The organism is Mesotoga infera (genome assembly GCA_011045915.1).
Taxonomy (GTDB): domain Bacteria; phylum Thermotogota; class Thermotogae; order Petrotogales; family Kosmotogaceae; genus Mesotoga; species Mesotoga infera_D.
The window spans coordinates 1-57671 of sequence record DSBT01000410.1 but is presented as its reverse complement, the minus strand read 5'-3'; the positions used below and the strand labels follow the sequence as shown (position 1 = coordinate 57671).

62 protein-coding genes and 1 pseudogene (1 of these 63 running past the window's edge) are annotated in these 57671 nt (G+C 46.7%); 26 read left to right on the top strand and 37 right to left on the bottom strand.

Annotated features, from left to right (window positions below; genetic code table 11):
* The 4 genes in view from hflK to ENN47_13470 are tightly spaced (at most 15 nt apart) and all read right to left on the bottom strand, a layout consistent with a single transcriptional unit that may run on beyond the window.
* Positions 1-489: the start of an FtsH protease activity modulator HflK gene (hflK, locus tag ENN47_13485; GenBank protein ID HDP79159.1), read on the bottom strand. The gene continues 489 nt to the left of window position 1, outside the view; only the first 489 of its 978 coding nucleotides appear in the window; the start codon lies at positions 487-489; the stop codon falls past the left edge of the window.
* Positions 489-1406 (bottom strand): UDP-N-acetylmuramate dehydrogenase, encoded by a 918-nt coding sequence (gene murB / locus ENN47_13480; protein HDP79158.1) that lies wholly within the window; start codon positions 1404-1406, stop codon positions 489-491. Before murB ends, hflK begins: the two co-directional genes overlap by 1 nt.
* Entirely contained in the window at positions 1388-2005 is a 618-nt protein-coding gene (locus tag ENN47_13475) for a hypothetical protein (GenBank protein HDP79157.1), read from the bottom strand. The genes murB and ENN47_13475 overlap by 19 nt, the downstream gene beginning before the upstream one ends.
* A 15-nt stretch (positions 2006-2020) precedes the next feature.
* Complete coding sequence (locus ENN47_13470) at positions 2021-3610, bottom strand: chromosome segregation protein SMC (protein ID HDP79156.1); 1590 nt, start codon at positions 3608-3610, stop codon at positions 2021-2023.
* Positions 3611-3808: 198 nt separating this feature from the next.
* Here ENN47_13470 and ENN47_13465 point away from each other — a divergent pair, with 198 nt between their 5' ends.
* Genes ENN47_13465 through ENN47_13435 form a run of 7 tightly spaced genes read left to right on the top strand, consistent with a single transcriptional unit; the run spans position 3809 to position 7246 of the window.
* A complete protein-coding gene (locus ENN47_13465; GenBank protein HDP79155.1) occupies positions 3809-3943 on the top strand; it encodes a 50S ribosomal protein L34 in 135 nt (44 codons plus the stop codon).
* Positions 3940-4368: a ribonuclease P protein component gene (rnpA, locus tag ENN47_13460; protein HDP79154.1), complete on the top strand. Its 429-nt coding sequence runs from the start codon at positions 3940-3942 to the stop codon at positions 4366-4368. Before ENN47_13465 ends, rnpA begins: the two co-directional genes overlap by 4 nt.
* Positions 4313-4555 carry a membrane protein insertion efficiency factor YidD gene (gene yidD, locus ENN47_13455; protein ID HDP79153.1) on the top strand — a complete coding sequence of 81 codons (243 nt, stop codon included), beginning with the start codon at positions 4313-4315 and terminating at the stop codon, positions 4553-4555. Before rnpA ends, yidD begins: the two co-directional genes overlap by 56 nt.
* A complete protein-coding gene (locus tag ENN47_13450; GenBank protein ID HDP79152.1) occupies positions 4552-5898 on the top strand; it encodes a YidC/Oxa1 family membrane protein insertase in 1347 nt (448 codons plus the stop codon). The genes yidD and ENN47_13450 overlap by 4 nt, the downstream gene beginning before the upstream one ends.
* A gap of 31 nt (positions 5899-5929) precedes the next feature.
* Positions 5930-6637, top strand: a complete 708-nt coding sequence (locus ENN47_13445) for a protein jag (protein ID HDP79151.1) — start codon at positions 5930-5932, stop codon at positions 6635-6637.
* Positions 6603-6965, top strand: a complete 363-nt coding sequence (locus ENN47_13440; protein ID HDP79150.1) for a cupin domain-containing protein — start codon at positions 6603-6605, stop codon at positions 6963-6965. Before ENN47_13445 ends, ENN47_13440 begins: the two co-directional genes overlap by 35 nt.
* 47 nt (positions 6966-7012) lie before the next feature.
* Positions 7013-7246 carry a zinc ribbon domain-containing protein gene (locus ENN47_13435; protein ID HDP79149.1) on the top strand — a complete coding sequence of 78 codons (234 nt, stop codon included), beginning with the start codon at positions 7013-7015 and terminating at the stop codon, positions 7244-7246.
* On the opposite strand, the gene tsaD is transcribed toward ENN47_13435, so the two are convergent.
* On the bottom strand, positions 7247-8239 hold the full coding sequence (gene tsaD / locus ENN47_13430) for a tRNA (adenosine(37)-N6)-threonylcarbamoyltransferase complex transferase subunit TsaD (GenBank protein HDP79148.1): 993 nt from the start codon (positions 8237-8239) through the stop codon (positions 7247-7249). It abuts the gene before it with no gap.
* A complete protein-coding gene (gene clpX, locus ENN47_13425; GenBank protein ID HDP79147.1) occupies positions 8239-9450 on the bottom strand; it encodes an ATP-dependent Clp protease ATP-binding subunit ClpX in 1212 nt (403 codons plus the stop codon). The genes tsaD and clpX overlap by 1 nt, the downstream gene beginning before the upstream one ends.
* A gap of 71 nt (positions 9451-9521) precedes the next feature.
* Here clpX and ENN47_13420 point away from each other — a divergent pair, with 71 nt between their 5' ends.
* From ENN47_13420 to ENN47_13410, 3 genes are read left to right on the top strand one after another with little or no spacing between them, the layout of a single operon-like run.
* Positions 9522-11162 (top strand): radical SAM protein, encoded by a 1641-nt coding sequence (locus ENN47_13420; GenBank protein ID HDP79146.1) that lies wholly within the window; start codon positions 9522-9524, stop codon positions 11160-11162.
* A complete protein-coding gene (locus ENN47_13415; protein HDP79145.1) occupies positions 11159-12154 on the top strand; it encodes an asparaginase in 996 nt (331 codons plus the stop codon). Before ENN47_13420 ends, ENN47_13415 begins: the two co-directional genes overlap by 4 nt.
* A gap of 1 nt (position 12155) precedes the next feature.
* A complete protein-coding gene (locus ENN47_13410) occupies positions 12156-13592 on the top strand; it encodes an AI-2E family transporter (GenBank protein HDP79144.1) in 1437 nt (478 codons plus the stop codon).
* A 74-nt stretch (positions 13593-13666) separates the two neighbouring features.
* Here the strand turns inward: ENN47_13410 and queA are convergent, their stop codons facing one another.
* Complete coding sequence (gene queA, locus ENN47_13405) at positions 13667-14677, bottom strand: tRNA preQ1(34) S-adenosylmethionine ribosyltransferase-isomerase QueA (GenBank protein ID HDP79143.1); 1011 nt, start codon at positions 14675-14677, stop codon at positions 13667-13669.
* On the bottom strand, positions 14658-15662 hold the full coding sequence (locus ENN47_13400; GenBank protein HDP79142.1) for a ribonuclease: 1005 nt from the start codon (positions 15660-15662) through the stop codon (positions 14658-14660). The genes queA and ENN47_13400 overlap by 20 nt, the downstream gene beginning before the upstream one ends.
* A gap of 109 nt (positions 15663-15771) precedes the next feature.
* Between ENN47_13400 and ENN47_13395 the strand changes: the two genes are divergently transcribed.
* The 3 genes from ENN47_13395 to ENN47_13385 all read left to right on the top strand — a co-directional run bounded on the left by ENN47_13395 (position 15772) and on the right by ENN47_13385 (position 19128).
* Complete coding sequence (locus ENN47_13395; protein ID HDP79141.1) at positions 15772-15981, top strand: 50S ribosomal protein L31; 210 nt, start codon at positions 15772-15774, stop codon at positions 15979-15981.
* A 50-nt stretch (positions 15982-16031) separates the two neighbouring features.
* Positions 16032-16400 carry a S1 RNA-binding domain-containing protein gene (locus tag ENN47_13390; GenBank protein HDP79140.1) on the top strand — a complete coding sequence of 123 codons (369 nt, stop codon included), beginning with the start codon at positions 16032-16034 and terminating at the stop codon, positions 16398-16400.
* Between the two features lie 160 nt (positions 16401-16560).
* Positions 16561-19128: a glycosyltransferase family 1 protein gene (locus ENN47_13385; GenBank protein HDP79139.1), complete on the top strand. Its 2568-nt coding sequence runs from the start codon at positions 16561-16563 to the stop codon at positions 19126-19128.
* Positions 19129-19157: 29 nt separating this feature from the next.
* On the opposite strand, the gene ENN47_13380 is transcribed toward ENN47_13385, so the two are convergent.
* From ENN47_13380 to ENN47_13345, 8 genes are read right to left on the bottom strand one after another with little or no spacing between them, the layout of a single operon-like run.
* Positions 19158-19487 (bottom strand): hypothetical protein, encoded by a 330-nt coding sequence (locus ENN47_13380; protein ID HDP79138.1) that lies wholly within the window; start codon positions 19485-19487, stop codon positions 19158-19160.
* A gap of 7 nt (positions 19488-19494) precedes the next feature.
* Positions 19495-20289 carry a DUF72 domain-containing protein gene (locus ENN47_13375; protein HDP79137.1) on the bottom strand — a complete coding sequence of 265 codons (795 nt, stop codon included), beginning with the start codon at positions 20287-20289 and terminating at the stop codon, positions 19495-19497.
* Positions 20289-20882, bottom strand: a complete 594-nt coding sequence (gene pduL / locus ENN47_13370) for a phosphate propanoyltransferase (protein ID HDP79136.1) — start codon at positions 20880-20882, stop codon at positions 20289-20291. The genes ENN47_13375 and pduL overlap by 1 nt, the downstream gene beginning before the upstream one ends.
* Positions 20883-20903: 21 nt before the next feature.
* Positions 20904-22004: a GTP-binding protein gene (locus tag ENN47_13365; GenBank protein ID HDP79135.1), complete on the bottom strand. Its 1101-nt coding sequence runs from the start codon at positions 22002-22004 to the stop codon at positions 20904-20906.
* Positions 22001-23053, bottom strand: a complete 1053-nt coding sequence (locus ENN47_13360; GenBank protein HDP79134.1) for a YqeG family HAD IIIA-type phosphatase — start codon at positions 23051-23053, stop codon at positions 22001-22003. Before ENN47_13360 ends, ENN47_13365 begins: the two co-directional genes overlap by 4 nt.
* A complete protein-coding gene (locus tag ENN47_13355; GenBank protein HDP79133.1) occupies positions 23031-23273 on the bottom strand; it encodes a DUF4911 domain-containing protein in 243 nt (80 codons plus the stop codon). Before ENN47_13355 ends, ENN47_13360 begins: the two co-directional genes overlap by 23 nt.
* A gap of 9 nt (positions 23274-23282) precedes the next feature.
* Positions 23283-24569: a PhoH family protein gene (locus tag ENN47_13350; GenBank protein HDP79132.1), complete on the bottom strand. Its 1287-nt coding sequence runs from the start codon at positions 24567-24569 to the stop codon at positions 23283-23285.
* 2 nt (positions 24570-24571) lie between these two features.
* A complete protein-coding gene (locus tag ENN47_13345; GenBank protein ID HDP79131.1) occupies positions 24572-25129 on the bottom strand; it encodes a 3'-5' exonuclease in 558 nt (185 codons plus the stop codon).
* A gap of 86 nt (positions 25130-25215) precedes the next feature.
* On the opposite strand from ENN47_13345, the gene ENN47_13340 reads away from it, so the two are divergent.
* Positions 25216-25524 carry a polyhydroxyalkanoic acid system protein gene (locus tag ENN47_13340; GenBank protein ID HDP79130.1) on the top strand — a complete coding sequence of 103 codons (309 nt, stop codon included), beginning with the start codon at positions 25216-25218 and terminating at the stop codon, positions 25522-25524.
* Between the two features lie 3 nt (positions 25525-25527).
* A complete protein-coding gene (locus tag ENN47_13335) occupies positions 25528-26280 on the top strand; it encodes a histidinol-phosphatase HisJ family protein (protein HDP79129.1) in 753 nt (250 codons plus the stop codon).
* Here ENN47_13335 and murJ read toward each other — a convergent pair.
* A complete protein-coding gene (gene murJ / locus ENN47_13330; protein HDP79128.1) occupies positions 26277-27791 on the bottom strand; it encodes a murein biosynthesis integral membrane protein MurJ in 1515 nt (504 codons plus the stop codon). The genes ENN47_13335 and murJ overlap by 4 nt on opposite strands.
* Before the next feature lie 146 nt (positions 27792-27937).
* Between murJ and ENN47_13325 the strand changes: the two genes are divergently transcribed.
* Positions 27938-29050 (top strand): UDP-N-acetylglucosamine 2-epimerase (non-hydrolyzing), encoded by a 1113-nt coding sequence (locus ENN47_13325; protein HDP79127.1) that lies wholly within the window; start codon positions 27938-27940, stop codon positions 29048-29050.
* A 10-nt stretch (positions 29051-29060) separates the two neighbouring features.
* Here the strand turns inward: ENN47_13325 and ENN47_13320 are convergent, their stop codons facing one another.
* From ENN47_13320 to ENN47_13300, 5 genes are all read right to left on the bottom strand, one after another.
* Complete coding sequence (locus tag ENN47_13320) at positions 29061-29765, bottom strand: DUF2461 domain-containing protein (protein ID HDP79126.1); 705 nt, start codon at positions 29763-29765, stop codon at positions 29061-29063.
* A complete protein-coding gene (locus ENN47_13315; GenBank protein HDP79125.1) occupies positions 29762-30514 on the bottom strand; it encodes a PHP domain-containing protein in 753 nt (250 codons plus the stop codon). Before ENN47_13315 ends, ENN47_13320 begins: the two co-directional genes overlap by 4 nt.
* A 29-nt stretch (positions 30515-30543) precedes the next feature.
* Positions 30544-31443 carry an integrase gene (locus tag ENN47_13310; protein ID HDP79124.1) on the bottom strand — a complete coding sequence of 300 codons (900 nt, stop codon included), beginning with the start codon at positions 31441-31443 and terminating at the stop codon, positions 30544-30546.
* A 214-nt stretch (positions 31444-31657) separates the two neighbouring features.
* Positions 31658-32599, bottom strand: a complete 942-nt coding sequence (locus tag ENN47_13305; GenBank protein ID HDP79123.1) for a hypothetical protein — start codon at positions 32597-32599, stop codon at positions 31658-31660.
* A gap of 183 nt (positions 32600-32782) precedes the next feature.
* Positions 32783-33625 carry a carbohydrate kinase gene (locus ENN47_13300; protein HDP79122.1) on the bottom strand — a complete coding sequence of 281 codons (843 nt, stop codon included), beginning with the start codon at positions 33623-33625 and terminating at the stop codon, positions 32783-32785.
* Between the two features lie 96 nt (positions 33626-33721).
* Here ENN47_13300 and ENN47_13295 point away from each other — a divergent pair, with 96 nt between their 5' ends.
* A complete protein-coding gene (locus ENN47_13295; GenBank protein ID HDP79121.1) occupies positions 33722-34963 on the top strand; it encodes a glycosyl hydrolase family protein in 1242 nt (413 codons plus the stop codon).
* Positions 34964-35340: 377 nt separating this feature from the next.
* Here ENN47_13295 and ENN47_13290 read toward each other — a convergent pair whose 3' ends face one another.
* The 6 genes from ENN47_13290 to ENN47_13265 are packed head-to-tail and all read right to left on the bottom strand — an operon-like array spanning position 35341 to position 41571.
* On the bottom strand, positions 35341-35913 hold the full coding sequence (locus ENN47_13290; protein ID HDP79120.1) for a YihA family ribosome biogenesis GTP-binding protein: 573 nt from the start codon (positions 35911-35913) through the stop codon (positions 35341-35343).
* The gene (lon, locus tag ENN47_13285; protein ID HDP79119.1) at positions 35894-38269 is read right to left on the bottom strand and encodes an endopeptidase La; all 2376 of its coding nucleotides are present in this window, start codon (positions 38267-38269) and stop codon (positions 35894-35896) included. Before lon ends, ENN47_13290 begins: the two co-directional genes overlap by 20 nt.
* A 4-nt stretch (positions 38270-38273) precedes the next feature.
* Positions 38274-38828, bottom strand: coding sequence for a tRNA (adenosine(37)-N6)-threonylcarbamoyltransferase complex ATPase subunit type 1 TsaE (tsaE, locus tag ENN47_13280; GenBank protein HDP79118.1), 555 nt, complete (start codon positions 38826-38828; stop codon positions 38274-38276).
* Positions 38786-40246, bottom strand: coding sequence for a glycerol kinase (gene glpK / locus ENN47_13275; GenBank protein HDP79117.1), 1461 nt, complete (start codon positions 40244-40246; stop codon positions 38786-38788). The genes tsaE and glpK overlap by 43 nt, the downstream gene beginning before the upstream one ends.
* 10 nt (positions 40247-40256) lie before the next feature.
* On the bottom strand, positions 40257-41330 hold the full coding sequence (locus tag ENN47_13270; protein HDP79116.1) for a DUF362 domain-containing protein: 1074 nt from the start codon (positions 41328-41330) through the stop codon (positions 40257-40259).
* Positions 41254-41571, bottom strand: coding sequence for a hypothetical protein (locus tag ENN47_13265; protein ID HDP79115.1), 318 nt, complete (start codon positions 41569-41571; stop codon positions 41254-41256). The genes ENN47_13270 and ENN47_13265 overlap by 77 nt, the downstream gene beginning before the upstream one ends.
* A 150-nt stretch (positions 41572-41721) precedes the next feature.
* Between ENN47_13265 and ENN47_13260 the strand changes: the two genes are divergently transcribed.
* The 3 genes from ENN47_13260 (at position 41722) to ENN47_13250 (ending at position 45217) form a co-directional block, all read left to right on the top strand.
* Positions 41722-42270 carry a 3'-5' exonuclease gene (locus tag ENN47_13260; protein HDP79114.1) on the top strand — a complete coding sequence of 183 codons (549 nt, stop codon included), beginning with the start codon at positions 41722-41724 and terminating at the stop codon, positions 42268-42270.
* A 213-nt stretch (positions 42271-42483) separates the two neighbouring features.
* Entirely contained in the window at positions 42484-44637 is a 2154-nt protein-coding gene (locus ENN47_13255) for a ribonucleoside triphosphate reductase (GenBank protein HDP79113.1), read from the top strand.
* Positions 44555-45217, top strand: coding sequence for an anaerobic ribonucleoside-triphosphate reductase activating protein (locus tag ENN47_13250; protein ID HDP79112.1), 663 nt, complete (start codon positions 44555-44557; stop codon positions 45215-45217). The genes ENN47_13255 and ENN47_13250 overlap by 83 nt, the downstream gene beginning before the upstream one ends.
* Before the next feature lie 108 nt (positions 45218-45325).
* On the opposite strand, the gene ENN47_13245 is transcribed toward ENN47_13250, so the two are convergent.
* The 5 genes from ENN47_13245 to ENN47_13225 form a co-directional block, all read right to left on the bottom strand.
* The gene (locus ENN47_13245; GenBank protein HDP79111.1) at positions 45326-46513 is read right to left on the bottom strand and encodes a hypothetical protein; all 1188 of its coding nucleotides are present in this window, start codon (positions 46511-46513) and stop codon (positions 45326-45328) included.
* Positions 46514-46522: 9 nt separating this feature from the next.
* Positions 46523-47767 carry an ABC transporter substrate-binding protein gene (locus ENN47_13240; GenBank protein ID HDP79110.1) on the bottom strand — a complete coding sequence of 415 codons (1245 nt, stop codon included), beginning with the start codon at positions 47765-47767 and terminating at the stop codon, positions 46523-46525.
* A gap of 16 nt (positions 47768-47783) precedes the next feature.
* Positions 47784-48605, bottom strand: a complete 822-nt coding sequence (locus ENN47_13235) for a carbohydrate ABC transporter permease (protein HDP79109.1) — start codon at positions 48603-48605, stop codon at positions 47784-47786.
* Positions 48598-49530: a sugar ABC transporter permease gene (locus ENN47_13230; protein ID HDP79108.1), complete on the bottom strand. Its 933-nt coding sequence runs from the start codon at positions 49528-49530 to the stop codon at positions 48598-48600. The genes ENN47_13235 and ENN47_13230 overlap by 8 nt, the downstream gene beginning before the upstream one ends.
* A 99-nt stretch (positions 49531-49629) precedes the next feature.
* Complete coding sequence (locus ENN47_13225; protein HDP79107.1) at positions 49630-50226, bottom strand: class I SAM-dependent methyltransferase; 597 nt, start codon at positions 50224-50226, stop codon at positions 49630-49632.
* Positions 50227-50350: 124 nt separating this feature from the next.
* On the opposite strand from ENN47_13225, the gene ENN47_13220 reads away from it, so the two are divergent.
* The 6 genes from ENN47_13220 to ENN47_13195 all read left to right on the top strand — a co-directional run bounded on the left by ENN47_13220 (position 50351) and on the right by ENN47_13195 (position 53566).
* Positions 50351-50662, top strand: coding sequence for a hypothetical protein (locus ENN47_13220; protein HDP79106.1), 312 nt, complete (start codon positions 50351-50353; stop codon positions 50660-50662).
* A 4-nt stretch (positions 50663-50666) separates the two neighbouring features.
* Positions 50667-50891, top strand: a complete 225-nt coding sequence (locus ENN47_13215) for a cytoplasmic protein (protein HDP79105.1) — start codon at positions 50667-50669, stop codon at positions 50889-50891.
* 3 nt (positions 50892-50894) lie between these two features.
* Positions 50895-51746 (top strand): (4Fe-4S)-binding protein, encoded by an 852-nt coding sequence (locus ENN47_13210; GenBank protein ID HDP79104.1) that lies wholly within the window; start codon positions 50895-50897, stop codon positions 51744-51746.
* The gene (locus tag ENN47_13205; GenBank protein ID HDP79103.1) at positions 51746-52624 is read left to right on the top strand and encodes a 4Fe-4S dicluster domain-containing protein; all 879 of its coding nucleotides are present in this window, start codon (positions 51746-51748) and stop codon (positions 52622-52624) included. The genes ENN47_13210 and ENN47_13205 overlap by 1 nt, the downstream gene beginning before the upstream one ends.
* A complete protein-coding gene (locus tag ENN47_13200) occupies positions 52624-52944 on the top strand; it encodes a dinitrogenase iron-molybdenum cofactor (GenBank protein HDP79102.1) in 321 nt (106 codons plus the stop codon). Before ENN47_13205 ends, ENN47_13200 begins: the two co-directional genes overlap by 1 nt.
* 175 nt (positions 52945-53119) lie before the next feature.
* Complete coding sequence (locus tag ENN47_13195; protein ID HDP79101.1) at positions 53120-53566, top strand: DNA polymerase IV (family X)-like protein; 447 nt, start codon at positions 53120-53122, stop codon at positions 53564-53566.
* A 12-nt stretch (positions 53567-53578) separates the two neighbouring features.
* Here ENN47_13195 and ENN47_13190 read toward each other — a convergent pair.
* From ENN47_13190 to ENN47_13175, 4 genes and pseudogenes are all read right to left on the bottom strand, one after another.
* Positions 53579-55080 (bottom strand): annotated as a pseudogene (locus ENN47_13190) (carboxypeptidase M32).
* A 44-nt stretch (positions 55081-55124) separates the two neighbouring features.
* Positions 55125-56012 carry an ABC transporter permease gene (locus tag ENN47_13185; GenBank protein ID HDP79100.1) on the bottom strand — a complete coding sequence of 296 codons (888 nt, stop codon included), beginning with the start codon at positions 56010-56012 and terminating at the stop codon, positions 55125-55127.
* Positions 56005-57021, bottom strand: a complete 1017-nt coding sequence (locus ENN47_13180) for an ABC transporter permease (protein ID HDP79099.1) — start codon at positions 57019-57021, stop codon at positions 56005-56007. The genes ENN47_13185 and ENN47_13180 overlap by 8 nt, the downstream gene beginning before the upstream one ends.
* Before the next feature lie 14 nt (positions 57022-57035).
* On the bottom strand, positions 57036-57671 hold a 636-nt coding region (locus ENN47_13175), incomplete at its 5' end, for an ATP-binding cassette domain-containing protein (protein ID HDP79098.1).

Sequence of the window (57671 nt, the reverse complement as noted above, 5' to 3'; positions counted from 1 at the left end):
TGAAGCCACTTCCTCTCTGAGCACCGACTCAGTCGTGAATTTCACTATGTCGGCATCATCCACGATGTTGAAAGCAAGTTTCACTGGATCTCCAACATAGTACTGGATAACCAACTCCACCGATACTATGTTTCCGTCTCCGGTTAGCATCAGAGCCTCATTGGCCAAAGTCTGGTAAGTACCTGTTCTGATCGTCATGAAACCGATTTCCTGCTTCCTGAGATTTGAAGTATCAACTATAACGGCATTCTCAATGGGAAAGGGCAGATGATACCCAAGTCCCGGACCAACGGTCTTTGTATACTTTCCAAATCGCTTGATTAGCCCAACCTGGTCGGGTCCAACCAGAAAGAAACCGCTCAAGAAATAGACCACCACTATTGCTGCGACTATTAGCAACACAAAAAGTCCGGACCATAGAAAACTCTTTCTTGGGCCTCCACTGCTGGGGATATTATCTTCAGGCTCTTCAATTCTTACATCAACCATTATTCAACCTCCTTCCAGATTTCTATCTCGGTTCTTAGTTCTACGCCAGTAGCATCCTTAACTCTTTTCCTCACTATTTCTACCAGAGTCACGACGTCGCTCTGACTGGCGCTTTGCTTATTCACAATGAAACCGGCATGTTTTGCCGATACTTCAGCCCCTCCGACCCTCAAAGATTTCAGGCCGAGCCCTTCAATGGTTGACCCGACATAGAAATCCGGCCTCGGTCTCATGAAGACGCTGCCGGCACTCGGTTCCTCGAGCGGCTGTTTCTCTAACCTCTTGCCCAGGATCTCCGTCATCTTTCTTCCGATTTCGGACTTTTCTCCCCTTTCAAGGGAGAACTCCGCGCCAACCACTATTCCATCTCCGAATCTGAAGATGCTGTTCCTGTAGGAGAACCCTGCGGATTTGCCATCGATCTCGATCAATCTGCTCTTATCATCAAGATAGAGGATCTTCGTCACCCGCTCTGCGATCTCCCCGCCGAAAGCGCCGGCGTTCATCAAGACCGCTCCTCCAATGGAACCGGGCAGACCAGTCAGGAACTCCATACCCGCGAGTCCTTTCGACAAACAATGCCACAGTAGAGAGTTGACACTGGCTCCGGCCTCAACGAAAACTCTCTCGCCGGACGACTTAATCAGATTCAGATTTCTTGTCGATACTACTACACCTTCGTAGCGATCGGGACAGACGACATTCGAGCCTCCGCCGATTATCCTGTACGGGATTCCCTCCGATCTGACAAAACCAATTATCTCTGAAAATGCTTCGCCGGAGTAAGGCGAGACGAAAACTCTTGCAGGACCACCGATCCTGATCGTTGTGTGCCATTTTAAAGGCTCATTAAGCCTCACGTCCGCCCCTCGCGTGTACAGTGAGCCGAAGTAGTCAATTAACTCTCTTTTTGCCATTGATAAAGCCTTTCAGCAATCTCCTTGCCATTGTGTAGACTCAATAAGTAATTCTTCAATTCAAGTCTCTTCGAAAGAATCGAGTGGATACCCTCCAGAACGAAGGCTTTCGTAGACTTGTCAGTCAACTTATCCCCATACACTCTTGCAAGCGCTTTCACCGCAACCGAAGAATTCGTGCTGCTGAGGGCCATTATTAACTGATCCCGCAGTTCGGAATCACTGTTCTCATCTAGAAGCAAGACCAGAACGTCAACGACATTCTCTCCCTCACCCAAGCGCGCAAGCGCTTCGTAGATGACTATTTGCGATCTCTCGTCGCTGTAATCTCTCAACATTTCGTAAAGATGCGGCACGGCCCTTCTGTCTCCAATCTCACCCGCGAGATCTGCAAGATACAGTCTCGAGACGGGATCGATTTCCTTCATTCTCATTTTGTCTAGCAAGAGAGGAACGACAGCCTCACCCATCTGTAGCAACGCTTCAAAACAGATCTGCGCTGTCTCGCTATCCTCGCTTACCATAAGTTCCAGAAGCACCGGGACTGCCTCTGTTCCCTTTTCGTCTATGATTCTGTTTATCAACTCTTCTCTATTCATGCTTCACCTCTACTTCTACTCTGGAATCTGACCGCTCATTTCCTCAATTTCCTTTTCCCTTGAGCAGCCGTGAAGCTCTTCAATCCTGGAGATTGTCTCCGGGCCTACCTGCTCCTTCCTTACAACAAAATGCCTGTCCGCAATCAGCGCAATTTGAGGAAGATGAGTTATTACGATAGTCTGAATCTCGCTCGAGATCTCCCTGAGTTTCTCCGCAACTACTGTTCCCAGCCTCTGGCCAACTCCGGAATCAACTTCATCGAATACTATTGTCTCAAGATCCAGCTGGTCCTTCAAAGCCGACTCCAGAGCCAGCAAGAATCTTGAAAGCTCACCGCCCGAGGCAACTTTTCCTATCTCCATGTATTCCATTCCCGGATTAGTCTTTACCATCATGGTGACCCGGGAGGTTCCATAACTCCTGGGCATCTCCTCTGGCTGGAGGTGGAATCTCAGCTCCGCACCCTTCATCCTGAGACCCTCAAGATGCAATTTGATTTGATCTTCTATCTCCCCCGCCCTTGCGGCTCTCTTTTGATCAAGGACCTGTCCGGTTTTCCTCATTCTGACCAAGAGGGCCTCTTCAAGTCTCTTAAGTTTCTCTTTCCTCTCCTCGAGCTCTTGAAGTGTGCCGAGCTCCCTCTTGAATGCTCCAAGCCTCGAGAGAATATTTTCGGCAGAATCTCCGTACTTTCTCTTGAGACCTTGAATCAGCGTCATCCTGTTTTCGATAGCGGTGAATTCCTCGTCATCGATTTCGAGTGAGTCTCTCTCCTCTTCGACCATTGAGTAAAGAGAGTCCAGTTCCTCAAGGGCAATCTGCAGATTCTCATGCCATCCCTTGTATCCGAAATCCTCTATCCTTTCAATGATAGTCACTGCATCATTGAGAGAGTTATATATGGAGAGCTCGCCGTCCTTCAGGATCTCTCGAAGTTCCTGAAAGGTTTCAATGAGAGTCTGGGCGTTTCTGTATCTGGTATACTTCATTTCAAGGGCCTGGTCTTCCCCTGGCTGAAGCTCTGCCTGCTCAATCTCACTTATCTGAAAACTCAGGAAATCCTTTTCTCTTTCGATCTGAGCCGGGTCGACGCTAAATGAATCAAACTCCCGTCTCACCTTCATAAACTCACCATATAGTTCTCTATACTGGTTTAGGCTTTCCTCTCCCCTGAGGGCATGATCGAGAATCTCGTGGTGTTTCGATTCATCAAGCAAGCTCACGCTGCTGTGCTGAGAATGTATCTCCACTCTGTCGCGAAAGGCAGTCTGAACTATCTGCCTAGGCACCATCCTTCCATTGATTCTATAAATAGTCCTCTGCCCGGTAAAACTAACGGTAACGAGTAGCTGATCTCCGTCGATTTCTATCCCCATCTCCTCAAGTCTTGACGACAAAGAATTATCGACTTCGAAGTTTCCCTCAATGCTTCCAGCGTTTTCGTTGTCCCACTGTGGAGGAAAGCCAAGAACTGCCCAAAGAGCCTTCAGAAAAATTGTTTTGCCTGCTCCAGATTCACCGGTTATAGCATTCATACCGCTGGAGAACTCAACATAGAACTCCTTGAAAGTGAGAAAATCATTTCCTGCCAGCGACAGCAGCATATTTTCCTCCATTTTCGCAACAGATCGGCGTCTTTATACTAATCTATCTATCAGTCTATTATACTATTGATCAATTGCACCTTCAGTAACTCTGATTTACGTGCGGCACACCGGGTAAGAGATTCGCGAGCGCCTTGACAGTCACGGTTGCACTCCGTATAATGTTCACTGTGACGCATTAATTGGAGGTTATTAATCATGAAAAGAACATACCAACCATCGAAAGTCAAGAGAAACAGAACACACGGCTTCCTTGTCAGATCCAGAACAGTCGGAGGCAGAAAAGTGCTTGCGAGTAGACGAAGAAAGGGAAGAAAGAGACTTTCTGTGTGAATCTGAAAGACCAGTCCCTGAGTAAAAATGAAAGGCTAAGAAGGAAGGCAGACTTCGACAGAGTCTTCAAAAAGGGAAAATCTATTGTTGACCCTTTTTTTGTTGTATTGTATGTTAAGAATGGTCTGCCTTTTTCTCGTATAGGCGTATCGATAAGACGGAAATTCGGAAAGGCGAATTTGAGAAATCGACTCAGAAGACTGGTTAAAGAGGTCTTTAGAACTAATAAATCAGCGTTTCCCAATGGGTGTGATATACTTTTTATTGCAAGAAAGGATCTATCCGACCTGTTTAAGAAGAGAAAAGTTGGATTCATTGATATGGTGCCTGTTGTCATGCGAATTGCTGAGAAAATTGGAGAAACGTCCGATGAAAAAGATACTGCTGTTTCTGATAGATTTCTACAGAAGAAAGATCTCACCTAGAACCCGCCCTAGATGCAGGTTTTATCCCACTTGTTCAGCATACACATACGAGGCTATAGAAAGATTTGGAGCCCTAAAGGGGCTCATTCTCGGAACATGGAGAATACTAAGATGCAATCCCTTCAATCCAGGAGGCTTCGACGAAGTACCAGATCACTTCACGCTATTGAGGAGGCACGAAAAATGAGAAGAGCGATAATTCTGACTCTAATCTTCATAACTTTATTCACGCTCTCTGTATCGGGCAAAGAGCTTCTTACTCAGGAAGGTACCAGCACGCTCATAGTTTCGGGCAAGACGCTTAAGGTAACACTTGATACTGCTAACGGGCTGATTCTAGGAGTTACGAGTTATGCCGATAACAAGTCTGTCGAGTTTTACGTCTATAATGAGACTTTAGGGAAAGACGGTTTCAACATTTTCGATGTTGAAGGCAACGAGCTTCTGCCTACTTCGTTTTCGTACAGGAAGGATGTCGATGGAAATGTTATCGTGACCTTCAACTATGAGCAAGGCAGCAAATCCTATATCATTCTCAACAGCCCTTATTATGATTTCAAAGTCGAGCTTGATTTCAATCAGAAGATAGAGGTCGCTCTGCCATTCATCTCGTACGAGAATCAAACGCTTGGACCGGATTCCTCATATTACTTAACCTATGATAAATTCAGCGGTCAGAAGACACTCTTTGCCATAACGTCTATGCAGGGAAGCTTTAAGTTCCAGAGGTATGTGGCGGAGAGCGGCAGAGGTCTTCTCGAATCATTTGCCGGTCCTATGAGGTTGATACATATAAAACAGGCTCTTCCTCAACAATATGATGCAATAGTCAAGGATCTTCAGGACTTTGGGGGAGTGACCTTCTTCTCCTGGATTTATCACGGGATAGTATACTTCCTTTTCTGGCTCTATCAGTGGTCTGGAAATTTCGGTTGGGCGTTGATTCTCTTCACTATTGTGACGAGATTCATTCTCTATCCTCTCTATCATATCCAGACCAAATCTATGCTTATGATGAGAATGCTCCAGCCGGAAGTGGATAGAATCAAGAAGAAGTACAAGGATCCCAAAAAGCAGCAGGAAGCAATGATGGCTCTCTATAAGGAAAAGGGTTATAATCCTGCTTCGGGATGTCTTCCAATCCTTCTTCAGTTGCCCGTTCTTATCCTTCTGTACAATGCAATAAGGTATTTCAGTGAAGTGATGGCATATACGCCGGGATTTCTCATATGGAAGGATCTATCCGTTGGAAACTTCGTGCAGAACATACCGTTTATTATTATCACGGTGGTCGTAGGAATATTCAGTTCGTTACTCACGGCTCAGGATGCCAGATCGGCAAGATCAGGAGTCATTATGCAGGTCATATTCCCGATACTGTTTGCCACATTCCCCTCTGGACTGTTGCTTTACTGGACCACCCAGAGTGTACTTCAGCTCTTAATAAGCTGGGTAGTCTACAAACGCCATGGGATAAAGGGGCTGACATTGAGGCAGATGCTCGGTTTATCGGAGAAACCTGCGAAGTAGATGGAGATATGCTCAGGAGGTGTTAGTCGAAATGAAGCCAGTTGAATACAGGGCCGAGACAGTCGAGGAAGCAATCAGATCAGCTCAGGCGGATCTTGGCGCCTATGATGATGAAATTGAAGTTTCTGTCAAAGAGAAGGGCTCAAAAGGCTTTCTTGGAATCTTCGGATCGAAAGAATCAGTTATTGAAGTAACCCTGCTTGATAAACATTGGGAGAGAAAGCTTCACGATTTCCTGAAGGGAATCCTAAAAAACTTCGACGAAGAGACCTTCTCCGAGATCAAGCTTGTTGGAAGAACTTATAGAGTGAGAATCGAAGGCGAGGAGGTCGCAAGACTTATCGGAAAACATGGAAAGACAGTGGCCGCGCTGCAGCATATACTTAACATCTATGCAAACAGAATGGCTCCGACGAAAGTCAATGTCACCGTGGACATAGGTGATTACAGACTTGAAAGAAAGAGGCTGGTTGAAGAAATAGCCCACAGGACGGCGAAGTCCGCTTTATCTAAGAAGAGCAAGATAGTCATGGAACCTATGTTTGCCTTCGAGCGCAGGCTGGTTCACGAGGTAGTCTCTCAGTATGAGGATCTGAAGAGCTATTCCGTTGGTTTCGAGCCTTACAGAAAAGTCGTGGTCGAATATAGCGAAAGAAAGTTCTCTTACGACAGAAGATCGGATTCAAAGAGGAGGCGCTATGACAGTGTCAGACAGAATTCTGATAGGCAGAGCGCTTGAAGTCAATCCACAGCTCTTCGACAATGAGAATGTGAAGAGCGTTTCAAAGCGCGTATTGATAGGAAAGGCACAAGGTGCCTCGAACTTCGTGATGAGGCTGTTCACTGTCGGAGAGGGTGGATACAGCCCTCACCACAGTCATCCATGGGAACACGAGGTCTTCATTGTAGCTGGTGAAGCGGGAGTCGTAACTGACCAGGGCGAAGTGGAAGCCCCGGCCGGGAGTTACGTTTTTATTCCATCTGGAGTGAAGCATCAGTTCAAGAACAGGGGAAAGGGAAATCTTGAATTTATCTGCGTGATTCCATCTTCGGCAGATGAGGAATAGAATATATACAGTTGATAAGTAGAATTTGATGCGAAGGAGGAACCGACATGCCGTTTTACAGATATAAGTGCGAAGACTGTGAAGAAGAAACCGAAGCCTTCCAGAAAATGTCCGATGAACCCCTTACGGTCTGCCCAGCATGCGGGGGCCATCTGAAGAAACTGCTGAACAGCGTGGGAGTTGTTTTTAAGGGTGGAGGCTACTACAGCACAGATTCAAAGAAATCTTCGACAGCAGATAGCAGCAAGAAGCCTTCAACTTCTACCAGCAAATCAGAATAACTAGAAGACATCTAAGCTAAGGTAAGGAACTGCGTTTGTTGAAAGAGGGGAGAACAATCCCCTCTTTGCCTTTTCATAGGCGACCATGGCAATCATGGCAGCGTTGTCCGTGCAAAGATCGACGGGAGGAAAGTATACCCTTACGCCCGTCTCTTCAGATAGATTCTCTGCCCTATCTCGCAAAAGAGAGTTAGACGCGACCCCACCTGCAAAGGCAATCTCATTAAGACCTGAGTTGCCGGCAGCATCAAAGGCCTTAGTAACAAGTGAATCGACTATCGCTTCCTGGGCCGATGCTGCGACATCGTTTACAGAAGCAGAGGGATTTTTCCTCAAGAAATAGAGAACGGAAGTCTTGAGACCGCTGAATGAGAAGTCAAAATTTCCCTTTTCTTGAAGCGGCCTGGGAAAGTGATACAACACCTCTCCCTTCATTGCGGCCTTCTGTATCGCCGGACCTCCCGGATACCCCAGTTCCAGCAGCCTCGCAATCTTGTCAAACGCCTCGCCAGCCGCGTCATCTCTGGTCTTGCCTATCAACTCGATTTTGTCCCAATCCCTCAAGACAAGTATTTCAGTGTGTCCGCCCGATACTAGAAGCACCATGAAAGGAGGCCTCAGAAACGGATACTTCAGAAAGTTCGCATAAACATGTCCAAAGAGATGGTTTATACCTATGAAGGGTTTGTTCGTCGAGAGAGCCATCGCCTTCGCGAAAGAAAGACCTACAAGCAACGACCCGACAAGTCCGGGCCCCATTGTGGAAGCGAATACATCGATATCATCTAGCGTCATATGGGCTTCTTCAAGAGAACTCTCAACTATTTTGTCGATGATCTCGAGATGATTTCTCGCCGCGATTTCCGGAACCACTCCCCCGAATCTTCTGTGGATATCTATTTGAGAGGAGACTACAGAAGAGAGAAGGTGGCCATCTTCAATGATGGCCACCGCTGTTTCATCGCAAGAACTCTCGAGAGCCAGAACTTTCATCAGGCAGATTCTCTCGAAATTATCTCCGGAGAAGAGTTATGTACTATGACATCTTCGTTGATGACGACCTTCTCCACATTGTTCATGGTAGGAATGTCATACATTATATCAAGCATTACCTGCTCCATCACGCTCTTAAGAGCTCTCGCGCCAGTTCCTCTCTTCATAGCTCTTTCAGCGATCGCAGTTAATGCCCCTTCGGAGAATTCAAGCTCGACGCCATCGAGTCCGAGCAACTTCTGGTACTGCTTCAGAATGGCATTTCTCGGCTCACTCATTATTCTCTTCAGATCCTCTACGTCGAGATCGTTCAGCGCCGCCAGTACCGGAAATCTCCCCACGAATTCTGGAATCAGTCCGTACTGAATGAGGTCATCAGGCACAACCTGTTGAAGGACCTCACCAAGTCTTAGCTGGTTCTTTCCTTTGACCTTCGCGCCAAATCCCATGGAAGAATCAAGAACTCTCTGTTTTATTATGCTGTCCAGTCCGCCAAAAGCTCCGCCAACAATGAATAGAATGTTGCTGGTATCCACTTTGATGAACTCCTGATAAGGGTGCTTCCTTCCGCCTTGAGGAGGAACATTCGCGACAGTGCCCTCAACAATCTTCAGCAGCGCCTGCTGTACTCCCTCTCCGGAAACGTCTCTCGTAATAGAGGGGTTGGGCGATTTTCTTGCTATCTTGTCGATCTCATCGATATAGATTATCCCAAGCTGGGCCTTCTCGACATCGTAGTTTGATGACTGAAGAAGCCTTAGAACGATATTCTCGACATCCTCACCAACATACCCCGCTTCTGTGAGCGGTGTCGCATCTGCAATAGCAAACGGTACATCGAGAATGCGAGCAAGGATTCTGGCAATAAGCGTCTTTCCTGAACCTGTAGGTCCAACCAGCATAATATTTGATTTCTCAATCTCAACGTCGTCCACGTCGTTGAAGACCCTCTTGTAATGGTTATAGACCGAGACAGAGATAGTCCTCTTCGCGTTTTCCTGACCGATCACATAGCGGTCAAGCTCCTTCTTAATATCGGCAGGAGTAGGGAGCTTCTTTCCAGGCTCTTTCTTTGCTTTCTGATCCTGCTGAATAATGTCGTAGAAAAGGTCTACACATTCATTGCAAATGTATCCTTCCGTTCCAGATATTAGCTTTTTAACCTGAGCGGCCGGTCTTCCACAAAATGAACAGTGTCTTTCAAAAGGCAAAACTTTCCCTCCCATTAATTGCTGTTTTTATTATACACTGGAATAAGATAGCTCGCACGCGGAGGTAATGGATGAACGCTCTTATTATAGACGGATACACCGATGAGCCGGCGGCCTTTGGGGTACCACCGTACATCTCGCCTAGAATACGTGCAATTGCCGGTGCCTTTCTGCTAAAAGGCTGTGAAATCGACTACCTTACGATAGACACAGTCAGGAGTAAGGACCTTTGGCAAGAAGGAAACAACTACGACTACCTGATAATCTACGGAGGAGTGACTACTTCAGGGAGATACATTGGTGGAACGCCTATCACCAGCTCTGAAATCTCAAAGCTGCTCCAATCAAATCACGAGACTTTAAGGATCGTTAGCGGCCCGGTCGTATCTGTCGGTTACACCCTTAGAGGAGGAACGACCGCTTTCTATCCAGACTTTCGAGGAGCCGATCGGCTTCTGAGAGATGAGTTTGAGGTTGCGGCTTTTCTCGGAATCGCATCGAACGAATCGAGATACTCTCTTCTTAACAGACTATATGTGGAAGGCGCTGAAATTGTTGCCTTACATCCTTCCTATCCGGAAGTGATAGTTGAAATCGACATATCCTCAGGTTGTGAGAGAAGCGACGGTTATTGCTCATTCTGCACTGAATCAATTCTTTACAGTTCTTTCGAATGGAGAAGCATCGAAGGAATCGTTCAGGAGTTCGAGAAACTCAGAAGCAAGGGCGTAAAGGCTATTAGGTTCGGAAGAAGCGCAAATGTTGTTGCTTACGGATACGACAGGAGCAGAGACAGACTCGATCCGGCACTCTCCGAAGAGCTTTTCAAGTCAGCTAGTACCATACTTGAGCCCGATGTGCTTCATATAGACAACGGGAATCCAATTTTCATTGCCGGCCACCCCAGTGAATCGAGAGCAGTTATCGAATCAATTGCAAAATACGGTACTGCAGGAGACACGATTTCCTTCGGTGTAGAGAGCTTCGACAAAGAAGCCCGAAGAAGAAACAACCTTGGTGGCGGAGTCGAAGATATAATTTTCGCGATAGAGCTGGTCAATGAAATCGGTAAGAACAGAGTGGATGGGATACCCAAGTTACTACCTGGAATAAACCTGCTCTATGGTCTTCCTGGACAAAGCTGTGACAGCTTCCAGACAGATTATGAACATCTTGCAAGTATTCAGCAAGAGGAACTCCTTCTGAGGAGAATAAACATAAGGCAGGTCATGATCTTTCCCAACGCGAGAATATCGAAAATGGCAAGGCCGAAGGTAAATCACAGGCTGTTCGAAAAGCACAAGCAGCGAATAAGAGAGGAAATTGATGCAGAAATGCTAAAAAAAGTCTTCCCGGTAGGAGCGATTGTCCGGGGGGTAATTCCTGAGTTCAGCGAAGGTCTGATTCACTTCGGCAGACCCCTAGGCACTTATCCGATTCTTGTCGGCACACCGGTCGCATTTGAAAAGAAGACTGACTTCGCAGTTATTGATCACGGTATGAGATCGTTAACAGGTATACCGGTGGGAACAGAGCTCAACGAACTGGGGGAGAGAGAGTTGAAATTTCTCCCAGGAATCGGAAGAGACCGGGCGAGGACTCTGGTCATCAAGAGACCGAAGGCGGTTGGGGAGCTTTTACCGATTGTCGGCCCTGAGGTATTGAAGACGTTATCTTTGATCAAGACAAGACTAGGAGGAAAATGGCTGTGAAACAGAGAGTCGTTGTAGTTACAACGGGAGGCACAATTGCAATGGTAACCGATCCCGTTACAGGAGCTTCCGTTCCAGCTCAGGGTATGAGCAAACATGTCGCTGACGTAGACGGATTGGAAGAGGTTGCCTGCGCCGAGCACCACGAGTTCTCCAACATCCCCAGTCCGTACATCAACCCCGAGACGATGTGGAAACTCTCGAAAACGGTACAAAGGCTTCTAGATAGAGAAGACGTGTGTGGCGCAGTGATTACGCACGGGACGGACACGCTTGAAGAAACGGCCTATTTCCTTGACCTTACTGTCAGAAGCGAGAAGCCGATAGTCTGCACCGCTGCAATGAGAAATATCGACGAGATGGGAACAGACGGTCCCAGAAATGTTCTCTCTTCTGTAAGAGTTGCCGTCAACCCTCTTGCAGTCGGAATGGGAACTATGGTCTGTTTGAATGATGAGATTCATGCAGCTAGAGAGGTCACCAAGACCTACACAAGCAACGTTGCAACTTTTGACTCCCCTGGCCACGGACCCCTGGGAATTGTCGATGAAGACTCGGTGATTTTCTTCAGAAAACCATTGCTTAGAGCGGTATTCAATGTTGACAATATCGAATCGAAAGTAGCTCTTGTCAAGACCTTCACAGGCGATGACGGCTCAATCCTTAGAAGCCTGCCCCAGCTGGGCTTCAAAGGAGTAGTTCTTGAAACATTCGGAAGGGGCAATGTACCGGTGGAAGTGTATCACGTAGTAAAATACCTAATAGAGGAGAAAAGGGTTCCTGTTATTATTACTTCAAGGTGCTTTAAAGGCCGTGTTCTTGGAGTTTATGGATATGTTGGAGGAGGAAAGAGTCTGGCCGACTTAGGCGCAATTTTTGCACAGGAGTTGTCCTCGATCAAGGCTAGAATCAAGTTGATGGTCATAATGGGGATCACAAATGATATGGCGGAGATTGAAAGGCTCTTCAAACTCCCTTTGAAGGGGGCATAATGTGAGTCGAGAGCTTCTGAAGAAACCCCGCTTTCAAGCGGCGCTGTTTACGCTGTTCTACCTGGCAATCTGTTTCGCTGTGTTCTCCGTTTCACTAAGGACTGCGGTGATTCTATTTGCAACGTTCACCGTGGTTATGGTACTTGAACCGTGGGCGAGATTCGCGCAGCGATATTTGAAACTCAAGCGTTCGATCTCTCTCGGCATTGGATTGGCCGTGATTTTTACAGGTTTAGTACTCCTTATCGTCTTTCTTACGACTCCTGTGGCGAAGGAAGCCTCGAAATTCTACAATATTGTCAGGGATTTCTTCCCTTCAGTTCAGGAGGCTGAGATTACCTCTTTCGAAGTGAATGCGAACATCGACAGGTTTCTTTCCGATGAGAATCTGCTCGAAAAGCTTTCCGCCGAAGAGATCGAATCTCTCGATCTGGTTTCTAAAGATTTGAAAGACTACTACTCGGACTTGTTGAAACCGATGCCTTCAAATGCAGAAAACCTGGAAAAGGACCTCTCCTTGCTTGAGGAAAGCCTGAAAGAGAGAAGCGACTATCTTGTGATTATAAGCAGCAGTAACCGGAGACAGCCTCTTTACGATGAGATAGAAGGGATTGTCTCGAAATATCTTAATCGCGAAGCGACGGAACTGCTTTCAGCTAATGTCATGGAAAACGCGATGCTGGTTCAGTCGCAAGAACTGTGGAAGGACGTTGTTGAATACTTCATGCCGAAGAACATCGATCAGGTAAGGCGGAGGGCAACTTACGAAAGCGTAAGATATTTCCTCATTCAAGTGCAGAACAGTCTTATGAAATTCCTTCCGGGAATACTTGAAAAAGTGCCCAGTTTCGTAACCAGTACGGGGCTGGTCCTATTCTTTACAATAGTGGGCGCAATCTATCTAAGCTACTACTTCCTCTCGGTCAAGGAGTTCACTCCAAAGTTCTACCCGAAAAGAATCCGCGGCTCGGCTTTAAGTTTTCTATCCGACACTTACAAGAATCTCGAAAGGTATGTGATCTCGGTAGTCGTGATTGCCCTGATTGTCGGCGTGGTGGTCGGCATAGTAGTCCGGTCAATGGGTCTGAAGTACAGTCTGCTGATGGGCCTTTGGGCCGCCTTTACAAATCTAATACCCATCGTGGGGGTCCCGCTTGAATTCATTCCGCTCTTCCTGCTGGCCGTATCGACACAAAATCTCGTTCTCGTTCTTGTGCTTCTGCTAGTCCTCGTGATTGTTCATGCGGCGGCCTTCATCCTTTTTCTGGTATTCATGAAAGGCTACAATAGAATCAACCCAGTAATAATCATCTTGATGATCGTTGTTGCAGGACAGCTGCTGGGGCTTTTCGGAGCGATTGTGGCAGTGCCGTTTGCCATTATCCTGAAAATGATGTGGATCCACTTCTTCTCACCGATGCTCGAAGAAGAAGATTGATACTGTGGCTTTTCGCGGAAAGGGAGAATCCGTGCCGACGATTTGCCGAAGACTCCTTTAGTTCAAAGAGTCTCCTACAATAAGAGACAGGCATCTCCAAAGGAGAAGAATCTATATCTGCTTGAAATGGCTTCTCTATAAGCCGATAGAATTAATTCTCTTCCGGCAAATGCCGAAACCAACATCAGAAGAGTCGATTTTGGAAGGTGAAAGTTTGTGACAAGAGAATCTACAATCTTGAAATCATAAGGGGGATAGATAAATATACTCGTCTGGCCGCTATCACTTACAACTGAGCCGTGGCGGGCAGCTATGCTTTCCAGAGTCCTTACGGTCGTAGTGCCAACGGCAATAATCCTTCCCTTATCGGCCTTGGTCTTGTTGATTGTTTCCGCAGCTTCAGGAGACACAGTGTAGTATTCTCCATGCATTTTGTGTTCTTCTATCATCTCCGACTTTACAGGTCTGAAAGTTCCGATACCGACATGAAGCGTGATGAATTCGACGGCAACTCCATTACCGGCGAGTCTTTCAAGCAGGCTCTCGGTAAAGTGCAGACCGGCGGTGGGGGCTGCCACGGACCCTTCCGGCCGCGAGTAGACCGTCTGGTAAGACTCCGGATTCTCCGGGTAAGTCTGAATATACGGGGGAATCGCAAGCAAGCCCGATTTCTTGATCTCTTCATCGCTTGCCCCGTGAAAATCAAGGATCCTGCCAGAATCTTCGCAGTGCTCAATAACTCTGCATGAAATTTCGCCGAACAGAAGCTCGTTTCCAGGCTTAATCTTTGATCCGGGTCTGACTATCGCCTTCCAGAGGCCCCGGCCAAGTCTTTCTATCAGCACGGCCTCTACTTTTGCTCCAGTCTCCTTGATCCCAAGCAGTCTTGCAGGAATGACGCGACTGTTGTTTAGCACAACGACATCGCCGGGATTGAGAAATTCGACGATTTCGGCGAATATCCTGTGTTCCAGGACGCCACTCTTTCTGTCAACAACCAGCAACCGAGAACTGTCTCTCGGAACGGCGGGCTCCTGGGCGATTAGTTCTTCAGGAAGATAGTAATCAAACTCTGAGACTTTCATCTATTTCCTCCGGCCTTATTATCGTTATGTCGGCAACCCCGTGATCGAGAAATCTGTCGTAGCTTATCACAATGGAATTGTCTTCTCTGGCCAGGAAGATTATTCTATCATCGGCTGGCGAGTAAGTCTCCACTTGCGGCAAGGAAAGCAGCCTGTTCAAATTCTCTTGCTGGAAACCGCCAAGAGTGAATCTTATATTTGCATCAAAGATTATCCTGTATGGAAATAAAGCAATCCTGCACGAAGACATCCTGAGAAAGAGATCGTCAATTCTGTTCAAATCCGCGTGATCGCTCATAGAAAAAACGATGTTGCTGCCGTCAACAACAACGGCTCTTGAACGACGTGAGAAAAGCACACTCTTGACGTAAGGGTGTGTGAACTTCAGATTGCCGAGTTCTCCTCTTGCCGACTTCGAAAGAGAAGAGACCGCGTTTCGCAGAGTCTCCAGCTCCGAGATATTTGTATGCAGAACTCTAGTTATCCTTTCCGCAAGACCGGATTTCTCAGCGATCTCCGGCTTCTCGTAAAGGAGTGCCGCTTCGAGCATTATATTGTCTTGGATTCCGTACTCACCAATCGATCTTGCAGTTGAAAGCCACTTTCTGTAATCGGCTAGCGACTTGATCTTCTTTCTGACCCTCCCACTAACAGGTGGATTGTTCCTCGGATCTATCAAGAAGAGCAATTGCGCAATATCGGCAACAGGTGCCGCAGATAACGAGGATACGTACTGCACTCGCTCTTCCGGTTCTCTGTCTCGCTCTCTCAATATGTCGATTGAGAACTCGATTTCTTCATAAGACAGGCTTCTGAGACCGGGAATTGTCTTAACGACCTTCTCGATTATCGAGCTGCTCACGGGATTCTTTCGGAGTCCGCTGGAAAGCCTTCCAAGGCTTTCCTTTCTCTTTCCGTAATAACTATAGAAGCCCTCGGAAGAGGCGGCTTCTTCCAAATGTTTTCGTATGTCATCAATCATCACGATTCTCCTATCTGTGCTAACGTTTGCCACAAGTAAGTCTTTGACACGCTTTCCTCTCTATGATATAATGAGTTTTGTGCAAATTACAACATGAAGAGGTGAAGCCCCGATGAAAAAAGAAATGCACCCCGAGATGAAGCTGATTACTGTAAAGTGTACCTGTGGCGCAGAACACAAGTTTTATTCTACAAAGGACACCATTAAGGTTGACCTTTGCTCCAGCTGCCACCCCTACTTCCGTGGAGACGCATCTTCAATGATTCTCGACACTGAGGGAAGAGTTCAGAAGTTCAGAAACAAATACGGAGACAATTACTGAGTTAGCGCTTTGCGCTCCCTCAAGTATATAGTCAATTGGAGGTTAGTCATGTGAGTGTGAAAGTGGGTACCGTTGTTGAGGGTAATGTGACTTCTGTCAAGAAATTCGGAGCGTACGTAAATCTTGAAAGCGGTGAGGAAGGGTTCATTCATATTTCCAAAGTGGCGCGAGAGTACGTGAAGAACATTGAAGACTATCTCAAAGTTGGTCAGAAAGTGGAGGCAAAGGTTCTTGGAACGACAAAAGACGGAAAATGGGAGCTGTCGATCAAGGATCTGAAGAGCAAAGGCTCTGATGAAGGACCGTCAAGTCAAGACTTCGAAAAGAAATTGGCCAAGTTCATGAGAGATAGCGGCGAAAAAATCTCCGCCTTTAAGAGAAGACTCGACAAGAAAAGAGGTATCCGTAAAAGACCATAAAAATTGGAAGTACCGTGAAATAGAATTGAGGGAGCTTAGCTCCCTTTTTTCGTGAAATGGCGAAAAAGGTAGCAAGAACGAGTGAAAACATCATAGGAAAGCACAGTAGCGCATGAAAGGGTATAATTGGACATAGATGCCAAAATAGGAGGTTATACTGATGTACTTCCTCGAAAGAGTAATGGCGGTTCCTAGATTGCCCGAAAAGCTGAGCAGACTCGAAGAACTGTCAAAGAACCTATGGTGGAGCTGGAACTACCATGCTCAACAGATGTTCAAATACATAGATCCCGAGATGTGGTATCAGGAAAAGCGGAGCCCCGTGAGGCTTCTCCGAAGGGTACGCCAAACTAGATTGTATGAACTGGCCGAAGACAAAGAGTTCATCAAGATGTATGAGAACACCGTAGAAGAGTTCGACAAATACATGGGTGGAAATAACACATGGATGGAGAGAGAACACCCGGACAGAAAGGAACAATGCATAGCCTATTTCTGCGCGGAATATGGATTCCATGAATCATTTCCAATCTATTCTGGAGGCCTCGGCATTCTTGCCGGAGACCACCTGAAAACGGCCAGCGACATGGGCCTTAATTTCGTTGCAGTAGGACTTCTATACAGGAACGGATACTTCGAACAGAGAATCGACGAATCGGGATGGCAGCAGAACATTTATCACTCATATGAGTTTGAAGATTTTCCCGTAGTTCCTGCACTCGACAAAGCCGGAGACGAGGTTTTCATTAATATAGACTTTCCGGGGAGAAAGGTATGGGCGAAGATCTGGAAGGCCAGAATTGGCAGGACATCTCTTTATCTTTTGGATACGGACATTCCTCAAAATGAACTTGAAGACAGGAAGATTACCGGCACGCTCTATGGCGGCGATCGTGAAACCAGGATACAACAGGAGATTCTTCTCGGCATCGGCGGAGTAAGAGCTCTCAGAATGCTGGGCTACTCTCCAAATGTATGGCATATGAATGAAGGCCACGCGGCCTTCTTGTCCCTCGAGAGAATTCGAGAACTGGTCCAGAGAAACTCGATTGAGTTTTCGACCGCGTCGATGATTGTAAAATCCGGCAACGTCTTCACGACACATACGCCGGTGCCGGCCGGTAATGACACGTTCACACTTGACATGATTGACAAGTACTTCCGTGATTTCTGGAGTAAGATGCGCGCCGATAGGGATGAATTTTTGAACCTCGGCATCGAAAAACCCCAGGGCGGCGGGCAGCACTTCAGCATGACGGTCCTTGCGCTCAGGCTTTCTGCTCTTGCTAATGGAGTTAGCAAGCTTCATGGAAGAGTCAGCAGGAATCTCTGGAATCACATCTACCCGGATCTTCCCGCAGTAGAGGTTCCGATAACTCACGTGACTAACGGAGTTCACATCTGGACTTGGCTGAATCCAAACCTGGTCGAGTTGCTGGACAAATACCTTCCCGTGGACTGGCATGAGAGAGTTTATGATCCAGAGATCTGGGAAGGAGTCGATAAGATTCCGGAAAGCGAGATCTGGGAGCTGCACATGTCACTTAAATCCAGAGCAAGAGGCTTTCTGCAGGGAAGGTTGAAGAGACAGAGGATGAGGCTGGGTGAAACCATAGAAGACCTGCTGGAAGTCGAAGAAGCCTTACCCGAAAATGTTCTCACTATTGGATTTGCAAGGAGATTTGCTACGTATAAGCGTGCAACGCTGATCTTCAAAGACATTAACAGACTTAAATCGATAATCGCAAACTCCGAACGACCCGTTCAATTCGTTTTCGCAGGAAAGGCCCATCCAGCGGACGATCCTGGAAAAGAGCTGATAAGGAAGTTGTATGAAATCTCCAGAACACCGGAATTCAAAAGCCGTGTGATTATTGTAGAGAATTACGACATGAATATCGCTCGCCACTTGGTGAGCGGTGTGGATATCTGGCTCAATACGCCGAGAAGACCCCACGAAGCAAGCGGAACCAGCGGCGAAAAAGCCGGAATGAATGGAGTTCTGAACTTCAGCGTCCTCGATGGCTGGTGGGTGGAAGGTTTCAACGGTGAAAACGGCTGGGCTATCGGCGATAACAGAGACTACAGAGACCACGAGCTTCAGGATAGGATAGACTCTGTGTCGATTTACAGCGCACTTGAGAAGGAGATAATTCCTCTTTACTACTCGAGGGATGAAGAAGGAGTGGCGAGGGACTGGGCGAAGAAGATGAAGAGCTCCATCAAGGAAATCGGTAGCAAGTTCAATACTCACAGAATGATTGCAGAGTATGCAACAGATCTCTATTTCCCGGCTGCCGACCTTTCCGTAGAGGCCGAGAGAGAGGGTTACAAACTTGCTAAGAGCGTTGCCGTCTGGAAGGACAAGTTCAGTGCCAGCTGGAATGCCATAAGAATAAAGCCAAATGTGCAGGCCGAGTCTTCTGCCAAATCGATAAAGGTCGGGCAGGAGATCGCGCTCTCGGCAAACATCTACCTTGGAACTCTAGATCCATCTGAGGTTCAAGCTGAGATTTTTGTGGCAAAGATGAACGACGAAGGCGAGATGGACAGCTTCAGTCTCTATCCAATGAAGCTAATGAAAGAAGACGTCCACGGCGAATACGTATACGGAGGCAAGTTTATCGTTGCTGAAGAGGGTAATCTGGCGTATACTGTCAGAGTAATCCCGAATCCTCAAAAACTGCCTGACAGATACTTCATACCCGTTGCAAAATGGATCGTATAAAAAAGCCCGCCTTCATGGCGGGTTTTTTTCTAGTTATTGGCTGAGAAATCGGAGAGAGTCCTTTCGAAATCTCCAGGAGAAATGTCGCCCCAGAGAAGCGATTTGTAAAGACCGGGAACGGTAATAATCGCCTTGAGTTCCTCTTCCAGAAAAACTCTCTTTCTCGGGTTGTAATCGCCGTCGATAATGATCTCCGTAGATTCCGAACCAGATGTGATCATTCCGATCACGGCGTTGTATACTTCAGCAATCTCTACTTCTCTCAATCCAAGCTTATGCAGCTGTTCGTAGATCTCATGGCTCTCATTTCCCTCTGCTATCATCCTCAGAACCACATTTATGTAATCAGGAAAAGTCATTGTTTATTCAGGCACCTCCTAACAGATCTCTCAGGAGAAGAGCGTTGTGAACGGCTCTTCCCATGTAGCAATTATTAAAAAAAACAAAGACAGGCAGATCACGTTTATGAAATTCTAGCACATCGATGGCAAAACTTCTCAAGTCATCTTCCGAGTAATCATAGTTGTATCTTTCACTTCCGTTACTGTTGAACCAGTCGGGATTTCTTCCGTGAAATCTGAAGTAAGCACCCATTTGGCCCGCTCTGGGAATATATGGAAACAACCCGCCGATAGTCGGTTCATCAACTGTTACAGGTATTCCACCTGCCTCCTCGACCGCTTCAAAGGCAGCTTCATTTGCCCAGCTATCGTGTCTGAATTCGAAGGCCAGGATATTACTGCCCGGGTCGAAAGATCCGGCGATTTCTTCAATATACTCCCTGCTTCTCTCATTGAACTTGAACGACCATGGGAATTGGAAGAGTATTGGCCCCAGGCTGCCCTCTTCTCTCATGGGCTGAAGAGCCCGATAGAATTCACTGGATACTTTTCTCAACTCTCCTGAACTGCCCTTCCATAGATCATGCGTTGCCTGTCCAGGTGCTTTAACTGCAAATGTCATCTCTCCGGGTATCTTCCTCAAGATGCCTGTTATAGTCTTTATAGATGGCATTCGATAATATGTGAAATTCAGTTCGACGGAGTTGAATCTCCATACTGAATGGTAATATCTGAGCATCTGGGATGAGTCGATCCCTGAAGGGTATGCCGTCCCCACCCAATCGGGAAATGAATAGCCGCTCGTCCCAATATAGACCACTATAACTCCTCAATAATGAATACTGGATCGTTGTTGTTCAATATTGCAGCATTTGCTTCATCCACATCAACATGGAATTCCAGAGCGTAACTTGAGTGCACCCTAACCAGAACGTCGTCGAAGATCACCCTCCGCGTTCCAGCGCCCTCGGCATAAACCATCACTATCTCCTTGTCCTCCACACCATAAACCCTGGCGTCCTCGGGTGTCATATGAATATGCCGCTTGGCAAGCATCACTCCGGAATTGAGAACGACAGTTCCTTTAGGACCGACAATCGTTAGCCCGGGAGTATCCGCGTGGTCACCTGAATCCTTTATGGGCGGCCTTATTCCCAGGGAAAAAGCGTCGGTTCTCGATACTTCTATCTGAGTGGCCTTTCTCGCAGGACCAAGTACCCTCACTCCCGTGATTGCTCCCTTTGGACCGACAAGAATCACCTTTTCATCACAGGCATACTGCCCGGGTTGACCGAGATCCTTTATAGGAGTTAGCTCATGACCCTTGCCGAAGAGCCTTTCGATATCTTCCGCACTCAAATGAAGATGGCGATTTGAAACGCCTGCCTTGATTGCCGGTTGCTTCAGCTTCACAAAATACACCTCCAGTTATCTTCACTTCTTGAATTTTTTCGGACCAACAAGTCCCTTTCTCACTTTCATAGCTACGTTTTCCGGAGTAGCAAGAACAAGCGTTATTGGACCTTTGGCGACGTTTATCCAGCCAAGGCCACAAATGTGAAGCTCCTGGCCGGTTCTCAGCCTGAATTTCTCGCTTTTCCACTTATACTCACCCCTTGCGGAACTGGAAAAAGGAGGTTTCAAAAGTCCTCCAAACCATCTATCCCATTCCTCGACCCCGGTATTCGAGTTAGTCTCATGGACTGAAACACTTTCTGGAACAAAGGTATGCATTATTCCTACGGGATCGGTCTCACTTTTCGCATCTATTCGTACAAATCCACTCAGAAAAACAGTTCGGGTTTCGTGAAATTGAAAGGTCGAGCTGACAAGCTTCTTGCGGGGAAGAAATCTGCTCTGGTCTTCAACACTCAGAAGGTCGGTCACCCTGTCTTCAGTGAAGATTCCAGGCGTATCGTAAATGCTAACTGAAGAGTTGTACAGCGTCCTCGATGTCACCTCTACCGTGGTTCCAGGAAATCGACTGACAGTAATCTCTTCGGAATGAGTCAAGCCGTTCAGAAGTGAGGACTTCCCAACGTTAGTAACTCCTACCGAAACGTACTCAGCAGCACTGGATTTTAGATAGGCAAAAAGCGAGTTAAGTCCATACTGTCCCAAAACCGAGACAAGCCTTACTCTGCTAACCGGTGCCTTGAGAATGCCCGAGGCCCAGTCTCTCATTTCATCCACCTTAACCTCTCTGGGAAGTAAATCGATCTTGTTCAGAATGTAGTGAACAGAGTGATCTTTCAGGAGGTCTGCGATGTCCTTCCTGAAAGTTCCGTCAAAGTCAGAAATATCGATTACATAGATTACATCATGAGCGAGACGGAGATAATCCTTCATATTGTCGAGTGAATGAGCAACCATATTACCCTCTGGCAGCGAACTATAATGTTTCATAAGGAAACATCTTCGACACAGGATTTCCTTTCCTGAAAGGAGTCGTGATTCCATCACCGACTCGGATATGTATCCCAGACCGGCCGGGTCCTCATGCTGCAGCTCAACACCGCACCCATTACATTTCATTTGTCCAGCGCCTCCACTTCGGGATGCTTCCTCATTTTGCTCAAGAAAAGACCCTCCACTCTCCTGACCAGCTTAGTCCAGAAGAACTCCTTTTCAGAGATCGGTTCCACTTTAACAGTGTATGCTCCGAGAAGGTTTCCCATGATAATATCCGTAAAGAGCTGGTCGCCAACAACTACTGTCTTGTACGGAGGTATTCCGTAGTCCTTCAGAACCCGTTTCGATTTGAATGTCAACGGTTTCCTTGCGCGCCCAATAACCTTAATTGTATCGAGCTCCTCATCTATTTTGCCGAGCCTGTCGGCCTTCCCGTTAGAAATCAGAAGTACTTTCAAACCAAGTCGCTCGACTCTGTTCAGAAGCAACCGCTTCTCTTTTGAGACGGCGCTTGCCCCCCAGCTCTCGAGAGTATTGTCGAAGTCGAATATCACAAGCCTGTGCCCGGAATCTTTCAGAGAATCGAAATCTATATCCATAACACTGTCGGCAAAGAGATGGGGGGTGGTTAGCCTTCCCAATCTAAATACCCAGCCAACTGTGAAGAAGAATACAAGATATGCCGCAATGGTGATCTTCCCCAACAACCTCTTGTACCACTTCTGACTTATATCTACTAGCGGAGCCACAAGAATAGAATACATACCCATTCTATTTCCAGCAATAATGTCCGTGAAAAAGAGATCTCCAATTATTACCGTCTTCTCGGGTCTCGATTTCATATCGCTCAGAACCTTCCGCAGTTCCTTCGTGCCCGGCTTTCTCATCGAGTGGTATACCTTCAACTCGTCCCCAAAGAGATCTTTGAGATTCTTAACTCTCGATTGGGGTCCATTGGTTACAACACCAACCTTCATACCGGCAGAGATCAGGTTATCGATTACGGGTTTGTTCCGCATATCGAAAGGCTCTCTCCAGACTGCAATGGTGTTGTCGTAATCAAAGAGAATTGTATTGTAGCCGAGCTTCTGGAGCCTTTCATAATCGACTTCTCTGACATTCTCAGCCTTGTCGTTTGGTACTGCGCTATCAAGTATGTCCAGGATTCGCACGAATCTCCACCACTTCCAGATCGATACGGTACTTAATGCTCTTCAGAAAACTCTTCACTTCATCCAGCAGATCTGCGGGAACGATAATCTTCAGAAGGCCCTCATCTGTAACATGCCTGATGTTCATAAGATTATCTTCGGCTTCGGCTATGTAGCAAAGCACATGAATATCTTCGGGCCTTATTTTAACAAAGAGATCGTACTCCACCACTTCATTCATATAAAAACCTCACAGCAGCTCGGCCGCCAGACTAGCAAGTTCTGAACGCTCACCCTTAGTTAGGGTTATATGGCCCGCCAATGATTTGTTTGTCAATCTCGAAGCAGCATATGTGAGTCCATTGCTGTATGCATCGAGATAGGAATTGTCAATTTGATAGGGGTCTCCTATGACAACTATCTTAGTGTTTTCCCCCACTCTGGTAATTATCGTCTTGATCTCATGGGGCGAGAGGTTCTGAGCCTCGTCGATTATGAAATACTGGTTTGGTATTGACCTTCCCCTTATGTAGCTGAGAACTTCCACCTGCAGCTGCTCGCCCTTCTTCAGGAATGTTTCCAGATCCGTATGACGGTTGTTGAACAACATATAGAGGTTGTCGTATATTGGGGTCATCCAGGGATCTATCTTCTCTTCCATGGAGCCTGGAAGATAGCCAATATCCTGTCCCATTGGGATGATCGGCCTGGCAACCATAAGTCTTTCATATTTTCTCTCGTCAACAACCTTTCTCAATCCGCAGGCAAGAGAGATCAGCGTCTTGCCAGTTCCAGCCATACCGGGTATGAAGACTACCCTCACGTCGTCGTCAAGCAACAGCTCCATCGCCATCATCTGTTCCTTGTTCCGGGGCATTATCCCCCAACTGCTAGTTTCCATAGTAATTCTTAGCGGAACAATCCTCTTACCGTCGGGAGAGACTCTTCCAAAGATGTCTCCGCCAAAGTCCACAAATTCGTTTGCCCCAACAGATTCGTGAAGTTCATCTGATGATAGTTCGTCCCGGTCAATGAACTTATCCCTGAAAGACGGATTGTCTACAATATTTATTCCCGACAGTTTGTCGTCGATTTCCACTTTGTCGTAAAGGTAATCATCGGCCTTAAGACCCATTATATCGGCCTTCACTCGCATGTTTATGTCTTTGCTGACCAGAATGACTGGCAGTTTGTCCATGTTACTGAGCTCCATCATATACAGCAAAATTGCGTTGTCTTTGTAATTGTTTTCGGCAAACGGCGGTAGCTTGCTCTTGAATTCATCAAATACCGCAATTCGTAACGTACCCCCAGACTCCAGTCTTACGCCTTCAGTCAGCCTGCCTTTCGATCTAAGCGAATCAAGAAATCTATTTACTTTCCTGGCATTCTGGCCAACGGATCCGGAGTTCTTCTTCAGTTTATCTATTTCCTCAAGAACGGGAAAAGGGATAATTATGTTGTTGTCTTCAAAATTCTCGAAACAATAGGGATCATGAACCAGAACGTTGGTATCGAGAATAAAGTTCTTTATCAAACCTAACCCCTCCACTTCTTCTCGTATTTGATCATCTCGGAAATACCTCCAAGCCGTCTCGCGAGTGCCAGGAAAACCTTTGCAGTCACTCTGGCATCGTCCATCGCCCTGTGAGTGGGTACATCTCTAATCTTCAGCCTGCCGGCAACGCTCTTAAGACTGTACGACCCTTCTGAAAAAACCTCATGTGCTATTTCTATGGTATCGATGTAATTGTTGGTCAGCGGAAGCACTCCAGTTTCCTTTGATGCAATATCGAAGAAGGTCATGTCGTTCACGATATTATGACCAACTATAGTCGCACTACCAACGTAGTCGCGGAATCTCGGAAAAACCTCGGCCATCGTCGGTTCTTGAGAGACATCTTCATTCTTCAGTCCATGTATCCCGGTAATCTGCGCCGGAATCAGAACTAGCGGGTTAACCAGGGATTGGAATGAAAGATTGTGCAAGATCTTATTCCCGTATATTGGAATAGCCGCTATTTCTAGAATTCTGTCTCCTCCTAGGGGACTCGATCCAGTGGTCTCTGTGTCAATGACTAAGTAGATCTTCTTCATTTCAAACCCTCCGTAAAAATTCTACCATGAGAAGGCCTTGCACTCCTGACTTCTTCTTTACTATACAATTGAGTGAGGTGATAGATTTGAAAGAGCTTGGAGTAAAGGTCAGTCACTGCCTCGGAAGCGATCGCGCCAAAAGGAGACTGGCGAAAAAAATCGAAGAACTGCAGAAGGAGTTCAAAGGGAAGTTCACTCTTGACTCTCTCTGGGAAGACGACTCCCTGAAATTTCAATTGAAAGCGGCAGGTATAAAGATGCGTGGTCTCTTGAAAGTCTCCGACGCTAGCGTATCACTTGTCGGAACGCTGCCGTTCGCATTGACCCCCTTCAGGGGGAAGATCGAGTCTACACTGAAGGCAGAGCTTGAGAAGATCCTTGTAGAAGGTGATTGAGAGGTGCCTGTAGATCTTCACAATCACAGTTCCTTTTCACCAGACAGTCGTACACCAATGGAGGAGATTGTTGAGGAAGCTTGCATTAAGGGTCTGAAGGTGGTCGGGATCTCAGATCACGATGATCTGGACACTTCCCTTTCGTTCAATTATAGACTTAGAGATCTCAAAGGCTATTTGAGGAATCTCTCCCGGCTGAAGGACAACTCAACAGCAAAGATCCTCTCAGGACTTGAGGTGGGTCTGCAGTCGTGTGCCAGGATACCTCCAGAAGGAGATTTCGACTATTTCATATACTCCGTGCACGGAATACCGGGAGCAAAAAACCTAGATGTAGAAAATGTTTGGACGCTGTATCTAGAAGAGGCAATTGAGGCGATTTACGATGTTAAGGGACCCGGCTTCTTCGGCCACATCGATTTCCTTCGAAGATACATTCCTGAACACAGACCTCTGGACAACGAAACTCTTCTGAACGAGCTGTTGAAGAGGCTGATAAGGACCAGCATCGGGATTGAGATTAACACTTCCGGCTGGCGTTATCCATATAGAGAGCCAAGTCCCCAGAGATGGATAATTGAGAGATACCTCTCACATGGAGGCAGACTGATCACTATCGGTTCAGATTCTCATCGAAGAGAAGATGTCGGCAGCCACATTGGAGATGCCATATTGCTGCTGAGAGAAATCGGGATCAGAGAGATCTTCTACTGTGAAAAAATGAATTATGTGCCATTTCAGATTGACGACTGCTAATTGCCTCTCTTGTTCTTGCCAAGCAAATCCTTCAGCTTGAACAGGTTTCCCAGGCCAAAGGCTCTGGCCATTAGAAAGTACACCCCTATTCCAGATACGAGTGTGACAAGAGTGGAAATGTTTCCGGTACCGAAGAAGATTCTACCCAGGAGCATCAAAGCAGACATGACCAGAGATGCAAGAATCACTTTGACTATTTCAAAAAGGTTCTCTTTTTCGTATCCCGTCCATCTCAGAAGTGCAGCAGAGACTGTGACGGTCCCCACTATCCCTGCCGCGCTTGTAGCCAGCGCTACGCCCAGAGGCCCTATTGTGAAGCCGAGGACGATGTCAAGAACAACATTTACGCTCACCATAATCGCAGAGATTATTGTGGGTGTTTTGGGACTCTTTCTGGCGTAATAGGCTCTCGATAGAACACCATAGGATCCATAGAAAGGCAGTCCCAGAGTGTAACCGTAAAGCAGCGATGTGGTCATTGCAGTATCGCCAGGCGTAAATGAGCCCCTTTCGAAGAGAAGACGGACTATGCCTTCACCCAAAACGAGCAGCCCAAGAGTAGAAGGAATTATCAGGAAGGCAAGCACTGTAAGAGAATCCCACAGAGATTTTCTGAACCTATCCTTCGAATCTGCGGAAGTCAGCTTTGAAAGCTTCGGAAGAGCCACAGTTGCCACGGCAATGGCAAACACACCAAGAGGAAGCTGATAGAGCCGCTGAGCGTAACCAAGGCTGGAGACGGCCCCTCTTCCCAGTTCGGTTGAGACGCGTATATCAACAAAGGAATTGATCTCGTTTATTGCCGGAGATATAGCCGAGAACAGAAAGAGAAGAAGGAATTCCTTCACATCGCTCTTGTTATATCCCGGCTTGAAGACAAAGCCTTTCGATCGGGCTGCCAGTACTACAACAAGAAGCTGTATCGCTCCTCCAGCCAGAAAGCCAATAGTGGGTCCAAGGATCGGAGGAGAAAACCTGGCTGAAAGCAGAATACCCGCAATCGTCGAAAGGTTGATGAACATGGGAGTTATCGCCGCGATGAAGAAGGCATCGAGACTATTCAGGACTCCGCAGTAGACAGCCCATAGAGAAACAAGGATAATAAAGGGGAAGGAGATTCTGATGAGTCTTGATGTCAGCTCAAGAGCAGCCTCATCGAAGCCGCCGGCGAAGACTGAGGCAACCCCTTCGGAGAAAACCATCCCCCCCGCCGAAATCGATCCGGAAACGATTAAAACGAATACCAGCACTGTTGAGGCAAATATAAAAGCCCTCTTAGCGGAGTTCTTAAGCTTTTCGTTGAAGAGAGGAACAAAGGCCATCGTCATAGCTCCATCGGCAAAGATCTTCCTTAGAAAGAAGGGGATCATGATTGCAACAAGATAGGCATCATACTGAGCTGACGTACCGAAGTAGTTTGCAAATAGAGAGTCTCTGGCGAGACCCGTTATCCTTGATAACATGGTTGCTATAGCAAAGAGAGCCGTGCTTCTTGCTGTGCTTGCCGTCATAGAGACCTCCACAAAAGATTATAATACACGGAGGATGCGAGAGAAAGTCGATCCTTGTCGAGATCTCTTGAAATAAGCAGAAAAGAGAACTATGATATACTGAAATGGCGCTTACGAATGTTATAGGGGGGAAGGCCTGAAAGCTGATGAAAATGAAAAAGGTCGCTCTGATTTTTGGGACCAGACCCGAGGCGGTGAAGATGGCTCCCGTATACCTCGCCCTCAGGAATTCACCTCTTAAGCCTGTCGTTATTGCTACTGCGCAGCACAGAGAGATGCTTGATCAGGTTCTCTCTCTTTTCGGCATAGAACCGGATTTCGATCTGAACATCATGCGCCAGAGACAGTCTCTGGCGAATCTCACTTCCAGGCTGATCGACAAGCTTGATGAGATCTACTCGGAGAATGATTTCCGTACGACTCTCGTCCAGGGCGACACGACATCGACATTCGCCGGCGCGCTGGTTTCTTTCTACCACAAAGTTCCGGTGGGTCACGTCGAGGCCGGACTCAGGACCGAAAATGTTTATGATCCATTCCCCGAAGAAATCAATCGGAGGCTGAATGGAGTGATCTCTACCTTTCACTACCCTCCCACTGAAACTGCAAAGAGGAACTTGATGAATGAGGGCATTCGGGAGGACCATTTGCTTGTGACAGGCAACACCGTGATCGATGCATTGCTTTGGGTGACCGATAACAAGTCCAAACTAACTTCCGGCTACAGGGAGGCCCTAGGTGTAGAGGGAGATGAGTACATTCTCGTAACGATGCACAGAAGGGAGAATTGGGGCGAGCCGATGCGAGAGGTCATGAAGGCCATTAAGGATGTTCTTATCGAATTCCCGAATTTGAAAGTCGTCTTCCCGGTTCATCTCAACCCCGCCGTTAGAGAGATTGTATTTCCGGAGCTGGAGAAACACGAGAGAATCGTTTTGACCGACCCTCTAGACTATCTACCATTCGTATCGCTCATGGAGAAATCAAAGCTGATACTTACCGATTCTGGCGGAATACAGGAAGAGGCCCCCGCACTTGGAAAGCCTACCCTCGTTCTTAGGCGCACGACTGAAAGACCTGAAGCAATCCAGGCAGGAACTGCAAGACTTGTAGGAACCGAAAGAAAAGCAGTATTCGGCGAGACGGTCAGACTTCTAAGCGATCCGCAGGAATACTCCCGGATGGCGAGAGCAACAAATCCCTTTGGGGACGGCAAGGCCTCACAGAGAATCGTCAAGCATCTCTGCGATAGTCTCTAGATCCTATTGTCTAAGGCAAGTCTCCGCCTTCTCTCATCTTTAGCTCCCAGAAATACTCATACAGCTCTGAGAGTGAGGAGAACGCGATCCTCAGATGCTCCACAAGCGCCGAAGAAAGCAGTACTTCATCGGCCTCACGATTGGCGGCTATATAGAAATCTCTGTACTGGAACCACTCCAGCAACTCTGTCGGAACATCGTCTCTCTTTCTTCTTCTCTTATACTTCTCTCCGAACACTGAAAAGTCGCTCTCCCTAAGGATTCTGGTTTTGTCAACAAACCTTTTGGGATTCGTCTGGATCTCTTCGTGAAGCTTGGCCATCGTCTCGCGCGAAGGTAGGTAAAAACCCATTCCGTATCTGTACCAGTCGGGAAAGAGCTCAAAAAAGAAGCCCGGGGAGTCCTTCCAATCTGGAACGGGAACCCTGAAGGTGAACCACATATTGGTTCTGTATGGAGTCTTCCCCTTGTTCCGCCTCGCGTCCCTGTTGATTCTGCTTATCGTCTTTCCAACTTGAGGGCTGATCTCGATGAATGGATCTAGATCCTCCATAAAAGGCCCGATGCTTTTTACGAGGCTCCTGAATGGTTCAAGCAAGACTCGACGATACCGATCCCTGTTCCTTTCCATCCATGAGCGGTTGTTATTAATTCCCAAATCAATCAAAAACGAAAGCGTCTCGCTGGAAAACCCAGAAAACTTTTCTTCAGTCATTCTTCCCCCAGTATGCTGAAAGGTACGTAACTGCCTTTCTCGCAATAGAATACCTCTTCCACTCCAATTCCCCTTAACAATGAAACGGCTTGATCGCTGTATTTACCGACCTGCAATGCTCTGTGAGAGTCAGATCCTATTGTCAATAGATTGCCACCCAGTTCGAGATACCTTTCTATTACCCACGACTGGGGCGATGGATCTCCAAGTCCATACATCCAGCCTGAAGTGTTCACTTCTAGTCCAACATGATTCGAAGCCAACTTCATGAGAAGACGATCAATCAGGGGTCCGGGTTTCGGCGGCCTTCCATGCGGAATGTGTCTCCTCAAAAAATCCAGGTGTCCAAAGAAGCCCGGCCTATCTATGAGATCGACGGCTAGAATAGCTTCTTTAAGGTAGATCTCCCACGGGTCTTCGAGACTCTTCAGATCAGGCTTACCAGGGACAGTGTGAACTGAGTAGATGTAGTAATCCATCTCCTCCCCGGGCCAGAGAATTCCTTCAGACTGCAGCCCGAGTTCAAGACCCGCAAGGATTTTGATTGGAAATTCTCCTTCGAAACGTCTTATTTCCTTCAGATAGCCGATGATCTGTTCAGCTTGGAGACAGACTTCCTGACAGACATAGGGATCGAAATGATCAGAAATACCTATGACCCGTAGTCCTGCTTCTACTGCTGACCGTATTACCTGCTCCACAGAATTCCTTCCGTCTGAAAAAGTTGTGTGATTGTGTATATCAATCATTTAGAATCTCCGCAATTTATACTTGTACATTAATCTGATAACAATTGTACCGCCGCTCGTTTCTCTCTATCAGTAATATGTAAGTATATACTTGTAGTAGATAAATTTGCATGACCTAATAATTCTTGTACAGTTTTTATACTTGCACCTTTTTGTAAGAGTTGTGTTGCAAAACTATGCCTGAATAAATGAGGATGAATTCTTTTGTCTGGATATACTACTTTTACTTGTGTATTTAGCACTTTGGGAATTACGTTTCTTGCCATTGGCTCCCCACGAGTTCCAACGAAGACGTGATCTTCGAACTCATCAACAGGAAAGTCCTTTCTTATTGAGAGATAATCTCTCAAGATGGAAAGAACCTGGTCATTCATCGGGACCTCCCTGTCACGGTTTCCCTTTCCACTCATAACCCTGACTGCGGGAGAGCTTCCCAGACGCAGATCGCCAAGTCTGAGCTTACATACTTCACTGACCCTCAGCCCGCAGAAGTACATCGTTGCTACAATGGCTCTATTCCTCTTACCGAGATTCGTTTCCCTGAAAGAGGAGAGAATCTCCATGACTTCATCATGGCTAATATAGTCTGGGATCCTGCGCCGCGTCTTGGGATTCTTTATAAGTTCAGTAGGAACCTTGCCCACTATTCCGCTAATGTATAGGAACGTGTAAAAGGATCTGATTGTAGAAAGATTTCTCGCTACAGTTGTTGCCGAAGGCCTCTTTTTGGAATACTTCCCCTGCGAATACTCTTTCACGAACAGCTCGATGTCTCTTCTCTTCACTTCGGTGTAGTCGACATCGTGATTGCTGAGGAAGCATTCGAAATGGCGGAGATCGGAAAGATATGCGCCAATAGTATTGGAAGACATATTCCTGACAAACTCCATGTTCTCCTTGAACCTCTCAATGGATTCGTTGAAATTCATAATCAACCCCCAGATTATTGTAAATATGAGTCATAATAGTCATTATGACTCATATTTCGTATTATAACACAGCCTGCTTCACAGTATTGACTCTGAATGCCTCATCTAATAAGAGTTACGAAGCCCGACCTCGGAAATTGCCCGGTATTGCATTTTTTTCTATATGTGATGTCTAATTATATTGTCGCGGCAAGAAACTAGCGCTATGAGCCGTTTATCGAGTTACTGTCTGTTTTCCGCTTTCGAAGCGTGTTTTGATTTCCGAGATCACAGGTCTGTATTTTTCTGCCAGACTGTACTTCTTTCCCTCTCTCAATACAAGCTCTTCTTTGATACCGGAATAGTGTTTTGAAAGGGCACCCATAATTGCCCCAAGCGCCATAGGTCCCTTCACGAGTTCACTTTCATTTTCCTTAAGAAATTCGTTTATATTCTCCACGAGTTCTTCTCCTACCATGGGAGAATCGAGCAGGGAAAATAGCATCCCTATCGTGGGAAGCTTCAACCGCTGCATAATGAAATCCTGCAGTTCGTCTTTAGTCCATTCCTTTTGGAGTGACATTTGAGGCTTTCGAGCGAGTTCCTTTTTGAAAGCGAGAAACATGAGTTCCATAAAAGAAGAAATCCTCTTGTCGTAATTATCGTCTGTAACGAGTATCGACGCTATCGAACTCACCGGAAGCTCTATCTGTTCTATCATTGAGAATAGCTTTCCAAGGCGTTCAACAGTGACGAAAGGCCTCCCGAGATCGATTGCTTCAGGCAGAATCAGCAAGGCATTTCTCGCGACACCCTTGGCCTCCTCGAAACTTGTGCAGATAATCGCCGCGACCCTAATCTGAACGTCTTCTCCAACTTTCCAGACTCCTGTGATCTTGTCTCTTCCAGAGTACTTTACGTAATCAACCGAGAAACCCGAAATCTCTGCAAGCCTATTTACTAGATCGGCAAAGGCTCTCGCAAGGCTCTCCGAATCACCTTCAAAAGTGGGATATGCGTCGAGAAGCCCTTCGATATCGTTTATTATTGACTCAGGGGACTTGTATTTTGAGAGGTACTCCTTTATAAACCTGTTTCTACTGGACTGTTCGCCGCCGTCATCACTGAGCTTACCCAGTATTCTAACAACATCCACCGATGCAATCTGTGCTGGCATGATATCACCTCTGCAAATATACTATCATATAAGCTGGTTCTTTCACAAGTGACTTAGTATACTACTATTACTTTGTATATACTCATCACGCAAAATATTATCAATATCGGTACTATTATTCGTGTTGGGCACTATGTACAGTGTATATTATTTGCGCACAATGTACCATGTATCTTGCTACTCCTACAACGATACATTGTATATACGGGCAAGACGTTGTACATCGTTGTATATGAAGCCCGGACTGGCTCCCTGCCTCGATACAACGAGAGCCGCAAGCAGATTCCCGATCTGCAGGCAGTTGCTCACTTTTCTATCAGCGAGATACCCATGTAAGAAGCCTGCGTTGAAGGCATCTCCCGCTCCCGTCGTATCAACTACCTTCACTTCAAAAGCATCGACGAGTGGACCGTTTTCAATTCTCGCTCCTTCAGCTCCCAGCGTTACAATAATCAGCGGTTTTACAGTCATTAACTTCTCTAGATAGCGCCATTCGCTCTCATTTACGAAGAGAATTTCGCTCTGAGCAGCGATTTCGGCCACCTGAGGGCCTCTTTCGAAAGACACTATTCCTCCGGGGTTATAAGAGAATCTCGGCCTTCGAAGATTTTTTATAAGTCTTTCAATCTGATCGGGCCTTATTCCTCCGAAGTGGTAGAAGTCGGATGATTCATCTATCGAATAGTTCGCTTCATTCACGCCTCTATATGTAAAGAGGTGCCTCTGCCCATCGGTAGACACTGCAGAAAAGCAGAATCCCGTCCTTCCTTCCAACCTGGAGAGATGCTCTGTGTCCACCCCTTCTCTCTTCAGACTTTCGATTGCCATCTCTCCGAATTGATCTTTTCCAACCGCCCCCTGCAAGTGGACATTCTTTCTCAGTCTGTTGAGCATAATCGCCGTATTTGCTGCACTTCCTCCGACCGAAAACATTATCTCTCTGACTCTATTCTCTTCACTGTTGCCGCTGTTGATTATGAAGGCGCTCAGATCAATATTCACATTGCCTACCACAGAAATCTTCATCTCTTCTACCTCATCCTTTCGCTCGTATTGGCTTTGCTTCCTTTCACGATTATAATTGTGAGGAACGGACAAAAACAAACTCGGGAGGGTTCGAATATGCTTTCTTTTCCAGATGGTTTTATTTGGGGCGTTGCAACGGCCGGTCATCAAATAGAAGGCAACAATGTCTTCTCCGACTGGTACACCTGGGAACACCAGGGAAAGGTGAAGAACGGTGATACTTCCGATATTGCCTGTGGAAGCTGGGAGAATCTAGATCGAGACATCGAGGCCGTTAAGCATCTCGGCGTTAAGGCATACAGATTCTCAGTTGAATGGGCAAGAATTGAGCCGAAGGCCAACAGATTCGAAGAGAGTGCTCTCGAAAGATACAGAGACTTCTGCAAAGCTCTAATAGAGAATGGAATACAGCCGATCTTGACTCTCAATCACTTCGTGCTTCCTCAATGGTTTTCGGATATGGGAGGCTGGGAAAACAGGGAGAACCTTCGATATTTCAGGCGTTTCGTTTCAAAGATTGTTGAATATATGGGACGATTTATCCACTTCTGGGTAACCGTGAACGAACCGAACGTTTATGCGGTAATGTCTTACCTCATGGGAGAATGGCCTCCCGAAATCAAAGACATGGGCAGGGCGATGAAGGTTCTTTCCAACCTTCTGTTCGTTCATAGCGAGGCCTATGATGCGATAAAGGAGTTTTATCCTACGTCAATGGTCGGCGCGGCAATAAACATGATGCCTTTCTTCCCCCTGAGAAAGCTTCATCCCGGCGACAGATTAGTATCGAACTATCTGGACAGAGTCTACAACTATAGTTACCTGGATAGTCTGCTTAAGGGGAAGCTGGTCAAGCCATTGGGAAATGGAGAGGCAACTCCAGAGATTTCATCGAAGCTTGATTTTATCGGGATCAACTACTATACTCGCATTTTTGTCAAGTATTCGAAACCCCTTCCTAAAATCGCTGTGGGAGATGAATTCGAAAAAACGGAGATGGGATACGAGTTCTTCCCGCAGGGAATTGAAGACGTTGTCCTGAAAGCGTATAAGCGCTATCAGTTACCGATAATCATAACGGAAAACGGAATCGCCGATGCATCAGACACCAGGAGATGGGAGTACATAGAACGTGCACTTACAGGGGTAAGAAATGCAATGGAGAAGGGGGCGCGTGTTTTCGGGTACATGTACTGGTCTTTGATGGATAATTTCGAATGGAAGGAAGGCTACTCAATGAAATTCGGCCTCTACGAGACCGTTCAGGAGACGCTGGAATTGAAACCGCGAGAAAGCGCCGGGAAATTCAGAGATTTTATTAGCAAGAGCCTCACTTAGGACTTGGGAATAGTATGACAAGACCCTCAACAGGTGTGAGATTCCAAATTACGCCATCTGGAACTGGCTGATCAACCTGCAATATCCTTCAGCGGAAGTCGGGCTTGTTTCCTTCAAGAGCTGAAGCACGAATACAGTCTTGATGAATAGTAAAGGGCGCTGCAAATGCCGAGCATGGAAGCGATTCGTGCGTTTCGGGTTTCATGTTTGGGACAGAGAATTGACCCTTCCGTGAGTTTCTGGATTTTCTATGCGTAAGATCCGCTTGAACAGAAGTCTGGCTGCCCTCATCAATGTAACCACCCCGGACGGCCTGAGAAAATGAAGAAGGACCAATACAAAGAATTGCATTGGTCCTTCAAACAGGAAAAACTCTGTTACTGCAAAAGAGTTTTGAGCAGCTCTTCTATACCTTGACGATTCTCTGCGGACACGGGGAAAACCGGTGGTCTTCCCCATGCAGCGACTTCTTCGCTTATTGATTTCTTCGATTGCTGTTGGCGGCTCTTTGAAAGCTTGTCTGCCTTTGTAAGAACCAGAACATACGGAATGGCGTAGTACGTAACCCAGTCAAGCATCTGTTTGTCTGCAGGCTGTAGCGGATGTCTTATGTCAACAAGCAGGACCACTAAAGAGATCCCTTCCCTCGATTCGAAATAGTCTGTTATCAGCCTCTGCCACTTCTCTCTTTCAGACATGGAAGCTTTCGCGTAGCCGTAGCCGGGAAGATCAACGAAAAAGACCTCTCCGTTTACCACATAGAAATTGATTGACCTTGTCTTGCCCGGAGTTGAGCTTGTCTTTGCAAGCCTCCTTCCAAACAGCGAATTCAGAAGGGAAGACTTCCCGACATTAGACCTGCCTGCGAAAGCGATTTCTCTTTTCACAGAAGGCGGATACTCGCCCTTTGCGAAGACAGTCTTTATTAGTTCAGCACTCTTTACCGTCACCGGGAATCAGAGCCTCCTCAAGTACTTCATTTATATCCTCGACAAAGACGAATTCCAGTTTCGACTTTATCTCTTCGGGGACTTTATCGAGATCTCTCTTGTTTGCGAGAGGGATCAGAACTTTCTTCATTCTGGCACGGTAAGCTGCCATCAGCTTTTCTTTCAAACCACCAATGGGCAGTACCTTCCCTCTTAGAGTTATCTCCCCAGTCATTGCAATGTCGCTTCTCACTTTTCTTCCGGTGACGGCCGAGACAATCGCCGTCGTGAGAGTAATCCCGGCGCTGGGTCCATCCTTAGGGACGGCTCCTTCGGGAACGTGAATATGGAAGTCCTTCTTCTCGAAGATCTCGGTAAACTTCTCATCTCCACAAAGCTTTCTGGCGAGCGACGCCGCGATCTGCGCCGATTCCTTCATAACATCTCCCAGCTGACCTGTTATGATAGTCTTTCCTTTCCCGGAGACGGGCAGAACTTCGATGTACATGATTTCTCCCCCAACCGATGTCCAAGCAAGGCCAGTCACCACGCCAACCTCTGGATGCTTCCTGAAATCACTCTCTTTGAATAGAGGTGCTCCAAGATACTCCCCCAGTTCATTGACACCGACCGAGATTGAATCGCCACCCTCGGCTATTTTCAGAGTGGCCTTTCTGATGATCTTCGCCAGATTTCTATCGAGTTCCCTAACTCCGGCTTCTCTTGTGTAGTCTCTAATTACGTCCCTGGTGGCGGCCGGTGTTATTTTCAGCTTGCTATCCTTCATGTTGTATTCATCAAGAAGCTTCGGCAGTATATGGTCCCTGGCTATGTGATACTTCTCAGACTCCGTATAACCTGGAATCTCGATAATCTCCATCCTGTCTTTCAAAGCTGCAGGGATCGAATAAAGAACGTTTGCCGTAGTAATGAACAGGACTCTGGAAAGATCAAAAGGCACTTCCAGAAAATGATCGGCAAAACTGTTGTTCTGCTCGGGATCAAGAACCTCTAGAAGAGCAGAAGCGGGGTCTCCTTGAAAACTGATTCCCATCTTGTCGACTTCGTCCAGCACAATTACCGGATTCCTTGACTTCAGCTTTCTGATCATCTGCATTATTCTGCCCGGAAGCGCTCCCACATAAGTGCGTCTGTGGCCCCTTATTTCGGCCTCGTCTCTCATGCCTCCCAACGAGATTCTGCCGAACTTCCTTCCCATAGCTTCGGAAACAGACCGACCAAGTGAAGTCTTTCCAACACCTGGAGGCCCAACGAGACAGAGAATCGGAGCGCGAAGATTCTTCGAAAACCTCCTGGCCGCCAGGAATTCAAGGATCCTCTCCTTCACATCGTCAAGTCCATAGTGATTGTTATCGAGAGTCTTCCTAACGTCCTTGATCACTATCTCATCATCCGTCTCTTCCTGCCAGGGAAGGTTCAAGAGCCAATCGAGATAGGTTCTCACGACCGTCGCTTCCGGAGAATATGGAGACATCTTCTCCAGTCTCGAGATCTCCTGCTCTGCCTTCTCCTTTATCTCCTGCGGAAGCTCGCCGGACTCCGCCATCTCTTTAAGCTCTTTGATTTCCTCGTCTTCTTCGCCCTCGAGCTCCTCCTGGATCGCTCTCATCTTTTCTCTCAGGTAGTACTCCTTCTGCCCCTGCTCAATCTTCTCTTTAACCCTCTTGTCGAGTTCCTCCTCTAGAGAGAGAATTTCAATCTCTCTTGTAAGTAACTCCATAAGCGTATTGAGACGATCCTTCGCTTCTATTTCCTCGAGAAGACGTTGTTTCTCCTCTAAAGAAAATGGCACCATTGAAGAAACGAAATCTGCAAACTTATCTGCATCGGAAGTGTCTTCCAGCGCCATTATCGCTTCGTCGGGGAAACGTCTGCTCATCGATACATACCTCAGCGCAAGTTCCTTCACCCTTCTAACAAGCGCCTGAAGCATCTTGCTCTTTCTGCCCTTGGACTTGAGCTTCTCTGCAACGACAATAAACGTGTTTTCTCCTTCCTCCACTGAAGAGAGCCTGGCTCTTGTCAACCCTTCAACAAGAATCTTGTAGTTCCCATCGGGCATCTTCATCAGCTGTACTATTCTCGCTATCGTCCCTATCTCGAACAAATCTTCGATCTCGGGGTCCTCTTTAGTAATGTCCCTTTGAGAAACGAGAAATACCATCTGATTGAATTTGCCAATTGACTCCTCCAGTGCCGCCAGCGACTTCTCGCGTCCAACATACAAGGGCATCACCGCAGAAGGATATACTAACATGTTTGTTCTCGTCGGTATAACCGGCAGTTTATCGGGTATCTCTATCTTCCGTTCGCTTCCTACAGCTGCTTTTTCCAGCAATTCAAACTTCTGAGCCATCTATTCACCTTCCTTCATTCTTATCTCGATCTATTCTAATAGTCAGACGGTCCAGAATGTTCTTCATTCTGCTCCCGAATGGCTTCAATTTCACTGTTCGTTTCATCTCGTCGAAATGCTCCAGTTCAACGACGAGATATGGTTCGCTAACAAACTCAAGGTAAAGCTCCGGCCACTCTATCGCTAGAACCGTATCGCAATTCATGAGATCGTGGAGAGCGAGATCCAAAACCTCTTCTTCACATGTAATCCTGTATAAATCAACGTGAATAAGAGCGTGATGCGCTCTCTCCGTTCCGGCATCTTCGCTTCTGCCAGTCGATAATCGACCGGGATAGAAGTTGACAATGTTGAAAGTCGGACTTCTCACATAATCCTGATCAATGCCCAACCCACTGGCTAGCGCCTTTACAAACGTGGTTTTTCCACTGCCCAGATCACCGAATAGGAGGACCGTCTCTCCTCCTTCAAGCGTCGCTCCAAGTTCTTGCGCAAAACGCTCGAGATCCTTCAGTTCTAGTTTGCCCAGTTCATAGATCTCTTCAACGCCTCTTTCCACCTCTTGAACTCTTCCTCCATTCTATCTCCCGACGGTTCGAAGACAACTTCGCTTATCCTCTTGTTCTTCAAGCTCTCCTGATCCCAGAGGTCAGTGCATATTCCCGCAAGCATTGCAGCACCAAGCGCCGTCGTTTCCTTTATAAGAGATCTGTCAACCGGGATATTCAGGATATTTGCCTGCATCTCCATCAGGAAGTTGTTTCGCGTAACTCCTCCGTCAACAAGCAGTTTGTTGAGCCTGATTCCCGTTTCCTTTTCCATCAGCTCAAGAATCTCTCTTGTTCTGAAAGCAATGTATTCGAGAACGGCTCTCACAATATGTGCTTTACTCGTTCCCCTTGTCAAACCGATCATCATGCCTCTCGCTGAGGAGTTCCAGTAAGGAGCTCCCAGACCTGTCAGGGCGCCGGAGAAAAAAACTCCACCATTGTCATTGACTTCTCTGGCAAGCGGCTCCGTATCGGAAGGGCTGTTTATGATTCCCAGTCCATCTTTCAACCAGCCTATCAAAGCTCCGGTGGCAAAAATCGAACCTTCCACGGCGTAGACTGTCTCTTCCGTTGACTTCCAGCCTATTGTTGTAAGCAATCCATGATCGGAAATCTTTGGTTTGTTTCCAATGTTCATAAGTATAAATGAACCCGTTCCATATGTGCATTTTGCGTCACCGGTCTGAAAGGCCGTCTGACCGAACAGTGAAGCCTGCTGATCTCCAGCTATTCCTCCAATTTTCGGGCCATAGATCGAAGGACCGAGAAGCTTACATGATTCCACAACTTCAGGCAGAAACTCTTCCTCCACTCCAAAGAGATTGAGGAGGTCGCGATCCCATTCAAGCTTCTCGATGTTGAACAACATCGTTCTCGACGCGTTCGAGAAATCACACACATGGAGGTTCTCTCTCGTCAGATTCCAGATTAGCCAGGAGTCAATCGTTCCGAATCTCAATCTCCCCTTTCTAGCCGCCTCTCGAACTACCGGTACATTCTCCAGCAACCATTCCATCTTCGTCGCGGAGAAATAGGGATCCGGCTTGAGGCCGGTCTTTCGTCTTATCAGTTCTCCATGAGATTCTTCGATCTCTCTGCATCTGTCGGCAGTTCTTCGATCCTGCCACACTATTGCATTGTAAAGCGGCTGATCAGTCACCGCATCCCAGGCAACGACAGTTTCTCTTTGATTTGTGATGCCGATTGCCGCAATTTCTCTGAATGAGATCCTGGCATCCGAGACTACTTTCTCAATTGCACCCATTGTGCTTAAGATGATATCTCTGGGATCGTGTTCTACCCACCCGGGTTTGGGATAGATCTGCGTAAACTCCTCCTGAGCAACGGCAACTTGATAAAGTTCTTCATCAAAAAGAACGGCTTTGCTGCTGCTCGTTCCCTGATCGATAGCGAGAATATAGCTCATCTAACCCCTCCTATCTATGAATGCGTCTTCTGAAGACGATAGCATTTTCCGGGCAAAGTTCATGACACACGTAGCATGCTATGCACTTACCGTAATCGATATTGAACCTGCTTATGTCGATTGCTCCAGCCGGACAGGCCCTCTCGCAAACACGGCAGCTCACACACTTCTTCTTATCTATTTTCGGAAACTTCGTTACTAATCTCCTCAATAGGGCTGCACCGTAAACCCCGATCAAATTCGTCTCGGGGAGAGACAGACTTTTCGGCTCGACTTCATCTCCAACAACCTCGTAATCGCCTACTAGTCCTTTTTCTCTTGCCAAACGTAGAATCGGTACCTTTGAATGTATCACTCCAAAGAGTTCTGCAATGGCATCGTCAAGTGCGAAAACATCTCTTGAAATACCAATTATCCCCGGCTTTACAATCCGCCCGTTCGACGGGCCGTTGCCATCCATGCCTTCAACGCCGTCGATTATCGTCAGGGACGGCCTAAGATAGCCGGCAAGGTCAAGAAGCATAGCCGAGAACTCCTTCATGTTTCTCACTCTGAAATGCCAACCCTGCTTCTTAACCCCGGGAACACAGCCAAAAAGATTCTTGACTCCGAATGTGACCTGAGTGAGTGAATGTGTCTTAAGCTTCGGAAGATTCACTAGAAGGTCGGTTTCAAGAACCGGCCTGGCAATTTCAAAGCTTCTGTACACACCCTGCTCCAGGACTACAGGAACGGGATCATCAAAATCTGCGAGCGGAACCCTGAGATCTTCACAGACTTCGGTAATTCCTGCAGCATAAGCTGCAGCCTCAACACGAACGCTCGCTGGAGAGTCTCCGATGCTGACTATCGCTCCCTTGCTGAGAAAGACCTCTGCCACAGCTCGAACAAAGGCTGGATTAGTGGTGACACAACTATCAGGTAACCTTGCCGATAGAAGATTCACTTTCAGAAGAACTTTCTTTCCCTGCAGAGTTTCGTTGAACTCGATCAGGTCGAGCCCTTCGCTAATCTTCTCCCTGCACCTTGCGTATTCTGGGCTGCTTAGGACCGCCACTCTTTTCATTAGATTCTCGTTTCCCATAAATGATCCTCTTCTTTTTCCTTCTATCATCGACTATGCAGGATACCCCTTCGGGCAGCTTCAACTCGGAAGAAGCAAGAGTCTCTACAATAACCTCTTCAGGAATTGAGGTGACAGCCCAGAGATCTGTTAGATACAATCTCTCTCCAGATCTGATCGGAGCTTTTTGAATTGCTGATTCAAGAGCCTTTCTATAGCGTTCCCTTATTTCCTCTTCGGAATGATTTACCTTGTCATCCATCGTGGTTCACCTCATAAAAATTATACTCTATGTAATGCCTTTAGATTGGAAAGGCGGCTTAACAGATTTGCCCAATTCTTCACAAACAAAATCTCTGTCTCTTTCCGAAGAAACTTCATTCATTGTAGAATGAAATGGGAGGGGAGTCTTTTGGAATTTGTCGTTCTGGACACGGAAACCACAGGAATGAGTCCGCAACGCGGGGCGAGACTGATCGAGGTTGCGGGAGTGCGTGTGCGCGACTGGAAAGTCTGTAAGAGCGATTGTTTCGATTCGCTCATAGATCCCTCATGCATGATTCCTATCACGATAACTGCCTTGACCGGAATTAGCAATTTGACCGTTAAGGGGAAGCCGCCGGTCAAAGATGTTCTCGAAGACTTCTTTTCCTTCGTTGAAGACGCAACCCTTGTGATTCACAATGCCCCGTTCGATCTCTCCTTTCTCGACTATTACGGCCAACAATCCGGATTGGGCAGGCTCCAGAACGCATATATTGATACCGTAGAAATGTCGAAAGCCGTGTTCAGATATGGGAGAAACAATCTAGACATACTGCTTGCAAGATTGGGGATAGTCCCAGAATCTCGCCATAGAGCTCTTGGAGACGCATTGGCAACAGCCGAAGCATTCGTAGCAATGTTAACTAGAATTGGTACAAATAATGTAACCAAATTCATAAGGAGACCTCAAAGGTAAACTTTCCGATCTTCATATGGTGCAACGTTTTTCGCCTTATCTAAAAAGTGCTTCCAGGAAGGATTTTGAAGGTCGCTTCAACCTCTCTTGTGCTGTTGAGAGGAGTCTTAATGATCGGGTTCTGAAACAGCACTTTTCTTTGGAATTATCAATATATTGTGCTACAATGATCATTGTCCACTATTTATTGAGGCTATTCATGGAGGTAATGAGATGTTGAATGTTAGGAAAAGAAACGGTGCCATAGTCGAATTCGAACTGGAGAAGATAATCAACGCCATGAAGAAAGCATTTGAGGCAACCGAAACCCACTATAACGAAGACATACTTGAGAGGGTCGCACTGAGAGTCGTGGCAGATTTTCAGCCAAAAAACAAAGACAATCTCGTAGACATAGAGGATATCCAGGACTCTGTAGAAAGAACGCTTGAAAACCTTGCATTTGCCGATGCTGCCAAGGCGTATATACTTTATAGAAGACACAGGGAAAAACTCAGAGAACTTGATTCCTCCATGCTTGACTTCTCAAAGACAGTTAACAGCTATCTCGATATGCTTGACTGGCGGGTACATGAGAACTCCACAGTCACATACTCAATCGGAGGGCTGATTCTGCACAACAGCGGTACGGTAACCGCCAATTACTGGCTTAGGGAGGTCTATGATCCGCAGATAGGCAACGCCCACCGTGAGGGTGACATCCATATTCATGATCTCTCAATGCTCTCGGGATACTGTGCCGGCTGGAGCCTGAAACAGCTCATTGAGGAAGGTCTCGGAGGAGTGACGGGAAAGGTGTCGTCATCACCGGCAAAACACCTTTCTACACTTGTGAATCAGATGGTGAACTTCCTTGGAATACTCCAGAATGAATGGGCCGGCGCTCAAGCATTTTCTTCATTTGATACGTATCTTGCGCCCTTTGTAAAGATCGACAACCTTTCGCTCAAGGAAGTCAAACAGAACATCCAGTCATTTGTCTTCGGAGTAAATACACCTTCCAGATGGGGTACACAGGCCCCCTTCACGAATATCACCCTCGACTGGGTAGTCCCGGCCAAATTGAAGAATGAGCCGGCAATAGTTGGAGGGGAGGCGGTGGACTTCACTTATGGGGACTGTCAGGAAGAAATGAAGATGATAAACCGCGCCTTCCTTGAGATTCTTGACGAGGGAGATGCAAATGGTCGAGGCTTCCAGTATCCAATACCGACCTACAATATCACCAAGGATTTTGACTGGGAGAATGAGGATGCAGAGCTTCTCTTTGAGATAACCAGCAAATATGGCACTCCCTACTTTCAAAACTTCATAAACTCTGACCTCAATCCCGATGATGTGAGGAGCATGTGTTGCAGGCTGCAACTGGACAAACGCGAACTGAAAAGGAGAGGCGGCGGGCTCTTCGGTTCGGATGAGTTCACAGGTTCAATAGGCGTAGTTACAATAAACCTTCCTAGAATTGCATACCTCAGCAAGAATGAAGAAGAGTTTTTTGGAAGACTTTCGAAAGTGATGGATCTGTCGAGCAGAAGCCTTGAAATAAAGAGATCGGTCGTGGAGAAATTGAACAGTGAAGGCCTTTATCCATACACAAAGAGATATCTGAAGAACTTCGATAACCATTTTTCTACGATTGGCTTGATAGGAATGAATGAAGCAAGTATGAATGCCCGCTGGATTAGAAAGACTATAGCCGAAGAAGAGGGCTATCTGTTTGCATTGAGAGTGCTGAACTTCATGAGAGACAAGATGATCGGCTATCAGGAGACTACAGACCATCTCTACAACCTTGAGGCGACACCGGCCGAATCAACGGCTTACAGGCTCGCCAAGATGGACAAAAAGAAATTCCCTCAAATACTTACTGCGGGAAAGGACAATCCGTATTACACGAACTCTTCACATCTGCCAGTGGACTACACGAAGGATATTTTCAGCGCGCTAGACCTTCAGGAGGAACTACAGCAGAAGTATACAGGAGGCACAGTGTTTCACGCCTTCCTTGGAGAGAGAATATCTGACTGGGAAACGACCAGGCAACTTGTAAGGAAGATCGCCGAGAATTACAGAATTCCTTACTTCACGATTTCACCCACCTACTCGGTCTGTCAAAACCACGGATATATAAGAGGAGAACAGTTCACCTGTCCCGAATGCGGAAAGCCAACCGAGGTGTATTCAAGGATTACAGGCTACTACAGACCAGTACAGAACTGGAACACTGGAAAACAGGAAGAATTCAAAACGAGAGAGACTTACAGAGTTGGGAGAGAGAAAGTAGATGAATTTCGCAGGAATGGAGAGGGTCAGTCTAGTGGACTATCCGGGCAAAGTAGCCCTGACACTGTTTACCTCAAGCTGTAATTTCGACTGTGCTTATTGCCACAATCCTGAACTGAAAAAAATGGTAGAGGAGAAGGTCGGTGAATCGGAGGTCTTCAAATACCTTGACAAAAGGGCAGCTCTCATAGACGCGGTTGTTATTACCGGGGGAGAGCCAACACTCAGGGCAGATGATCTGATCCCCTTTGTTGAAAGACTCAAAGCCCAATTTCCGGCTGTACTGGTTAAACTTGATACTAATGGCTGGAGTTCAGATATTCTCAGGAAGTTCCTGGACGTTATCGACTATGTCGCAGTTGATCTCAAGTCTTTGCACTATGAACAGTTCTCTACTGTAAATCTGAAGCAAATTCAGAAAAGTGTTGAATTGGCGAAAATTTTCTCCAGTCATGAAATAAGGATCACAATGTTTCCACCTTACGTCCCTGAAAAGGATTTCGAAGAGCTCGCGAGAATATGCAGCGGAGCGTCGTTGGTTTCAGTTCAGCAGTATAGACCGGTAACCGGGTTCTGCGAATCGCCACCTTATCCCGGTCCAATCTTAAGAGAATTCGCCGACTTGCTCTCCGGATATGTGCAGAACGTTTCCGTTAGAGAGTAAAAGAATTATGAGGTGGCAGAAGAACCGGCCGTTTTTTTCGCGACCGGTTCTTTCGTTGTACGCTAGTATAGAAGAGCGATTCATTTCATTGCGAAGCTAGTCAGGAAGCTACCTCAGTTCGAAGTAGAATTTGAAACCGTCTCCTCCGAAGAACACCTGAGGCTCAACTCCAATTCCCAGTGATGTTCTCCACTCGAAACCTATTCCTATCGACAGACCGAGAGTGGCGTTGTCACCGGCAGCCGCCATCAAGTAGAGCTTGGGAATGAAGGTGCTCATATCATCAGAAGGAGCAACAGCGAAGCTCTCAGTGAGAGGGACTCCTGCCTGAAGTATCTCCAGCGCATAGAATCTGGGATTAAATGCATAGGGGTTCCAACCCTTGAGATCGGCACTTCCTCCCAGGTAGAAACGCCTGGTCACCGGAGCTTCTCCAAAATAAGTTACGCCTGCTTTTGTCTCACTCTCGACATAGATTCTTCCTATGATTCTGTACCAGTAATTAACAGACGCCTTCTGCTGAAGATAATTAATTCCGTCTCCAAATCCGTAGGAGAGAGTCGTTTTTCCGAATAAGTTTCCTCTTTTCTCCTGGTAGTTATTTTCGTCGCCAAAAGAAAAGGCTCCAGTAAGTATCGAAACCGAGTAGTTGTTTGAAGGCGTGGCATCAAATGACGCATTCTCGTATGTATAGGAAATTCCGGCAACATACTCTCCAAAGGGATAGGTTCCACCCAGTTCTACAGAATTCAAAGAAAGCATAGTATCGGATTGCCACGGAACCTCTTTAAAGAGAGTCACCTCAATAAAGGGATTGATTCCTGTTCCAAAGGCGCTGAGGGTTCTCGCGCCAAATCTCAATCCGCCCCAGAAAAACTCGGGTTGGGGAAGAAAGCCAAGTAGTCTTTTGTCGGTGAACCTCAGAAACCGGATTCCCCCATAAACGTTCACCCCAGAACCCAGAAGATTTCGATCTCCCGCTCCGAATGTAAGATACTCGCCAAAATACGGGTAGAAAGAAGAACTTTCCTGAACCGAAATCACCAGCTTGTAATCACCGCCGACATCTCCAAGCTGAAGATATACATCTGTAAAGAGACCGCACTCTTCCAGATTTCTCTTGGCCCTGTAAACTCTCTCGATATCAAGCTCTTCACCGATCTTGAGCCCGGAAATATTTATCACCACTTGTGGAAGTGTCTTTTCAATTCCTGTTACTTCAATTTCAACGATTTTGCTAGCAAAAACCGTCAAAGAAAAGAAAATGAACATTACCGACAGAAGTATTCGCTTCATCTCATCACCTCACTCGAGCAACTCGTCGACTTTCGTCACGGCATCATCGAAAGCCGGTTTTGGCTCTGAAACCCCTTTTCTTACCTGCTCAACAGCGTTGTAAAGAATATTCCTGATCTCAATGATATTTGTGTGAACCGGTCTGGGTCTGGCAAATTCTATCGAGTCAATAGGAGCCTTTAACTGCGGGAAGCGCTGCCAGATCAGCTGTATCTCAAGAGAACTCATTGCAGACTTCAGAACCGGCATGTATCCCGTTCCCTCGTACCAAAACAATGTGTTCTTCTCTGAAACCATCCATTTAATGAAGGTCCAGGCTGCCTGAAGCTTCTCTTCTGAGAGTCCGGCCATTATGGCAAGAGACCCTCCTCCAAGCGTTGTGGCCTTCTGCCTGCCTTCAGGAAGAGGGGCCACTCCCAGACTCCAGGGTATGTTCTCGAGAGCGTAACGAATTCCTCCGCTCGTCATGGGGCCCATCGAGATTCTCCCCATTGTGAAGGACTGTATTCCTTCATCAATAGTGAGATCAACAGGAGAAAGGCCTTCACTGAACCATCTCCGCCACGTTTCCAGAGCCTCAATTCCCTCAGGGGAATTGATAATACACTCGGTCATTTGCTCATTGAAGATCTCTCCGCCATTCTGCCAGACCAGGGGTTCAAACTGGTAGAACATTGTGTCAACACCCCACAAGAGACCATACTGTGAAGGCCTTGAATCACCCGACTTTCTGATTGTCAGCTTTCGCGCATACTCCTCCAACTCCTCCCAGTCTCGAGGAGGTCTGTCAGGGTCCAGTCCGGCCGCCTTGAAGTGATCTTTGTTGTAATACAGCATCAGAGCACTTATGTTGAAGGGAAGAGCGTAAGGGTTGCCGTCACGAATTATCGTCTGCCAGAAGCTATCGACAAAATCCTCCGGACTCAAAAAGGAATCGCCGCCGATCAGATCAGTGAGATTCTGTAAAGAACCATCTTTGGAAAAGATCTGAATATGCTCTATGTTGACCTGAGCAATATCTGGACCCTTCCCGGTGAGTAGAGCTGTCTTCAGCTTTGTAACAGTATCATCGTAGGATCCCTGAAATATTGCTCTCACCGTGATGTCTTTGTGAGCCTTGTTGAAATCGGCAACAAGCTTGTCGATGATCGGCTTCTGATAATCCGACATCGAATGCCAGAATGTGAGAGTTACGGACCCGAGGCCAGCAACTGCCAGGATTAACAGTAGAAGTACAGTCGTTATTCTTTTCATCTTTTCCTCCTTCTCTTTATCCTTTTAATCCCGTAAGGGTTATCCCCTTGACAAATTGTTTCTGGGCAATGAAATAAGCAATCATGATCGGTAGCGTGGCTACAACTGTCGCAGCCATAAACTCTCCCCACTGGATTCCACCCTCTGATTTGAACATCGCCAGACCCAGTTGGACGGTTCTCATTTCCGGTTCACTTATGACAAGCAAAGGCCAGAAGTAGTTATTCCACGACCACATAAAGGAGAAAACGGCAATGGTAGCGATGGCTGGCTTGGTCAAAGGAAGAAATACATTGAAGAGAGTCCTGAGCGGGCCGCAACCATCGATCGTGGCAGCGTCCTCAAGATCTCTCGGGATAGTCAAGAAGAACTGCCTGAGAAAGAATATTGAAATTGCGGTGGCCGCGTGAGGCAAAATCAGCCCAAAATAGGAGTTGTCCATATTGAGCCTCATTACTACCAGATACTGAGGAATCATTACAACTTGCTGGGGAATCATCATAGTCGCCAGAAAGACATAGAATATCACTTCTCCGCCCCTGAATCTCATCCTGGCAAATGCGAAGGCTGCCAGAGAAGCCGTCACAAGCTGCAAAAGAGTGGTAGCCAGCGCTACAATTGTGCTATTCAAAAGGTATCTGGCAAATGGAACCTTCGTGAATACACTGACATAATTCTTCAGAGTAAACTCCCTGGGAATAAGAGAAAAAGGATCTCTGAGAATCTCTCTCAAATCCTTGAAAGATGTCATGAAAGACCAGAAGAACGGAAAGATCATTACAACTGCACCGGTTATAAGTATCGCGTACTTGAAAACTCTCCCGATCCTTTTAGTCATAATGTACAGTCCTCTCGATAGTTTTCACCTGAAAGGCAGTAAGAGAGATCACGAATAGGAATAAAACAAAGGCCATTGCCGCTGCGTAACCAAACCTGTAATAAGAGAAGGCCTCTCGATAGAGCCGAAAGACAAGGACCGAGGTTGTGTTGAGCGGTCCTCCGTCGGGAGTCATGACCATTATTGGGCCAAAGACCTGAAAGGAACTTATGCTGAACATTATCAGTAGAAAGAAAGTAGTCGGCGAAAGAAGAGGCACAGTGATCTTTCTCAACATCTGGAACTTGGTTGCTCCACTTAGCGCGGCAGCTTCATAGTAAGTCGGTGGGATATTCTGAAGGCCTGCAAGATAAACGACCATTGCGTATCCAACATTTTGCCAGATCCCCATTAGGATTATCACGAACAGCGCCACGCTAGGACCCTGCAATACCTTCGGAAGCTGAATTCCAGTCCAGCTTAACAGGATTTGAACGATCCCCTCTGGGTTGGTCAACCAGTTCACATACTCCCCTCCAAACGACCCGATTATGTGATTAACATACCCTAATTCAGTGCTGAAGAGAAAACTGAATCCCATACCGGCTGCAATAGGCGATGTAACAACCGGAAGGAAATAGATCATTCGGAAGAACCCTATTCCCCTCATAGTCGAATCGTTCAGAAGATTGGCGAAAAGAAAACCGATAAGGAGCGAAAAAGGGAGAACGCCGAGAATGTAGTAAGCGGTGTATAACATTGAGTCCCAGAATTCGCTCGATGATAGAATCTGTGCGTAGTTCCCCAAACCCACGAAAGTCATTGTCGGAGAAAGGTCCCACTCATAAAAGCTGATGGCAAATGAGTATATCAACGGATATAGAAAAAAGAAGCCGATAATTGCACCTGCAGGTGCAATAAATATGTAAGGTATAGCTTTCTTCACCTGTAGACCCCCAGAACGCTATTGTTCAAATAATGAAACACCAGCCCTTCCTTGAACGCGTGCTTATTCAAAGTCTTGAAGACCCAACTACCTAAGAGCCTAGTCGCACCGACATAGATACCACCCCGTCGTAGAGGAAAGCCTAACGTCTTTTACAACGGGAAAATTCTCTTTGAGCTCTTCGAAGGCTTTCGGAACGAAGTTTCTGTAATCACTTCTCTCGAAGAACTCGACAACAAAGACCAAGGGATTTCTATTTGGAAAGAAATCGTGAATCAGAACCTCTTTCCTGCATATTCTACGACTCTCTTTATAGAACTTTTCCCTGCCCTCAATCTTATGACCGTGTACGACATAAGATGCAACGAGAAGATCAAAACTATTGTCTTCAAAGGGAAGCTTCTCAAAAAAGTCGCCTTGAACGACTTTGACTCCGCTTTCCTTAAGATTGTGCCTCGCTATCGCTACCATTGAAGTCGAAGCATCCACAGCCGTTACTCCGTATCCCAGTTCATCGAATGCCTTGGCAAGAGCACCAGTTCCGCAACCGATATCGAGGACGCTTTCGATATCCTCGCCAATTAGAGACCGATGTTCTTTCAAAAGGCTTCGATAATTCTTCAGCTGCGACTTGAAAGCGACGTTATAAAACGGAGCTATTAGTGAAAACAGCAAAACATGCGCTTTGTTTCCCATCTATCCTCCTTGCTTAGATACTATCAGAAATTCTCCAGAATTCGGCAATGCTAGATTTGTCTTGACATCGTTAGCTCCAACCAGTATAATATATATGATTACTGCATATATAGGAGGTGATTATATGCCATTTGGATCTGGTCCTATGAGGTTTAGAGACGGTTCCTGTAGATACTTCGGATATGGCCCTGGATACGGAGCCGGTTACGGAAGAGGAATGGGATATGGTAGAGGATTTGCACCCGGAAGAGGGTTCGGTTATTACGGGCCATATGCCTATGATCAGGAGATTTCCCCCGAAATGGAAAGTCAGGAACTAAAGGAGTATCGAGCGATGCTAAAGAGAGAGCTCGAGATGATTGGCGAAGAGCTCAAGGAAATAGAGAAGAGACTGGAAGCGCTTGAAAACACAAACAGTCCCGAAGAAGAGGAGTGAGAATATGCCGTGGAGAGATGGAACTGGACCCGAGGGTTCTGGACCAATGACTGGCTGGGGTATGGGCAACTGTGCTCCCGATAATCAAGTGTCGAGGCAAACGCCGGCAAGAAACTACTCCTACCAACCATTTCCGAGGAGAAGACTGTTTCTCGGAAGAAGGATGGGTTTTGGGGGAGGATTTGGAGCCGGAAGAGGCATGGGCTATCGCTTCAGGAGATGGTGGTAGGCCTTGGTTATTGCCGTACTAAGTGGTAAGGGTGGCACAGGAAAGACCACCCTTGCCACAAACCTCGCTAGCGCTATATCTGACGATTTTGATGTTCAACTTCTGGACGCAGACGCTGAGGAACCCGATGTGCATCTGTTTTTTGACCCAAAGATTGAACACGAAGAGGAAATTGAGCTGATGCTTCCCGTAATAGATAAGGAGAAGTGCACTCGTTGCGGCAAATGCGCCGAAGCCTGCCAGTTTGGAGCGCTTTCCGTTTTTGATACGGGTGTAATGGTTTTCGAATCATTGTGTCATGGCTGCGGTTTGTGCACTTTTGTCTGTCCCGAGAAGGCAATCACCGAGAGGCCAAAAGTCATTGGAAAAGTTAAAACAGGCAGAATAAACGACAAGATTGATTTTGGAATGGGAATACTGGAAATTGGAGAACCGTCCCCTGTAAGGGTTATCAGAAAACTTAAAGGGAATATTGATCGAAACAAGGTAGTCATTATCGATTCTCCCCCGGGAACGTCCTGTTCAGTCGTAGAGACACTAAGAAAGGTAGATTTCGCGATACTGGTAACCGAACCCACTCCATTTGGTCTTCATGATTTGAAACTGGCAGTTCAAATTGTAAGAGAGATGGAGATTCCTTTCGGGGTAGTAATCAACAGAGATACGGGTTCCTACACAATGATAGATGAATATGCCAGTGAAGAAAACCTTGAAGTTCTCGAAAGAATACCCTTTGACCGCAGTATAGCCGAAACCTATTCAGAAGGCAAGCTCTTTACTGAAACTTCGCCATCATGGAAGATACGGTTCAAACAACTGGCTGTGAAGATCTTCTCTTCATCGGGGGTGTCATGATGTTCCAACTTGCCATAGTAAGCGGAAAGGGCGGAACGGGAAAGACAACACTTGCCGGATCGCTTTCCTCTCTCTTTGACTCAATAGTGATGGCCGATTGTGACGTAGACGCACCAAACCTTCACCTCATTCTCGAGAATAAGCTGATCGAGAAATTTGAGTATTATGGTGGTAAAAAGGCCGAAATCTCTGATCAATGCATATCATGCGGACTCTGCGAGAAATTCTGCAGATTCGATGCGATTATCAGGGGAGGTCCCTACTCAATCGATCCTTACGCATGCGAGGGATGCGGCATGTGTGTGGCAGTCTGTCCGGCGAACGCAATTTCGCTTAAAGACAATAAGTCCGGAGATTACTTCTTATCTCAGTCGAATGAAATCCCTCTTGTTCACGCCTTATTGACTCCAGGAGAAGAGACTTCTGGAGGGTTGGTGGCCGAGGTCAGAAAACTGGCAATTAATGTCGCGGAGAAGGGGAAAAAGGAAATAATCATAATAGATGGTGCCCCAGGAATAGGGTGCCCCGCAACTTCATCGATTACGGGGGCAACTTACGTGCTCGCAGTTGCCGAACCGACTGTATCGGGAAACCACGATCTTGCGAGGATAGTGGAGACTATAAGACATTTCAAGAGAGATTTCGGAATAGTCATAAACAAATGGGATTTGAATACTTCCAAGAGCGCCTTCATAGAGTCCTGGTGTGGAGCTAACGGAATAGAGCTCCTGGGCAAAATTCCCTTTGACGAACAGGTAGAGAAAGCGACCATTATGGGAAAACCGGTTGTTGCAATGGAAGACTCTAAGGCAGCGCAAGCAATAAAGCGAATTATCCTGAGGTTGAAACGGAAAATTTCCGGAGGTGTAGAAGAATAATGAAAATAGCTATCCCAGTTAAAGAAAAGACTATCAACAGTATTCCAGACGATAGATTTGCCAGAGCAAAGTTCTTTCTGATCTATGACCCGGAAACGGGAAGCGAAGAATATGTAGAACCAGACAACAGTGTGGCGCACGGTGCCGGACCCATGGCAGTAAACATGCTCACAAAGCAAGGCATAGACACAATAATCGCCTTTCATCTTGGAGGCAACGCCATTCAAGCGATAGAAGCTGCGGGCATGGCCTTTTATGAAGCCTTTGTTGGCACGGCAAAGGAGAACATTGAAGCTGTTCTCAGCAAAAGAAAGAAATGAGTTCGCTGGCCTGTCCTCTGATATCCCGATCTCTATGTCAATCGTAAAGGCTCTTTGCCTGTTTGAACTGAGTCAGGACAAACAGGTACATTTCTCACGGAGCCGAAGAGAATTACGAGCATTTGGTTTCTTTGCCGCCTCTCAGCGGTGTAAAATACACTGAGAGGTGATACCGGTGAGAAAAGAGGAACTGGCAATGCAGTTTGACTTGCTCTCAAGACTTCTCAAGGTCAACAGGGACAATCCATTCAAGGTAAGAACTTATGACTTTGCAGCAAGAGTCATCAGATTAAATTTGCCTTCAGGCGAGCTTACTAGTGACGATATTGCTGACATTTCATCGATCAAGGGCATAGGGAAGGCTGTAAAAGAGAAGTCCCTCGAGTTTCTGGAGAGTGGTGAAATAAAGAAGACTTCCGAATTGAAGAGCATGATGCCAGCCGCTGTCTATTTACTTGCTTTTCACGATCTTATCGACCCCGAGGTGATTTCCTTCATTTGGAAGGACATGGGTCTTGAAGAACCATTAGAAATCGTAGACTTCCTGGCAAGTAGAAAGGAGAACCTGAAGCTATCTCAAGACAGGTTCTCCAAAATAGAGGCTCTTCTTCTGGAAGTTTAAGCTTGATGATGACTATATTTGGTAAATGCTCGAGTACTTCTCCTTGACATACCTCAGGAAATGTGAGGGATCCAGCTCTTTACCCGTGGCTGCTTTCAGAAGTTTCTCTGGCTCATACCGCCTTCCCATGTTATGAATGTTCTTTCTTAACCAGTCGACAAGAGACAGAACATCTCCCATTTCTATCCTCTTCTCAAGTCCTTGAATGTCCTGCTTTGCTTTCGAATACATCTGTGCAGCATACAGGTTTCCCAGCATATACGATGGGAAATACCCGATCATTCCGGACGGCCAGTGGACATCCTGGAGCACACCGTCGCTGTCACTATCAGGCACAATTCCGAGATACTCTTTCATCTTTGCATTCCAAGCTCTCGGGAGATCCGAAACTCGAAGGTCTCCTTTGATAAGAGCTTCTTCAAGCTCAAACCTAATCATGATATGCAGGTTGTATGTTACTTCATCGGCCTCTATTCTAATCAGAGATGGCTTTACGCTATTCACTGATCTATAGAAATCACCTGGCGGAACGTTCTTGAAATTCGATGTATAAGCCTTCTGTATCTGAGGATAGAAGAACGACAGAAATTCCCTGCTCCTACCGACCATGTTCTCCATCATTCTCGATTGAGATTCGTGAATACCTAGAGAACAAGCACCGTAAAGCGGGGTCTCTCTAAGTGAAATAGGCAACCCTTGTTCATAGATCGCATGACCCCCCTCATGGATCGATCCAAAAAGGGAAGGAGTGAATTCGTTTGATGTGTATTTAGTCGTTACCCTGACATCGTTCACCCCTATACCTATTGTGAAGGGATGGACCGTTTGTCAAGCCTGCCGGCATCGAAGTCGTACCCTATGAGTTTGAGAGCCTTTCTACTCAGTTTCTCCTGAGCTCTTCTGTTGAATCTCCCCTCAAGAACAGAGGTATCGGGTAATTCGCCCTCTTCCATAATCTTCTTTATAAAAGGTATGAGCTCCGATTTCAACGGCTCAATGATTTTCCGCAGTTTTCTGGCTGTCATACCCTCTTCAAAGCCCTCGAGAAGCGCATCATACGGATTCTCTTCAAATCCATACAAGCGGGCCATCTCCCTAGAAAGTGCAACGATTTCCTCCAGATATGGCTCCAGGCTGTTGAAATCGTTCTCTTTCCGAGCTTTCTCCCACACTTTTTCACTATTCGATGTCAGAACAGAGTACTTCTGATAAAGCTCAGGTGGAATTGCTCTTGCCCTCTTATAGGACTTCGTTGCGACCCTGACCATCGCCTTCTCGTCTTCAGTCAGTTCCTCTTGGACTTTGCTCTCATTGAGCTGGCTAACCAAAGCTCCTACTTCTTCAGAAACGGACTTTCTGAATGCGAGAGTCGAGATATATCCAAGAGCCTCCGCCCTTATCTCTACCCCCTTCAAGGGGATGTATGTTCTCATGTCCCATGCCATGAGCGCTGCAGCGCTATGAAGATAAGAGATCTCGGAGTATTTAGACTTAAGCTGATCTATAAGTTTCAAAGCCACACCTCCAATTCGATGAATTATATCACGCATTTACTTGGCTAATCCAGAAGCCTTTTCTTACTGTTTCCACTGCGAGATAGTGCTAGAATAACGAAAGAGACGAAGTATGGCAGTGAAAGTAGTAACTTTGGAGAGACTTCCGTTGCAACCTGTAGAAAGATCGATAACTCGGTGACAAAGCCCAGCATGATAGCAGATAGAATGACTAGGATCGGGTTCTTCCTTCCCATGATGACTGCCACAAGTGCCAGCCAGCCTCTTCCACCGGACATATTCGAGACGAAGGCTCCAAGCGGAAGAGACAGCGCCGAGCCAGCAAGTCCGGCAAAGACTCCACTTCCAATGTATGCCATGAATCTGATCTTATTAACCTTGACGCCGCTATAGAAAGCACTTTCGTCATCATACCCACAAGCTCTTAGCTTCACACCGACAACCGTCTTCTTCAAGAAATAAGCAATAAGGAATGGAGTAACGAAGGCAGCTAGATCAAATAGGCCAAGTCCATTCAGCCAACCAAGTACTGTACCATTGAGAAAATCGATTGAAAGGACTCCAGGTCTCGGTGACCCACTGAAGACCACCGTCCCCTTGCTTCTGAACCATACATCTGTCAGCGTAACAGTCAGCCCGACTGACAGGAGATTCGCAGCTATCCCAACTACGTAAAGATTGGCCTTCAGAAACCTTACGGTCAAGAATACAATGGTGGAAAGAATCACTGCCACAATGACTGAAGCCAGAGTACCCAGAAGTATGCTTCCGGTTGCCGATGAGACAACAACAGCAAAGAAAGCACCCGAAAGAATGCTGCCTTCCAACCCGATATTCAGCCAGCCGGAAACCTCTGTAAGCAGACCGCCAGTGGCCGCAAGAATAATCGGCGTAGAGTTCTTCACTGTGTCCCGAATTATCGCTTCAAGCATGACTCTTTCTCCATAAAAGCTTGGGGATGAGAGCTTCCGCCGTCACCAGAAAAAAGATTACGGCCTGAACTATCTTGGCAACTTCAGGCGTAATATTTGCCTCAAGCGAAGCGATTTGCGCTCCGCTTTCCAGATATGCGAAGAACAGAGCAGCAGGAACCACCATCAGAGGATGATTTCTTGCAATAAGGGCAATCGCAATTCCATTCCAGCCATACCCACTTGAAAAACCCCTCATCACTCTGCCGTGGATGCCTATGACATCAATGATTCCTGCAGTTGACGCAAGCCCTCCACTAAGAAACAGGGACCAGAAGATGACTTTTTTAGTGTCAACACCAGAATAATAGGCGAACCTCCGGTTTTTTCCGGCGATCCTCATCTTGAATCCCGCTCTCGTTCTAAATAAAAAAAACCAGAGAATTACCGCTGCAGCTATGGATAAAATGATTCCCGAATGGAGATACGAAGGTGACATCAAACCTTCAAATCTAAACTCGTCTGGCAGACTGACTGTGGCTGCAAGGCCGGATGGGCGATCATTAAGAGGACCCTCAATGAAGTAATCAACTACCAGTACCAATCCGTTACTCAGCAAGAGCGAAGAGATCAATTCATTTACACCCAAACGGTTCTTCAGCAACGCAGAGATACTTGCAGCTGTCGCTCCGGAAAAAAAACTGACAACAATCATAATGACAATTCCTGCAGCTCCAGATACTCTTCCGGCCAGAAAAATGCCCGTTGCCGTTCCGGTGAGAGCTCCAAGATATACCTGTCCTTCCATACCGAGATTGAAGCATGAGGTGGTGAAGGCTATAGATGCAGCCAGTCCGGTTAGAATCAGTGAAATTGAATAGGCTAGAAGATTACCGAAATAAAAGCGATTCGAAAAGACGGACAGAAAGAACGCTCTAGTTACATTCAAGGGCTCTTCACTCATAAGAAGCACTAGAACGAGCCCGACAGCCAAAGCAAGGGCCATGACAAGAAATGATCTACCATTCATCCCAGATCGTCTGATCACTGGCTCTCTCCCGTTGCCTTCAGTATGAGTTTACCTATCATACGTTTACTCAATCCAGGTCTATTCACGCCATTAAAGACGATTCTTCCTTCAGACATGACTATGATCCTGTCGCCGACTCTGAGGGCTTCTTCAAGATCTGCTGTAAAAACGATGACCGCCATCTCTTCTTTTATCCTTGCTAAAACTGTGCGCAGTATGTGAAGATGCTTAACATCAAGACCTCTGGAGGGTTCTCCAAGCAAAAGCACTCTGGGTTCAGAACTGATCTCTCTTGAAAGTAGCAGCTTCTGGAGGTTGCCTCCAGATAGAGAGAAAGCCGGGTCAAAGATACTGCCATATAAAACGCCGTAATCGCTTAGAAGACTTCTGGCAAAGGCGTCTAGCTCCCTATCATCAATAATCCATCCACCTTCAGTAACTTTGTGGATAACGAGATTATCCTTTATCGTTGCGGTTTTGCAGCTTGCCACGCCGTCTCTGTCCGAAGGCAGAGCTGCCAACCCCAGCTTTCTGAGATTGTGGGGAGGCATGTTGGTAACATCCATTCCATCGAGAAGAACCCTTCCCGAAGGAATCTTTCTCATCCCGAAAATTCCCTCCAGGAGCTCTTCCTGACCATTTCCGGCTAC

Coding starts and splice junctions, on each gene's coding strand:
- ENN47_13185 (HDP79100.1), bottom strand. CDS start 56,012: ATGCTTGAAGCGATAATTCGGGACACAGTGAAGAACTCTACGCCGATT.
- queA (HDP79143.1), bottom strand. CDS start 14,677: ATGAAAGTCTCAGAGTTTGATTACTATCTTCCTGAAGAACTAATCGCC.
- ENN47_13475 (HDP79157.1), bottom strand. CDS start 2,005: ATGAATAGAGAAGAGTTGATAAACAGAATCATAGACGAAAAGGGAACA.
- ENN47_13445 (HDP79151.1), top strand. CDS start 5,930: ATGAAGCCAGTTGAATACAGGGCCGAGACAGTCGAGGAAGCAATCAGA.
- ENN47_13270 (HDP79116.1), bottom strand. CDS start 41,330: ATGGGAAACGAGAATCTAATGAAAAGAGTGGCGGTCCTAAGCAGCCCA.
- ENN47_13235 (HDP79109.1), bottom strand. CDS start 48,605: ATGACTAAAAGGATCGGGAGAGTTTTCAAGTACGCGATACTTATAACC.
- ENN47_13205 (HDP79103.1), top strand. CDS start 51,746: ATGTTCCAACTTGCCATAGTAAGCGGAAAGGGCGGAACGGGAAAGACA.
- ENN47_13470 (HDP79156.1), bottom strand. CDS start 3,610: ATGCTGCTGTCGCTGGCAGGAAATGATTTTCTCACTTTCAAGGAGTTC.
- ENN47_13295 (HDP79121.1), top strand. CDS start 33,722: ATGCTTTCTTTTCCAGATGGTTTTATTTGGGGCGTTGCAACGGCCGGT.
- ENN47_13435 (HDP79149.1), top strand. CDS start 7,013: ATGCCGTTTTACAGATATAAGTGCGAAGACTGTGAAGAAGAAACCGAA.
- ENN47_13215 (HDP79105.1), top strand. CDS start 50,667: ATGCCGTGGAGAGATGGAACTGGACCCGAGGGTTCTGGACCAATGACT.
- ENN47_13310 (HDP79124.1), bottom strand. CDS start 31,443: ATGAATTTCAACGAATCCATTGAGAGGTTCAAGGAGAACATGGAGTTT.
- ENN47_13420 (HDP79146.1), top strand. CDS start 9,522: ATGAACGCTCTTATTATAGACGGATACACCGATGAGCCGGCGGCCTTT.
- glpK (HDP79117.1), bottom strand. CDS start 40,246: ATGAGCTATATTCTCGCTATCGATCAGGGAACGAGCAGCAGCAAAGCC.
- ENN47_13250 (HDP79112.1), top strand. CDS start 44,555: ATGAATTTCGCAGGAATGGAGAGGGTCAGTCTAGTGGACTATCCGGGC.
- murB (HDP79158.1), bottom strand. CDS start 1,406: ATGGCAAAAAGAGAGTTAATTGACTACTTCGGCTCACTGTACACGCGA.
- ENN47_13245 (HDP79111.1), bottom strand. CDS start 46,513: ATGAAGCGAATACTTCTGTCGGTAATGTTCATTTTCTTTTCTTTGACG.
- ENN47_13315 (HDP79125.1), bottom strand. CDS start 30,514: ATGATTGATATACACAATCACACAACTTTTTCAGACGGAAGGAATTCT.
- ENN47_13255 (HDP79113.1), top strand. CDS start 42,484: ATGTTGAATGTTAGGAAAAGAAACGGTGCCATAGTCGAATTCGAACTG.
- ENN47_13265 (HDP79115.1), bottom strand. CDS start 41,571: ATGGATGACAAGGTAAATCATTCCGAAGAGGAAATAAGGGAACGCTAT.
- ENN47_13385 (HDP79139.1), top strand. CDS start 16,561: ATGTACTTCCTCGAAAGAGTAATGGCGGTTCCTAGATTGCCCGAAAAG.
- ENN47_13240 (HDP79110.1), bottom strand. CDS start 47,767: ATGAAAAGAATAACGACTGTACTTCTACTGTTAATCCTGGCAGTTGCT.
- ENN47_13380 (HDP79138.1), bottom strand. CDS start 19,487: ATGACTTTTCCTGATTACATAAATGTGGTTCTGAGGATGATAGCAGAG.
- ENN47_13180 (HDP79099.1), bottom strand. CDS start 57,021: ATGAATGGTAGATCATTTCTTGTCATGGCCCTTGCTTTGGCTGTCGGG.
- murJ (HDP79128.1), bottom strand. CDS start 27,791: ATGACGGCAAGCACAGCAAGAAGCACGGCTCTCTTTGCTATAGCAACC.
- ENN47_13365 (HDP79135.1), bottom strand. CDS start 22,004: ATGAAATGTAATGGGTGCGGTGTTGAGCTGCAGCATGAGGACCCGGCC.
- ENN47_13325 (HDP79127.1), top strand. CDS start 27,938: ATGAAAATGAAAAAGGTCGCTCTGATTTTTGGGACCAGACCCGAGGCG.
- tsaD (HDP79148.1), bottom strand. CDS start 8,239: ATGAAAGTTCTGGCTCTCGAGAGTTCTTGCGATGAAACAGCGGTGGCC.
- lon (HDP79119.1), bottom strand. CDS start 38,269: ATGGCTCAGAAGTTTGAATTGCTGGAAAAAGCAGCTGTAGGAAGCGAA.
- ENN47_13345 (HDP79131.1), bottom strand. CDS start 25,129: ATGAAGAAGATCTACTTAGTCATTGACACAGAGACCACTGGATCGAGT.
- ENN47_13465 (HDP79155.1), top strand. CDS start 3,809: ATGAAAAGAACATACCAACCATCGAAAGTCAAGAGAAACAGAACACAC.
- yidD (HDP79153.1), top strand. CDS start 4,313: ATGAAAAAGATACTGCTGTTTCTGATAGATTTCTACAGAAGAAAGATC.
- ENN47_13220 (HDP79106.1), top strand. CDS start 50,351: ATGCCATTTGGATCTGGTCCTATGAGGTTTAGAGACGGTTCCTGTAGA.
- ENN47_13225 (HDP79107.1), bottom strand. CDS start 50,226: ATGGGAAACAAAGCGCATGTTTTGCTGTTTTCACTAATAGCTCCGTTT.
- ENN47_13305 (HDP79123.1), bottom strand. CDS start 32,599: ATGCCAGCACAGATTGCATCGGTGGATGTTGTTAGAATACTGGGTAAG.
- ENN47_13355 (HDP79133.1), bottom strand. CDS start 23,273: ATGAATGAAGTGGTGGAGTACGATCTCTTTGTTAAAATAAGGCCCGAA.
- ENN47_13320 (HDP79126.1), bottom strand. CDS start 29,765: ATGACTGAAGAAAAGTTTTCTGGGTTTTCCAGCGAGACGCTTTCGTTT.
- ENN47_13200 (HDP79102.1), top strand. CDS start 52,624: ATGAAAATAGCTATCCCAGTTAAAGAAAAGACTATCAACAGTATTCCA.
- ENN47_13450 (HDP79152.1), top strand. CDS start 4,552: ATGAGAAGAGCGATAATTCTGACTCTAATCTTCATAACTTTATTCACG.
- ENN47_13300 (HDP79122.1), bottom strand. CDS start 33,625: ATGAAGATTTCTGTGGTAGGCAATGTGAATATTGATCTGAGCGCCTTC.
- ENN47_13395 (HDP79141.1), top strand. CDS start 15,772: ATGAAAAAAGAAATGCACCCCGAGATGAAGCTGATTACTGTAAAGTGT.